General features: G+C 39.9%; 65 protein-coding genes. 1 reads left to right on the forward strand and 64 read right to left on the reverse strand.

The features are described from left to right. Window positions 1-384: 384 nt before the first annotated feature. The 32 genes from T541_RS0107605 to T541_RS0107760 form a co-directional block, all read right to left on the reverse strand. Window positions 385-822, reverse strand: coding sequence for a GNAT family N-acetyltransferase (locus T541_RS0107605; RefSeq protein ID WP_026652141.1), 438 nt, complete (start codon window positions 820-822; stop codon window positions 385-387). Between the two features lie 166 nt (window positions 823-988). Beyond that, window positions 989-1,954, reverse strand: coding sequence for a hypothetical protein (locus T541_RS22060; RefSeq protein ID WP_051538150.1), 966 nt, complete (start codon window positions 1,952-1,954; stop codon window positions 989-991). After that, window positions 1,951-2,547 carry a histidine phosphatase family protein gene (locus T541_RS0107615; protein ID WP_026652142.1) on the reverse strand — a complete coding sequence of 199 codons (597 nt, stop codon included), beginning with the start codon at window positions 2,545-2,547 and terminating at the stop codon, window positions 1,951-1,953. Before T541_RS0107615 ends, T541_RS22060 begins: the two co-directional genes overlap by 4 nt. After that, window positions 2,544-2,888 (reverse strand): AAA family ATPase, encoded by a 345-nt coding sequence (locus T541_RS0107620; RefSeq protein WP_026652143.1) that lies wholly within the window; start codon window positions 2,886-2,888, stop codon window positions 2,544-2,546. The genes T541_RS0107615 and T541_RS0107620 overlap by 4 nt, the downstream gene beginning before the upstream one ends. Before the next feature lie 101 nt (window positions 2,889-2,989). After that, a complete protein-coding gene (locus T541_RS22180; RefSeq protein ID WP_026652144.1) occupies window positions 2,990-3,592 on the reverse strand; it encodes a rhomboid family intramembrane serine protease in 603 nt (200 codons plus the stop codon). 22 nt (window positions 3,593-3,614) lie between these two features. Continuing rightward, window positions 3,615-4,334 carry a glycoside hydrolase family 25 protein gene (locus T541_RS0107630; protein ID WP_026652145.1) on the reverse strand — a complete coding sequence of 240 codons (720 nt, stop codon included), beginning with the start codon at window positions 4,332-4,334 and terminating at the stop codon, window positions 3,615-3,617. After that, window positions 4,331-4,918 carry an RpiB/LacA/LacB family sugar-phosphate isomerase gene (locus T541_RS0107635; protein WP_026652146.1) on the reverse strand — a complete coding sequence of 196 codons (588 nt, stop codon included), beginning with the start codon at window positions 4,916-4,918 and terminating at the stop codon, window positions 4,331-4,333. Before T541_RS0107635 ends, T541_RS0107630 begins: the two co-directional genes overlap by 4 nt. Window positions 4,919-4,977: 59 nt before the next feature. Continuing rightward, the gene (locus T541_RS0107640; protein WP_026652147.1) at window positions 4,978-5,538 is read right to left on the reverse strand and encodes a chromate transporter; all 561 of its coding nucleotides are present in this window, start codon (window positions 5,536-5,538) and stop codon (window positions 4,978-4,980) included. Beyond that, window positions 5,535-6,107, reverse strand: coding sequence for a chromate transporter (locus T541_RS0107645; protein WP_026652148.1), 573 nt, complete (start codon window positions 6,105-6,107; stop codon window positions 5,535-5,537). The genes T541_RS0107640 and T541_RS0107645 overlap by 4 nt, the downstream gene beginning before the upstream one ends. A gap of 339 nt (window positions 6,108-6,446) precedes the next feature. Then, window positions 6,447-7,064, reverse strand: coding sequence for a DUF4304 domain-containing protein (locus T541_RS0107650; protein ID WP_026652149.1), 618 nt, complete (start codon window positions 7,062-7,064; stop codon window positions 6,447-6,449). A 22-nt stretch (window positions 7,065-7,086) separates the two neighbouring features. Next, window positions 7,087-7,455: a fluoride efflux transporter CrcB gene (gene crcB, locus T541_RS0107655; RefSeq protein WP_026652150.1), complete on the reverse strand. Its 369-nt coding sequence runs from the start codon at window positions 7,453-7,455 to the stop codon at window positions 7,087-7,089. A 10-nt stretch (window positions 7,456-7,465) separates the two neighbouring features. Then, a complete protein-coding gene (locus T541_RS0107660) occupies window positions 7,466-7,735 on the reverse strand; it encodes a helix-turn-helix domain-containing protein (RefSeq protein WP_026652151.1) in 270 nt (89 codons plus the stop codon). A 54-nt stretch (window positions 7,736-7,789) separates the two neighbouring features. After that, window positions 7,790-8,461 (reverse strand): hypothetical protein, encoded by a 672-nt coding sequence (locus tag T541_RS20650; RefSeq protein ID WP_051538151.1) that lies wholly within the window; start codon window positions 8,459-8,461, stop codon window positions 7,790-7,792. Between the two features lie 3 nt (window positions 8,462-8,464). Beyond that, window positions 8,465-9,064 (reverse strand): hypothetical protein, encoded by a 600-nt coding sequence (locus tag T541_RS0107670; protein ID WP_026652152.1) that lies wholly within the window; start codon window positions 9,062-9,064, stop codon window positions 8,465-8,467. A 233-nt stretch (window positions 9,065-9,297) separates the two neighbouring features. After that, entirely contained in the window at window positions 9,298-10,143 is an 846-nt protein-coding gene (locus tag T541_RS0107675; RefSeq protein WP_026652153.1) for a CPBP family intramembrane glutamic endopeptidase, read from the reverse strand. A gap of 191 nt (window positions 10,144-10,334) precedes the next feature. Continuing rightward, entirely contained in the window at window positions 10,335-11,192 is an 858-nt protein-coding gene (locus tag T541_RS0107680) for a CPBP family intramembrane glutamic endopeptidase (RefSeq protein ID WP_026652155.1), read from the reverse strand. 18 nt (window positions 11,193-11,210) lie between these two features. Continuing rightward, a complete protein-coding gene (locus tag T541_RS0107685) occupies window positions 11,211-12,167 on the reverse strand; it encodes a sensor histidine kinase (RefSeq protein ID WP_197025152.1) in 957 nt (318 codons plus the stop codon). Window positions 12,168-12,265: 98 nt separating this feature from the next. Next, complete coding sequence (locus tag T541_RS0107690) at window positions 12,266-12,958, reverse strand: response regulator transcription factor (RefSeq protein WP_026652157.1); 693 nt, start codon at window positions 12,956-12,958, stop codon at window positions 12,266-12,268. 131 nt (window positions 12,959-13,089) lie between these two features. Next, the gene (locus tag T541_RS0107695; protein ID WP_026652158.1) at window positions 13,090-13,359 is read right to left on the reverse strand and encodes a helix-turn-helix domain-containing protein; all 270 of its coding nucleotides are present in this window, start codon (window positions 13,357-13,359) and stop codon (window positions 13,090-13,092) included. Window positions 13,360-13,378: 19 nt separating this feature from the next. After that, on the reverse strand, window positions 13,379-13,831 hold the full coding sequence (tsaA, locus tag T541_RS0107700) for a tRNA (N6-threonylcarbamoyladenosine(37)-N6)-methyltransferase TrmO (protein WP_026652159.1): 453 nt from the start codon (window positions 13,829-13,831) through the stop codon (window positions 13,379-13,381). Window positions 13,832-13,856: 25 nt separating this feature from the next. Then, entirely contained in the window at window positions 13,857-14,240 is a 384-nt protein-coding gene (locus T541_RS0107705) for a VOC family protein (RefSeq protein ID WP_026652160.1), read from the reverse strand. Between the two features lie 210 nt (window positions 14,241-14,450). Beyond that, window positions 14,451-14,906: a GNAT family N-acetyltransferase gene (locus T541_RS0107710; RefSeq protein WP_026652161.1), complete on the reverse strand. Its 456-nt coding sequence runs from the start codon at window positions 14,904-14,906 to the stop codon at window positions 14,451-14,453. A 25-nt stretch (window positions 14,907-14,931) separates the two neighbouring features. Beyond that, window positions 14,932-15,948, reverse strand: coding sequence for a hypothetical protein (locus T541_RS0107715; protein WP_026652162.1), 1,017 nt, complete (start codon window positions 15,946-15,948; stop codon window positions 14,932-14,934). A 110-nt stretch (window positions 15,949-16,058) separates the two neighbouring features. Next, complete coding sequence (locus tag T541_RS0107720) at window positions 16,059-16,532, reverse strand: GyrI-like domain-containing protein (RefSeq protein ID WP_051538152.1); 474 nt, start codon at window positions 16,530-16,532, stop codon at window positions 16,059-16,061. 26 nt (window positions 16,533-16,558) lie between these two features. Then, entirely contained in the window at window positions 16,559-17,029 is a 471-nt protein-coding gene (locus tag T541_RS0107725; RefSeq protein ID WP_197025154.1) for a GNAT family N-acetyltransferase, read from the reverse strand. Beyond that, a complete protein-coding gene (locus T541_RS19140) occupies window positions 16,995-17,822 on the reverse strand; it encodes a PHP domain-containing protein (protein WP_051538153.1) in 828 nt (275 codons plus the stop codon). Before T541_RS19140 ends, T541_RS0107725 begins: the two co-directional genes overlap by 35 nt. Then, window positions 17,819-18,355 (reverse strand): hypothetical protein, encoded by a 537-nt coding sequence (locus tag T541_RS0107735; protein ID WP_026652165.1) that lies wholly within the window; start codon window positions 18,353-18,355, stop codon window positions 17,819-17,821. Before T541_RS0107735 ends, T541_RS19140 begins: the two co-directional genes overlap by 4 nt. Before the next feature lie 32 nt (window positions 18,356-18,387). Further along, entirely contained in the window at window positions 18,388-18,639 is a 252-nt protein-coding gene (locus T541_RS0107740; RefSeq protein WP_026652167.1) for a TIGR04076 family protein, read from the reverse strand. Between the two features lie 18 nt (window positions 18,640-18,657). Next, window positions 18,658-19,083, reverse strand: coding sequence for a hypothetical protein (locus T541_RS0107745; protein WP_026652168.1), 426 nt, complete (start codon window positions 19,081-19,083; stop codon window positions 18,658-18,660). A 15-nt stretch (window positions 19,084-19,098) separates the two neighbouring features. Continuing rightward, the gene (locus tag T541_RS0107750; protein ID WP_026652169.1) at window positions 19,099-19,698 is read right to left on the reverse strand and encodes an HD domain-containing protein; all 600 of its coding nucleotides are present in this window, start codon (window positions 19,696-19,698) and stop codon (window positions 19,099-19,101) included. A gap of 123 nt (window positions 19,699-19,821) precedes the next feature. Then, on the reverse strand, window positions 19,822-20,589 hold the full coding sequence (locus T541_RS0107755) for an alpha/beta hydrolase (protein WP_026652170.1): 768 nt from the start codon (window positions 20,587-20,589) through the stop codon (window positions 19,822-19,824). Between the two features lie 84 nt (window positions 20,590-20,673). Further along, a complete protein-coding gene (locus T541_RS0107760) occupies window positions 20,674-21,141 on the reverse strand; it encodes a hypothetical protein (RefSeq protein WP_026652171.1) in 468 nt (155 codons plus the stop codon). Between the two features lie 388 nt (window positions 21,142-21,529). Between T541_RS0107760 and T541_RS0107765 the strand changes: the two genes are divergently transcribed. Then, the gene (locus T541_RS0107765) at window positions 21,530-21,763 is read left to right on the forward strand and encodes a sensor histidine kinase (protein WP_081779900.1); all 234 of its coding nucleotides are present in this window, start codon (window positions 21,530-21,532) and stop codon (window positions 21,761-21,763) included. 2 nt (window positions 21,764-21,765) lie between these two features. On the opposite strand, the gene T541_RS0107770 is transcribed toward T541_RS0107765, so the two are convergent. From T541_RS0107770 to T541_RS0107930, 32 genes are all read right to left on the reverse strand, one after another. Continuing rightward, on the reverse strand, window positions 21,766-22,500 hold the full coding sequence (locus T541_RS0107770; RefSeq protein ID WP_026652173.1) for a MerR family transcriptional regulator: 735 nt from the start codon (window positions 22,498-22,500) through the stop codon (window positions 21,766-21,768). A gap of 108 nt (window positions 22,501-22,608) precedes the next feature. Then, complete coding sequence (locus T541_RS0107775; protein WP_026652174.1) at window positions 22,609-23,514, reverse strand: DUF2268 domain-containing protein; 906 nt, start codon at window positions 23,512-23,514, stop codon at window positions 22,609-22,611. A 172-nt stretch (window positions 23,515-23,686) separates the two neighbouring features. Then, window positions 23,687-24,844 (reverse strand): transposase, encoded by a 1,158-nt coding sequence (locus T541_RS0107780; protein ID WP_242840760.1) that lies wholly within the window; start codon window positions 24,842-24,844, stop codon window positions 23,687-23,689. Window positions 24,845-25,337: 493 nt separating this feature from the next. Further along, on the reverse strand, window positions 25,338-25,556 hold the full coding sequence (locus T541_RS0107785) for a hypothetical protein (protein ID WP_026652177.1): 219 nt from the start codon (window positions 25,554-25,556) through the stop codon (window positions 25,338-25,340). 98 nt (window positions 25,557-25,654) lie between these two features. Continuing rightward, window positions 25,655-25,957: an HNH endonuclease gene (locus tag T541_RS0107790; protein ID WP_026652178.1), complete on the reverse strand. Its 303-nt coding sequence runs from the start codon at window positions 25,955-25,957 to the stop codon at window positions 25,655-25,657. Between the two features lie 81 nt (window positions 25,958-26,038). Then, window positions 26,039-26,644, reverse strand: coding sequence for a regulatory protein RecX (locus T541_RS0107795; protein ID WP_026652179.1), 606 nt, complete (start codon window positions 26,642-26,644; stop codon window positions 26,039-26,041). 92 nt (window positions 26,645-26,736) lie between these two features. Continuing rightward, the gene (locus tag T541_RS0107800) at window positions 26,737-27,555 is read right to left on the reverse strand and encodes a hypothetical protein (RefSeq protein WP_026652180.1); all 819 of its coding nucleotides are present in this window, start codon (window positions 27,553-27,555) and stop codon (window positions 26,737-26,739) included. 751 nt (window positions 27,556-28,306) lie between these two features. Next, the gene (gene recA / locus T541_RS0107805) at window positions 28,307-29,380 is read right to left on the reverse strand and encodes a recombinase RecA (protein WP_026652181.1); all 1,074 of its coding nucleotides are present in this window, start codon (window positions 29,378-29,380) and stop codon (window positions 28,307-28,309) included. A 284-nt stretch (window positions 29,381-29,664) separates the two neighbouring features. After that, window positions 29,665-30,201: a J domain-containing protein gene (locus T541_RS0107815; RefSeq protein ID WP_026652183.1), complete on the reverse strand. Its 537-nt coding sequence runs from the start codon at window positions 30,199-30,201 to the stop codon at window positions 29,665-29,667. Window positions 30,202-30,219: 18 nt separating this feature from the next. Next, a complete protein-coding gene (locus T541_RS0107820; RefSeq protein ID WP_026652184.1) occupies window positions 30,220-30,636 on the reverse strand; it encodes a GerW family sporulation protein in 417 nt (138 codons plus the stop codon). 20 nt (window positions 30,637-30,656) lie between these two features. Then, complete coding sequence (locus T541_RS0107825) at window positions 30,657-31,751, reverse strand: hypothetical protein (RefSeq protein ID WP_026652185.1); 1,095 nt, start codon at window positions 31,749-31,751, stop codon at window positions 30,657-30,659. 52 nt (window positions 31,752-31,803) lie between these two features. Beyond that, window positions 31,804-32,136: a hypothetical protein gene (locus tag T541_RS0107830; protein ID WP_026652186.1), complete on the reverse strand. Its 333-nt coding sequence runs from the start codon at window positions 32,134-32,136 to the stop codon at window positions 31,804-31,806. Window positions 32,137-32,189: 53 nt separating this feature from the next. Further along, on the reverse strand, window positions 32,190-33,650 hold the full coding sequence (locus T541_RS0107835; protein ID WP_026652187.1) for a peptidoglycan D,D-transpeptidase FtsI family protein: 1,461 nt from the start codon (window positions 33,648-33,650) through the stop codon (window positions 32,190-32,192). Beyond that, complete coding sequence (locus T541_RS0107840; RefSeq protein WP_026652188.1) at window positions 33,625-35,007, reverse strand: FtsW/RodA/SpoVE family cell cycle protein; 1,383 nt, start codon at window positions 35,005-35,007, stop codon at window positions 33,625-33,627. The genes T541_RS0107835 and T541_RS0107840 overlap by 26 nt, the downstream gene beginning before the upstream one ends. Then, a complete protein-coding gene (locus T541_RS0107845; RefSeq protein WP_034466512.1) occupies window positions 35,007-37,316 on the reverse strand; it encodes a U32 family peptidase in 2,310 nt (769 codons plus the stop codon). The genes T541_RS0107840 and T541_RS0107845 overlap by 1 nt, the downstream gene beginning before the upstream one ends. A 44-nt stretch (window positions 37,317-37,360) precedes the next feature. Further along, window positions 37,361-37,771: a cell division protein ZapA gene (gene zapA / locus T541_RS0107850; protein ID WP_026652191.1), complete on the reverse strand. Its 411-nt coding sequence runs from the start codon at window positions 37,769-37,771 to the stop codon at window positions 37,361-37,363. 48 nt (window positions 37,772-37,819) lie between these two features. Further along, on the reverse strand, window positions 37,820-38,851 hold the full coding sequence (gene ruvB / locus T541_RS0107855; protein ID WP_026652192.1) for a Holliday junction branch migration DNA helicase RuvB: 1,032 nt from the start codon (window positions 38,849-38,851) through the stop codon (window positions 37,820-37,822). A gap of 79 nt (window positions 38,852-38,930) precedes the next feature. Then, window positions 38,931-39,551, reverse strand: a complete 621-nt coding sequence (gene ruvA, locus T541_RS0107860; RefSeq protein WP_026652193.1) for a Holliday junction branch migration protein RuvA — start codon at window positions 39,549-39,551, stop codon at window positions 38,931-38,933. Between the two features lie 62 nt (window positions 39,552-39,613). Then, a complete protein-coding gene (locus T541_RS0107865; protein ID WP_026652194.1) occupies window positions 39,614-41,095 on the reverse strand; it encodes a hypothetical protein in 1,482 nt (493 codons plus the stop codon). Window positions 41,096-41,151: 56 nt separating this feature from the next. Beyond that, the gene (locus tag T541_RS0107870; RefSeq protein WP_026652195.1) at window positions 41,152-42,129 is read right to left on the reverse strand and encodes a hypothetical protein; all 978 of its coding nucleotides are present in this window, start codon (window positions 42,127-42,129) and stop codon (window positions 41,152-41,154) included. A gap of 19 nt (window positions 42,130-42,148) precedes the next feature. Then, window positions 42,149-42,607, reverse strand: coding sequence for a hypothetical protein (locus T541_RS0107875; protein WP_026652196.1), 459 nt, complete (start codon window positions 42,605-42,607; stop codon window positions 42,149-42,151). 46 nt (window positions 42,608-42,653) lie between these two features. Further along, window positions 42,654-43,391, reverse strand: coding sequence for a hypothetical protein (locus T541_RS0107880; RefSeq protein WP_026652197.1), 738 nt, complete (start codon window positions 43,389-43,391; stop codon window positions 42,654-42,656). 384 nt (window positions 43,392-43,775) lie between these two features. Next, window positions 43,776-44,807, reverse strand: coding sequence for a branched-chain amino acid aminotransferase (locus tag T541_RS0107885; RefSeq protein ID WP_026652198.1), 1,032 nt, complete (start codon window positions 44,805-44,807; stop codon window positions 43,776-43,778). Between the two features lie 153 nt (window positions 44,808-44,960). Beyond that, the gene (locus tag T541_RS19145; protein WP_051538155.1) at window positions 44,961-46,373 is read right to left on the reverse strand and encodes an AI-2E family transporter; all 1,413 of its coding nucleotides are present in this window, start codon (window positions 46,371-46,373) and stop codon (window positions 44,961-44,963) included. Window positions 46,374-46,410: 37 nt separating this feature from the next. Next, complete coding sequence (locus T541_RS0107895; protein WP_026652199.1) at window positions 46,411-47,232, reverse strand: Mrp/NBP35 family ATP-binding protein; 822 nt, start codon at window positions 47,230-47,232, stop codon at window positions 46,411-46,413. Window positions 47,233-47,289: 57 nt separating this feature from the next. Further along, on the reverse strand, window positions 47,290-48,279 hold the full coding sequence (locus T541_RS0107900; protein ID WP_026652200.1) for a glycosyltransferase family 2 protein: 990 nt from the start codon (window positions 48,277-48,279) through the stop codon (window positions 47,290-47,292). A 143-nt stretch (window positions 48,280-48,422) separates the two neighbouring features. After that, window positions 48,423-48,911 carry a 3-isopropylmalate dehydratase small subunit gene (gene leuD / locus T541_RS0107905; protein WP_026652202.1) on the reverse strand — a complete coding sequence of 163 codons (489 nt, stop codon included), beginning with the start codon at window positions 48,909-48,911 and terminating at the stop codon, window positions 48,423-48,425. A 34-nt stretch (window positions 48,912-48,945) separates the two neighbouring features. Then, window positions 48,946-50,217, reverse strand: a complete 1,272-nt coding sequence (leuC, locus tag T541_RS0107910; RefSeq protein ID WP_026652203.1) for a 3-isopropylmalate dehydratase large subunit — start codon at window positions 50,215-50,217, stop codon at window positions 48,946-48,948. Window positions 50,218-50,321: 104 nt separating this feature from the next. Next, entirely contained in the window at window positions 50,322-52,865 is a 2,544-nt protein-coding gene (locus T541_RS0107915) for a YfhO family protein (protein WP_026652204.1), read from the reverse strand. A gap of 111 nt (window positions 52,866-52,976) precedes the next feature. Beyond that, entirely contained in the window at window positions 52,977-54,005 is a 1,029-nt protein-coding gene (ilvC, locus tag T541_RS0107920; RefSeq protein ID WP_026652205.1) for a ketol-acid reductoisomerase, read from the reverse strand. A 106-nt stretch (window positions 54,006-54,111) separates the two neighbouring features. Then, complete coding sequence (gene ilvN / locus T541_RS0107925) at window positions 54,112-54,615, reverse strand: acetolactate synthase small subunit (protein WP_026652206.1); 504 nt, start codon at window positions 54,613-54,615, stop codon at window positions 54,112-54,114. 343 nt (window positions 54,616-54,958) lie between these two features. Further along, complete coding sequence (locus tag T541_RS0107930) at window positions 54,959-56,776, reverse strand: zinc ribbon domain-containing protein (protein ID WP_155839481.1); 1,818 nt, start codon at window positions 56,774-56,776, stop codon at window positions 54,959-54,961. Window positions 56,777-57,259 lie beyond the last annotated feature (483 nt).

Raw genomic sequence — 57,259 nt, forward strand, 5'->3', positions numbered from 1 at the left:
TAGAGCTTTTCAAATTTTGGATGCCAAGAAAAAAATGTGCTACGTCTATATCTTTATTTTTGCTTTTTAAGCAGTACTGAATCTCGCAAATTAGCTTGTGGTCAACTTTTGTCCGCCTGATCTTACTGCTAAAAACAAGTTTTCTGTTTTTTTAGCAGTATACTTGTAACTAGTTTAGTTCACCAACTCCAAATCCTTACTGCTTTTTCTATTAAATCAAAAATAAAGACGTTGGCCCGAAAAAATCTCTACATCTTTTTTACAGAAAATGAATATAGGGCCGTAAAATCCTCCATTTAACCAGAAGGAAAACCAACCAGATAATCCTCAGAACATGCAACTTTTAAACTGAGTTTGGTTGTAGTTTAAATTGCAATATATTGCTTATAAAATCATTCTCATAGAAGCCACGCCATCAGTACAATTCACTTCTTCAAATCCCATACGCTTATATAATCCATATCCAATGCTCATCACTTCTGGTTTGGTAGTAAATGTGACCTCCTTAAAGCCTAATTTCCTGCTTCTATCCAGCATCTCATTCATAAGAACTCTCGCATAACCTTTGCCGCGATAATCTGGCTTAATATAAAGTCTCTTTGCTTCACATGAGTCATTATCTATACGCCTAATCGCTATAGTAGCTATAGGATTCTCATTTTCATATCCAATCAACAATGCTCCATCTTTATAATATGTGCCAAGATCAGCTAATTCCCTATCCAACGATACAAAACAGCTCTCAGCACCTTTAATCTCTGAGTATTCCCTTATCAGATTCTTCGCCACTTCGTAATCTTTACAATCCTTTATTTCAAACATACCGTGCTCCTTTTCTCTGATAGTAAGTTTTACTGGAAACAATAATTATCTGACAATCATCGCGGGAACCACGGAATACACCTGTTTACCCGCTTGCAATACTCCTTATATTCATCTCCGTACAAATCTGTAAGCCACTTTTCTTCCGTTCTTTTAAACATTACAGTCATCCATATATAAAACCTTGTTGTTCTCGTTTCCCGTTTAATCCCCTAAGTCTAATCTCATCCAACTGATCCACTGATAGGGCTCCTGCCTTGTAAAGCTTAAGGTATTCATTCTCTATCGAACTGTTGAAAATCAGAAGATCATCGGTATTGATCGTAACCTCAACACCATTTTCCACCAGTGTCTTTATTGGATGATGCTCATAATCCTTAGCATAGCGAAGCATTACGTTACTGGAAGGGCAGACATTGAGCTGGATGTGATTATCAGAAAGAAATCGCATAGTGTCCTTTGATGAAGCAGCGCCAATTCCATGGTGGACTTCATCAAGTCCCAGGACTTCGACAGCTCTTTTTACATCATCTGCAGTTCCCGACTCGCCGACATGCATTATCTTAGTAAGGCCGTACTGTTCAGCCTTTCGATACAGGGGAATGAAGGCTTCAAATGGCTGTATATTCTCACCGCCACAGACATCGATTGATTTAAAGAATCCCGTATTTACATACTCATCAATTGCATCTGACGCAGAAGCCATATCGCGGGATGAGATATAAGTAAGTTCCGGTTCAAAAACCGATTCCGGGCAGTGTTTCATGTGAAAGCCCTCTATCATTTCCCGGAATTTAGCCATTCCACCTACAAATTCAATCTCCTCGGTTCCGAAATTCATTGATAGTCTTCTAATGTTGTTGCGTCCTGCTTCAGCAAAGGAGCCTTCCCATCTTAAGACTATGCCTTCATATCCTGAGCAATAGGGTTTCACATAGGTTGTGAACCACTTCTGCATACCATCAAGTCCGTCAAAGCTTTCCGGAGGAGCAGGAAAAGAATGCCCCGTTTTCTCTTCAACCCACTTAAGCCTGCAACCTTTGGTTGAATGGTTGTGCAGGTCACTCTTAGGTGCTTTCAAAAGTTTGTCTATGTTATTCTCAATTAGTCCTTCAGCAAATAAACTAGTCATAGCCTTTCTCTTATCCCCTCTAATTCCTCTATACTGAATTCTATAGGTGACGCATTGTCAACCTCAATTGTATGCGACTGCTCAAAAGGTATATTTCTTTTCATAGCAAGAAGCGTCATGATTACAGCTCCGTGGGATATTATCAGGAGGTTCTTATCTGAAGAAGTGTTGTGCTGACCAAGAATATAATCAAGTGCTTTAAACAGTCTTTCCATAACCATTTGATATGATTCGCCGTCAGGGGTGCAATTATATCTCTTATTTGAAAGCCACAGCTTATGCTCTTCATCATATAAAGAAAGAATCTCATCCCAGGTATGCCCTTCAAACAATCCCAGATTCATTTCTTCCAAGCCTCTAACTATCTCATACCCTGTATGGAAGTGTTCATCTATTATCTGCGCAGTCTTAACTGCTCTAGCCTGGTAGCTGGTATATATTTTTTCAAAAGAAATATCTTTTTCCTCAAGGTTTTTGCAAAGCAGCTGTGCTTGCGCTATTCCATTTTCATTTAATGGAATGTCAGTTGTGCCCTGCACTTTTCCTAGAGTATTCCAATCTGTTTGTCCGTGTCTCGCAAAATATATCTTCACAATTCCCTCTTTTCATACTCCATGCTAATAAAATCTTTGGCATCCCCAGAAGTTGTAAATCTTTTACGGAGTGGTACATCTAACAGTATGATGTAATCACATTTTTCAAAGCTCTCACGCAACAGCTTTCTTGGTGATCCTTCTACAATCCAGTTATCACCATTTATTATTTCTTGGAATAGTTCGTCGCGATCTTTGTCACTGCGCTTTTTATCTCCTTCTGGAGTGCGCTCCCAAACAATATTGTCTTTCTGATAAAACGGAATGTTATATATTTCTGATAGTTCTCTTGCAAGTGTAGTCTTCCCACTAGCAACAGATCCTATGATATCTAGTTTCATTATTACTCCCCCAAAAGCTGCAATTAATCTGCATATTCTAATACTCCCATCTCAATGACCTCCTCTTTGTTCTCAAGCAAGAAATCTTTAAGAATTTGACGTTATTCCAAACATGATTTCCGCTTAACAACAAGTCCCAATAACATTCCCACGCAAAAGCCCGTTAAGTGAACAACAAACGTCCCCAGGCTCAGAAGATTAGATATGATCAAATAACATAATAGATATCGATATCCTCTAAGTCTCTTGTACTCATCCAATAGCGAACAATCCTTAATCAGCCACATCGCCATCATTCCCAAAAAACAGAATATAGCCGGAGATGCACCGTACATATATCCCTTAGGAAATATCAGTAAAAAGATAGCGCATGGAACAATTAGTCCAACATGATAAATTAGAATAATGGAAATCCTGTTTAGCTCTTTTTCGATAAATGAACACGCATACCACAATGCATAAACATTGGCCATTAAATGCCATATAGCTGGATGTAAATACCCATAAGAAATTAGTCTATATAGCTGCTGATCAACAATTAGATTATCCCGGGATGCTCCTAAAAAGTCTACAAGTCTTCCGCCGCCGGTCAGAATTATCATAATCAAATTGCAGTCTCGTGAAAGTACCAAGTTGGCAAAGAATACCGCCACCAGAATTATACTTATCACTGTCGCAAAAATGTTGCTACGAAACTCCCCCATATTATCCTGTCCCTAACATAATTCAGTAATAAGAAAAGAACTCACTTTCATCTCCGTAAAAGATATTCATATCGATGTACCGTTCCTCTCCAGAGTATCCGGACAACACATGACGGTTGGAAAACTGCCAGAAAGTCCAACGAATTGATGAATCTGGCTTGCCATATACATTTCTGATCCATAGATCATAGCCATCAAAATCTTCCTGTAATATTTCCCACCATTCTTCTGTTGTGTATATAACTGGTTTCAATCCATAAAAAGACTCCACATCTTTCAAAAAGACTGCCAGCTCTGTAATCATTTTTTCCTTATCAAGATGTTCTATATCACTGTAATATCCATAGGGTTCAATATCCACTACAGGCGGAAGCATTCCCTCCACTGCAATTACTGTCCCACAAAAATTCTCAGCCTGCGTTGATCCAGGAGAATCCAAGCTAAAGAAATGATATGCTCCGATTCGTAATCCTTTATCCTGAGCCTCACTCCAGTTTACGTCGAATTGCTCGTCCTTAGACTGTGATCCCTCTGTAGCTTTGATGTAGGCAAATTGAATATCTTCTTTTGCAAGTGTATCCCAATCTATCTCTCCTTGATAATGAGAGACATCAACTCCTCGAATCGGATATCTTTCCTTTGACGGATTATTTATGTGGAGCACGCCTGTATACAAAAGAGCTAAACCTAATCCGCCCAAAAGTAGCAAAGCTACAATCATTAATAATATCTTTTTCTTCATATCATCCTCACAAACTGCATAGCATCCTTTTTTGTTTTTATTCTTTCCAGCTGTGACGGATCCAACCTATCTAGTAATTCGTTCATAGAGACCTGTCCTGCTCTTCTAATCTCTTTTAACTTCTCAGTATCCTTAAGCTTCCTTTCCGCCTCACTCTTTGGATAGCCCTGTCCAAAAGGCTCTGAGAAAAGAGCTTCAATTGTCTTTTCAAAGTTGTCGATGCCAGTCCATGTATAGTCTTCGCCTAATGGCAAAGATATGGCATTGCCGTTGTTAATCTGTGCAAACAAATACGCATCCCTTGGTGTTGGCGCATATCCGCAGATTACTCCTGGCATGCTATTACAAGCAAGCATCATGCCCTGACCAGATGAACAGCCAGTGACAACAAAATCAACCACGCCACTTGAAAGCAATATGCCAACAAGAATTGAAATGTCTATATAAGAATAGTTATTCTTTTCATCTAGCGTGCAGCCAAAGTTAATAACCTCTGAACCCTTCGGCGCATACTTAATTACAGTATTATAGATCAGATCATTTTTATTAGCTTGAGAACTAGCTTGAATGATTCCTATCTTCATTATCTGTCTCTCCACTTCATACCCATAGATTTAAAAGTCGTTCCATTTATGGTTAACAGCTACAAAGCATACGCTACAACGCCCACCAAAGCTGACAAGCATATTAGCATAATGGGATTGATAGCTTTTTTCATAAATTTCCTTGAACCAAAATACACAAACGCAATACCACAGGTTAATCCAATGGTAAGTACGTCTATTTTGCCATCGACTATTAGTCCGCAGTTCTTTAAAATCATAATTGCGCCAGTCACTAAAATAATGCCAATAATACAAGGCTTCAAGCCACTTAAGGCAGCTTGTACGTATCGGTTCTGAAGGAACTTATTCATAACTATCATAATTATCAGAATGATAAAAAATGCAGGCAACACTACAGCTGTTGTAGCTATAGCAGCACCTAACAAACCACCTTTTTCACTTCCTACATAGGTGGCCATATTTACCATGATTGGTCCCGGCGTACTTTCACTTATGGCGATCATATAGGTTAGCATTTCTTCATCGAGCCAGCCGTGTGCCAAAACAACATCTCTGATAAGAGGTATGGCAGCATACGCTCCTCCAAATGAAAATAATCCCACTTCAAGGAAGCCTATAAAAAGATCTATATATATCATTTCTTTTCACGCTCCCTTCCAAGATTATTGATGGAAAAAACCACAATTCCTATAACTGCAGATGCAAGCATTAGAACCATTGATGAAATGTTTAACGCAAAGATATTTATTAAAAGCATAGCTACAACAGCCAAGCATACCATGATAATTTGCATTGGCTTTTTCTTCATCTTATGAAGCATTTTAAGTGCCGCATCAACAATAAGAATTCCTACTGCTATCTTGATTCCTTTAAAAGCATTAGCCACCCATGTTATCTCTAAAAATCGATTTAGGAATTGTGATATCATAAAAATAATGATAAACGAAGGTAAAACCATCCCAAATGTTGCAGCTATTGCTCCTGGAAGCTTTCCCCTCTTATATCCAACATAAGTAGCACAGTTAATCGCAATGGGTCCTGGTGTGGACTCTGCTATTACTGCAACCGTCATCATCTCATCATGTGTTATCCATTTTTTATTCTCTACGCACGTATTCTCAATAAGAGAAATCATTGCATAACCTCCGCCAAAAGTGAACATGCCAATCCTGGCAAAGGTAAAAAATAAATCTATCAATACTGACAAAGCCAGTCCTCCATTTTACTCTCATTTATTGACAGTCAATCTCAATTCCAAGCACATCATTAACGGCGTGCTCATAGTTTACTGGTTCTTCCATGCCCTCAAGAATGATGACATCTTCAAATCGCTCACCGTCTTTTCTTGTGGCTGTGGAATCTGTTGGAGTTTCTGTTGCACTCTCTATAGCAATCTCTGTAGCATCCTGTACAGCCTCTTCTACAGGGATTGGTTCCTGCTGAAGTCCAACCTCATTTTCACTTGCTGCGCCACATCCTACAAGTGCCGCACCACACCAAGGGCGCTAATCAAAACTTTCTTTTTCATAACCTCTCCTCCTCTTACCTAAGATAATTTCTTTGGCAATTTAAAAGTTTCTATGTTACTAAGAACTATTGCCTCATCCCACGTATCTTTTTCTATTGCATCTAACCAGAAAGCCTGCGTATCTGATAAACGACCACAATGGCTTTCACGTTTTTTCTTTTGTGTAGTTAGTTCTTTTCTTATGGATTCTAGATTCTCCATTTCTTCAAACCATGGTAAAAGAACTATCTCTATTGCCTCGATAACATTATTAAAGCTCACTTCAGCAATCTGCTCATTAGCATAATCCCACCAAACATCTTTATCGCATATGAGCTTTCCCAGTCTGTCTCCTAAGTCAAATGAGAAAAAAGCATGTGGAACATATAGAGAGGTCAAGGCATAGTTAACTGTGAAAGTCCTTGAGCCGTAACGTTCTTTTTGCAAATCAATGTATTCCAATACATTAAGCCGATTTCTTCTTAGATAAGAATTGGTCTTATACTTAACGAATCCTTTTTGCTGCAAGAATGCATCAAGTCTCTTCTTCTGTATTTTGAACGTTTCGTCAGCTGCTCGTTTATCTATTGATGCAAGCTCCTCATCAGATCTGATAGCTCCGCTTACATTACCTTTTAGTTTGAATCTATTAAACATGTCGTCCCCTGTATATCTGTGTTTATAGGCTTATCATATCTGCAAGTTTCTTGCCACAATAGATGCCAGCGATACAACAGATTACACTTAATGCCACATATAATCCACCATACACATATTGTTTTTTATCAAAAAGATTGAATGCCTCAAGGGAGAATGTAGAAAATGTAGTAAAACCTCCGCATACACCTGTCTTCCAAAAGAGCACAGTATTCTCTGATATGCCTTCTCTATTGCTTGTTATTCCCACTATAAATCCAATTAGTATTGCTCCAAGAATATTGGTAATAAGGGTTAAAACAGGAAATCCCGTCTTAACAGGAATTAGACTTATTGTGTATCGTGCCACTGCACCCAAAGCACCTCCAAGTGCCACAAATAAAAAACTCATATCTATCTCCTCAAAATTCTTCCCACTTTGATGTTCTGTGCCCATTCTCGTCAAAGCCGCTATAATGCACAGTTCCTGGACCATGCATCAGTATCATAGGTGGTATCCCAAGAACATTTCCAAGGCCTTTAATATCCGCAGCTGTAGGTTTCTGCTTACCAGCTTCGTATTTCTCTATAGTCGCAGCTTCGATACCTGTCTTCTCAGAAAGCTCAGCCCAAGACAATCCTAAGGCTTTTCGTTTTTCCGATATCAATTTTGCAAATGAATCTAGTTCCATAGTTTTTCTGAACTCCCTTCTTATGCCCAAATGCGCACAAAAACTATTTAATCTCTAGATCAGGTACTCATAAACTTCAAAGGGAGTCCAGATCACAGGCTCGCCCATACCCTGAATCCAGTCGCAGAACTTCTCTGCTTCTTCAAAAGAATTCTGGATAAGCCCTGTCTCGCGGCTCAATTTATAATTGCAATCCGTATGCTTCTCAATCTCTTCATTAAGACCATCATCAAGGTAGCAGTCAAACCAAAATGCTCCTGGACCACCACATTCACATCCAAGGATATCTATGCCTAGGTACTTGCGTGGAACTGAGCACTCTTCACCAGCTTTATAAGTTTTGAAAGTCTCTCCCTCCGCATACTCATCAAAATACTGGTCGCTTGTATATACACCAACTATCTTAAAGTCTTCAACTTTTTTAAGATAACTACGCATCTTTATAGCTTCTTCTAGTCTGCTGAATTTTCCGTAGGGCGACATCAATCTGCTATGTAAAAAATCCGAAACCAAATTGCAGAACTCTGTAAATTCATCATCTGTAAGTTTTAAATACTCTTTATATTCAATTTTGTCCTTCTTTGGAATATTTGCCCAAAAGCATTTAGTTAAATCCGGGAACAGATCATTTACAAACTCGCCCACTGATAATATTTGATCAACATCAAGCTTTACGTAATCCGGCTTCTCAACCGGCTTTACTATGTAGTAGCCAAAACATTTCATTTCCTACGCCCTGCTTTCATCATGTAAAAAGATATTGTGCTCTTCCTCTACATAACCATGTTTTGTTAGAACATCCTTAAGTGCATTAGCATCTACGCTCATAGTTTTACAGATCATATCCCAGTTTTTTAGGATTACTTTTTCTGGATAAACCTCTTCTAGAATCAAGTCATCTATCGCATCCCAGCTATCACCACAGCAAGTATCATCAAGTCCAAACTTAGTCTTAACTAGTTTTCTAAGCATCTCGCCATCAGAAGCCAATTCGCAGTCGATAACAATTTCTTTTACCTTTTCATTCTTTTTACGTAGATACTTGGCTGCAAAATCTGTTCTGTCAGAATCCATGATTAGTTCAACATATGCATCATGGATACTTTCTAGTTCATCTGCATTTTTTTCATTCATGTATCTTTCAATCTCAGAATACATCCTGATTTTTGATTCTTTTTCTACAGGTGAGTAATCAAGTATTGTCTGATACGCATCCGCATCCAAAAGAGCTTCAAAGACGTCAGTGTTATCGTAAACAAAGCTCACAAAAATCTCTGCAGGAATATACCCTTTTACAAAAAGTGCTGTGCACTCAATAAATCTGTTCATAGCTCTTTTCCTCTGCATCTGTCACATTAAAATGTATGCCCGGTCTATTATCGGTATAGCATTGTATTATCTCATCTTCGTACAACACTTCCGTACGTTTTCCCCCCATAGAAAAGCAAGCTTCTAACACTTATTCATGATAATACCATATCTAAATGCAGTAAAAAAGAGACTTTCCAGAGAATCAGCTCTAGAAAAGTCTCTTTATTCCATAAGTCTAATTAGTCTTTATATTATGCAGCAACTTCAGGTGTCTCAGTCTGCTCAGTCTTTGCAAAGAACTTTTTGTAAACGATAACAGCAAGTGCTGAGAACACTACGAAGATGATAGTTGCTTCAATAACGTTAACTGCTCTTCCTAAGAATGCTGGTATAAAACAAGAAGCTGCATTATTGATAAAGTGCATGATGATTGCAGGAATTACTGAATTGTACTTATATGCTACGAATCCAAGTAATAATCCCATAGGAATTGTATAAAGGCTCTGCATTGGGTTCATGTGCATAAGTCCAAACATAAGTCCTGAAAGAACTACACAACCTACAATTCCAAATGCTTTCTTTGAACTCTTAAGCATTAAGCCTCTTAATGCTAATTCCTCAGCAGCTGGTGCAAGAAGTACTACTGCAATTATTGCAAGGACTGGATTTCCGCCTGTTGCAGCTCCCATTATCTGGCTATATAATTCCATGCTTCCTGGGATAAGAACTGTGATAGCCTTTACAAGGATCAGAACAAGACCATAGCAGCCAAGTGCTGCGAATGTAAGGAATGCAATGGACTTCACATTTGCTACCTTTTTAAGTCCTGATTCATAAGTTCCAAGTTTCTTATCTTTTCTTACGTATCCAAGGTAATACCACAGACCAAACACTACTATGCAAGCTACCTCGCCCCAGAATGTTATTGCAGATGCCTTTTCAGAAACATAATTCAAAATTTCTGCCTGGTCAGTATATTTTAAGGTTGCTGCGACCCCAAATATCATTCCAATAACCATCTGTACTCCCAAAAGCAGCATGACAATTCCTAATCCTGCAAAAACTGCTTTTACCTTACTTCCTTTTGTTGTTTTCATACTCATTCTCCTTCTTCATATAAAATAATATTTTTAATCCTTTAAATAAAAGAAACTTCAATCTGGCAACAATTCCGCTTCATGTTTTCGCGCTTTCCCTTGCCCGATGAAAACATGATAATTCGGAATCATTTCCGCAGATTGAAGTAAATCTTAACGTAACCTTATTTTTATATTATTTTTTTAAAGAACTATTCTCTTAAAGAATGAGTATCCTTGCCATACTTATCAGGGACAGGTAATTTCCTATAAATAAGAATTGAAAGAGTCAGGAATACAACAACAAGAACAGCGCTTACAACTGGTGATAATCCAGACTCAAATATCTCATATATTATCATCGCACCTGCATTATTTATCATAAGCACCAGCATACCAGGTACAACTGAATTAAATTTATAGGAAACAAACATCATCACAAGACCAAATGGAATTCCATAAATCGTCTGCACAGGATTAAGCATTATTATCGCAAAAAGAATTGCTGGGATAATAACGCAGCCTGCCATTCCAAAGGATTTCTTCATACTTTGCATTATGATGCCTTGAAAAGCAAAGGCTATGGACGTGGATGCCAATAAAACCATCGATATGATATTTATAGGATTAGCCTCGGATACGCCTGATATTATTGTTGACAATAAGTCACCACTTTCTGGGAATATCATTATTATCAGATCGGCTATATGTCTGTCTAAAAGACCTATCGCCAGTGATGAAAAGACGATAAAAGCAATAACTTTTGCATCACATATTTTCTTAAGCCAGGGTTCATAGGTACCTGCAAGCTTATCTTTTTTAACATATCCCAGATAATACCAGACTCCAAATAATATCGTGCTGATAAAATTTGAGATAAGCAACATAAACGGTTGCAATTCACTGATTTTACTTAGCAGGGTTTCCTTATCCATGTCAGCTGTATACATAGTAAGTGTCACTACTACGCTAAAGATTATTGATACGGCCAGTTGGATCAATAAGTAAAGCAGTGCTATACCAACCGCTCCAAATACTATTTTTACTTTATTATCCTTTTTTGTTTCCATAATTATTTCCTCTCCGGATCAGTCCAAAGGCAAAGTCACTACAAAGCTTTTGTAACCATCTTCCGGATTTTCTATATATTCAAGACTTCCATTATGAAGCTCAACAATTCGTTTGGCCACTGATAATCCAAGCCCGCTTCCACCGCTTTTACCCTTTTTGTAGGGCTCAAAGATGTGGGTCTTTAGGTCGTCTTCCAGAAATGGACCATTATCTGAAAAGCTGATAACTGCGCTTCTATCCACTTTCACTGATACTTTAAAGGTGGTCTTTTCGGGATTATGTCTGATGGCATTATTTATAAGGTTTGTAAAAACACGTTTCATCTGCTCAGCGTCATATTTGCAAGAGACACTATCTGGTATGTCAGGCTCAAGGATCATCTTTCTATCCTCGAATCTATAAAACATATCTGCTAAAATTCCTCGGAGAAATCCTGCAATGTTGCCTTCTTCCGGATAAATCTTATAATCAGTGCTTCCGTATTTGGCATAGCCAAGCATGTCCTCAAGCTGAACATTGGCTGCCTTTATCTGTTGCTCGATTATGGTCAGATAACGATCCCTCTCATCCTCAGATATATCTTTTTCCTTGAGAAGTCTTGCATATCCCATTACCATAGTCATCGGAGTTTTCAGATCGTGGGCGATACCTGCGTATAACTGTCTGTTCTGTTCCTCGTTTTGCTCTCTGAGTGTCTGAGCCTCTTTTAATTTAAAGACCATGTTGTTGAAAGCTTCTTCCATCTCTGCAAATTCAAAGCTGTCCTTAACTTCCATCTGCACATCAAGATTCCCTGAGCTTACCAGATTCATATTATCTGCTATTTTCCTGGCGGGTTCAGAAATATTTTTTTCCAAAATATTAGCAAGTCCCCAGAAAAGAAAATAAGTTACGATTATGCTTGCAATGGTAATCTGAGTACCAATATCCTTGCTGATACCTTCACTGCCATAAAAGCCATCTATAACTCCCATCAAAAATTCCTTGATCTTATCAATAAATAAGATAAGTAAAAAAACATATGCAAGAATTATTATCAGAAATGATTGCAGTTTCCATTTATACTTAAGTCTCATTTTTCTTCCATCCGATATCCCAAGCCTCTGATAGTGTGGATATAATCATTTTCTCCATCAGATATTTTGGATCGCAATTTGCTTATGGCAACCATGATGCTGTTATCATCAGGGAACTTATCGCTTTCCCAAGCTGCCTCATATATCTGATCCTTGGTAAGAACCTGTCCGATATTGCTCATGAAAAACTCTGTCATCCTGTATTCCAGCGCAGTAAGTTCTACGGACTCATCATTTTTATAAAGACGCTTTAATGAAGGATTAAGCCTTAGTGCCCCGCAAATAAGCTCTTTTCCCTCTTCCTGACGATCATAACCATAGCACCTGCGGAGAGTTGAAAGAACTCTTGCCGCAACCTCCATTGGATCAAAGGGCTTAACAATATAATCATCTGCGCCAAGATTAAGTCCCTTTATTCTGTCCAGAACATCGCCCTTGGCGGTAAGGAATAACACCGGCACATTGCTCTGCTTTCTGATCTTTTCAACCAACTCATAGCCGTCCATAACTGGCATCATTACATCTGTAATGACAAGGTCAAAGTGTTCAGCATTGAACGATTCATAAGCTTTACTGCCATCATATTCTTCTTTTACATCCATATTGTGCATCTCAAGACAGACCTTTAGGAGCCCTGCTATTTGAGGTTCGTCGTCAACAACTAGTATTTTGTACTTCTTATCAGGCATAAAAAACTCCCTCTTACCCACTTTTTCTTTTTATAAATATAATCATAAATCCGGTTTATTTCTGTATATTGATGTAAACCTTAACGTAACCTTAACTTTGGTCAAATCATAATCACGTCAATATGCTCTCCTCAAAATTCTTCCCACTTTGATGTTCTATGTCCATCCTCATCAACGCCGCTATAATGCACAGTTCCTGGGCCATGCATCAGTATCACAGGTGGAATATCAAGAGCTTTTCCAAGACTTTTGATATCTGCTGCGGTAGGCTTCTGCTTTTCAGTCTCGTATTTCTGTAAAGTCGTGACAGTGATACCTGTCTTAACAGAAATGTCCTCTAAAGATAGGCCCAAGGCATTTCTTTTTTCCGATATCAATTTTGCAAATGATTCAAGTTCCATACAAACTTGAATTTGTTAATCAAAAATAATGTTCCATCAAACGATCAACCCATTCAGGAACTGATGCATCTTTCCTATCATATACAGGATAATATGGCTTTATATCTAAAACAGGAGTTCCATCTACTGCATCAAGACCTTCAACAACAATTCTGTCTTCAGAAACGGAAACTATTTTTACAGAGGTTATTCCGATACGGTTAGGTCTATCTTTTCCACGCTGTGAAAAAATCCCAACTAATGGCATGTCATCTCGATTCTGAGGCCTTCTTTGAAGGTGCTTGTCCTTTTCATACTTCGCTTTATCAAGATGATAAATGATATTCACATGAGAAAAATCTTCAAGTCCTTTCAAACCGGAGATATACTCTTCATCCAATATTATAGAAGAAGCGTCTTCTCCCCAAGAAACATCTTTTCTGTCCTTTACTTCATTTCTAACATATCCAATTGGTTCCATTTCTATTATCATAATCGTCTCCTCAAATCCCGATTTATTATTTAGTAATCTCTATCTGATTCCCTTCGATTGCAACTATGCAGCTCTCATAGTAGCCATCTCCTGTAGTTCTCGGTCCGCTAACGACTTCATATCCTGCTGCCCGCAATCTCTCTGTCAGCTCATCTACCTTCTCCTTACTGCCTAAGGAAAAGGCAATATGAGCATATCCTGTTCGATTAAGAGCTTTCTCAGTGTCAATCAGCTCAGGCTTTGTCATGAGTTCCAGTCTCGCACCATCCTCAAAACTTATAAAGAATGATTTAAAATCAGTTGTTTTATTGTGATAACCATCATTTGATCTGCCGCCAAGATAGTTGACAAAGAAATCTTTGGCCGATTCCAAATCATTTACGTAAAGAGCTACATGTTCTATCCTCATATTCTTCTCCAATAAACCTGAATTGTTTACATCTTTAATAAATTCATAACCAAAGTAGTCATAATATCTTTTTCATCTGGATTAGATTCTGCAATCATAAGTGTAATTGCTACTAATGCTCCCGATTCTATCGCTCCAACTCTAATATGTGAGATTTCATCTTGAATCCATACTTTTCATACAAATGAATGGTCGGATTACCACTTTCTCCTATAGTTTTGATATAACCATACATTCTGTTGAATCAGTAAATCCTAATTTTTCATAGAGCGGTCTACCCAATGATGTTGCATCAAGACTGATTTCAGTTGCACCCTTTTCCCAAGTTTTCTCCATTAACAACTCAACCATCTTTTGAGCAATCCCCTGACGACGATAATCATGTCTTGTATATACATTCATAAGATGGGCCCGTTTTCCAGTTGGGTGACTAAATGTTGGCATTATCCTGAAAAAACTCATGGATGCGCAGCCAATAACATCATCTCCATTGCTGGCAAGAACAGTCATCTGATTTCCACTCAAAAAGTAGTTGCGACTTTCATTGATTATTTCATCTGAATATTCATAATCCTCTGGTAGATTATTCACCACCTTAAGCATCTCAAGACGAATGTTCATTAAACTCTCAATATCTTCTTTTGTTGCAATTTTTATTTCAATCATTATCTTCCCCTGCAAATCCCGATACTCATCTTAGTTTTTCGACTTCTTTGTCTTCTCTTAGATTAATCATTTTCTTAATTTCTGAAATTGCCTTATCGTGCACAGCTTCATCATTAGAAATCTTCACGTAGAATTTCTCGTTATCATATGAAGAATACTGCATAAAAAGATCATTTGAATACAAGGTCTCAAAACTACGGATTTCTTCATATTTCTGGCAGAAGATTTTGTCTTTATATGTTTCGTAAAGAAAAGGAGCTGTTGTAAATAGCCTAAAATCAACTCTGTCATCCAGTGCTTTCAGCATCATTGGAATGGTTCCCATATAACCTGATTCAACCACTACAATTCTTTTCTGTTTGATTGAACCAAGAAGATTAAGAAGTAGTTCTTTTAACTCCGGATAATAGTCAAAAGAAGAAAGAATCTCCCCTTTGCAGTAGGTAAAGTATTCGTCAAATCTTATATATCCATTTTCCAAAGCCTCATAAAGAGGAATGCGTACGTCATCATCCGCGCCTTCTTCTTTTGTTATATCTTCCAAAAATTTACGGCTGATCAGCCATGGATAGAGATTGTCTTTGTTCCTGCTTTTAAAGAATACATACGGTAGAATCGCATCCCTCATCAGAAAAACATATGCTGTGTCTTCTTCATGTCCAATCCATTCGCAATATCTGTAAATCGTCTCTAGAAAAGGGTTGTCAGAATCACTACTGCAACTCCCAGCATCTGATATTAGCTTTTCTATTACTTCCTCCATTTCGTATTCTTTATTGTCATATAATGTATCAGGCAATCTTTCGTGATCAATAGGGAAAGGAATCGCACCATTATTTTTCAAAACTTCTCTCAATCTTGTTATACATGAGAAGTCAGTCTCCATCCTATTATTAAGATTTGTATATCCTTCATCTGCCAGATCATCCAATATTTTCAGAAGCTGCTTTGCTTCATATATTTCAGATTCAGAAAGACTATTATTTTCATACTCTTCCAGTTTCTTTTGATAGTATTTTTCGTTAAATGATATAAATCCCATAGCTGTCCTCCTAAGCTGCAATAACCACATTAATGGCGATTTCTTTTTTTATTAAACTTGATATATGTTCTCTAAATCTGAGATGGTAGCTGTTCTGTATTCTTTCATTCTCACTCCACTGGAAAAAACAATTTATTCTGCCCAGTTGCTGGTTCTGTAAAATCACAGACCGCACCTGCAAGTTTCATTCCAAGGTCTGGAATAAGGCTTGTAATCACACGTTTAAATATCTCGCTATAGTTATCAGAATTCACCTCAGTCACAAGATATTTTCTTGCTGGCATAACCCACTTTGTCCATCCATCTGGAGTCTCAGTATCTTCATCTACTTCAACGCCTGCCAAATACAATCCTCTGGAGAAATCGTCTGTCCACGGCATAAAAGACATCGTTTCATCGCTCATGGCTCCCCAGAAGCCAACAAAAGAGCCATCAGCGTTTTTCATTGCGACATCTGCAATTTCGCTGAAGTTGGAATTGGCTTGCTGCCACAGATCCTGAACTATATTCTTTTCTTTCGTGCACAAGCCTTCTTTTCTAATAATTGCAATTTTAGGTAAATCAACAATATTGTAATTAATCATTTGGATTTCCCCCTATAGGTTGGAATTTATAGCTCTTTTTTCACCATAACTACTTCATCATTCTCATACTCAATTTCAAATCCATTCTTAAGGAACAGATGATAGGATGGATTGTCTGCGGCGATATCATCGTGAAGAACTGTGACTCCGTTTTCTTTTGCAGCTATGATCAGCTCCTGTATTCCTGCTGTGCCATAGCCTTGTCCGCGAAAGCTAGCAAGAACGATGACATCACATATATAAATATCTCGCGACCTATCATAATGGTATGCGATCTCACCAACAAACTCATTTTCTTCGTTCACCAAATAGCGGTAGTACCTGTTAGTTCCAGGATTTCTAACCCATGCATCGTACCATGGCTCCCACTCCTCTTTGGGAAAAGGAATTGTTCCTCCCCATTTGGCGTTATAAGACATAGTATCTTCATCTGCCATAAGCTTTTCTCTAAACCAAAGATCTTCAAGCTTTGGTTTGTATATCGTAACAATCGACATTAGTATTTCCTCCGTATTTCATAAGTTCTTTTATCTTATATCCCACATCTTCCGGGCGATGCGCATCTGAAGAGGTAATGATCTTTACATTGTGTCTTCTAAGCGCTTTAATTAGCTCTTTGTCCATGCCAAGGGGAGCTGTATCTGGGCATCTTCTTTGAGCACCGCTATTCTGGTCAGCATACATATTACTGTCAGAAAGAGCTATCGCAAGCCTTTCATAGTAATCTGCTAGATCAAAGGATGGTCTGTGTCCAAAAAGCTTAATGGAATCAGGATGACCTAGCCCATCAAAAACTTTGCTTCGTGCCAGGTCTATGGAATCTTCGAAGTAGTCTCTATAGATCTTATCAACATCGATTCCTTCCCATAACTGCGCAGTATGGTCAAAGGCAAAGTTATCTACAAAATGAATGCTTCCAAGTAAGAAGTCAAAGCCTTTATCCTTAGTCTGTTCTTTGATCAGTTCTTCATAATCCTTGAAATAACACACTTCAAGACCAAACTTTATGCTGACAGGATACTGTTTAGACCTGACTTTATCGATTAGATCAAGGTACTGTTCATAGCTCTTTTTACAAGCCTTTCTAATAAACCAGTTGTTAACAAAATCGCTGCATGAACGCACTGTGTCGTACATGGGCTCGAACTCTTTGAACATGTAGTTGTGCTCTAGAAGCCTTATCTCATCAAGTTCCATCTCGACCGCTCTGTCAACAAACTGCTGAATCCAGTCCAAAGTGTAGTCGCCATTTTCTATGTGTATATGTCCGTCTATCAATCTTCCTGTCATAGCGTTATCTTTTCCAAAAATAATTGTCTATTGCCTTCTGAAACCGCATCTTTAAAAGCAAAGTCTTGCTCGTTGATTAGCTTTTTGAAGCCTTCATAGGAGTCTATAGTTTTAAAGAAGTCTACGCAAGCGTCGATATAGCCTATGATTTCTCTAAACAGGTCATAGTCTATATCATGAATATCGTAATTTGCAGGACGTATTCCTAAGTACAACAATCCTTTGTTCTCCATACCTTTGCTGTCGTTGGAATATCCTGATGTTACTATTTCAAAATTCACAAATTCTCCAGCAAGATTCGAGTGGGATGACCAGAAAGCCATCTCAGCATTTAAATACTTTCCTTTCCACTTGACCTTTTTCTTTAATGTTTTATAAGATTCTTTGCCAGTGTAGTAGTGTTTTATTTCCGCGCATACGGCGTCAAATATGTCCTTAGGGTCATGATCAGAGGAAATGTGATTTAGAATACTGTTCTCATCCCATTTCCAATCAATATTCTTTTTGGTTGAGTTTATGATTATATATGACATTTGGAATGGTTCTCCAGATACTCTGTGCTCCGTTAAATACTCTCGATTTCAAAAACAACTGATTCATTACAATCCACGCACTGATATGGACCCTTTTTCAAATCTCCACCTCGTCTGAATGCATAGATAAATGGATATATAGCGTTCATAGCCACCATGCAAACATTGTCGCTATGCTCTTTATCAAGCATGCTTCCTTCAAAGCATATAACGTCACCAACTTTATATTTGGGACATTTGCTCTCAATTACGGTAACTCTTACTTTTTTGTCTGTGTAACTCATGTCAGTCTCCTTAACGTTCTAATTCTCGTCTGCCTCCTTATCGTAAACAAATATCCACTCTATTGGCGCTTCCTTCTCATTCCAGTCATAGTCTGAGTCAGTATCACCCAGCTCAAAGCATATGCCATCTACGCCTCGGATAAGGTAATCATCAAATTCTTCATAGTATTCATATCCAAGTTTAGTTAGTTCTTTTAGGGTATCTCCGATTCCAATGACATCCAAATATTTACTTTCGAAACCTAAAGATACTCCTACCTGCTGCAAGGCATCATTTTCATCAAAGAAAAACTGGGCATTCTCAACATGATATACTCTTACGTTGTTAACCCGGTTTTCTGTTGTATAATCGCTTATTATGTTTTCAAGCTCTTTACTACTCATTCCTAGTAGAAAAGGACCTATTCCTACATTTGAAATGATTTTTCCTTCTCGTATTACCATTAGTGTAACCTCGCATTATTCTCCACGCTCTGGCCTATAATTATCCTTATCCACAGCCTCGTATATATCCATACCAATCTTCTTTTCAAAGTAGTCCTTAAGCCACATATTGGAATCCCACTTAACCTGAGGGAAATTGCCGTAGCGTCTTTTTACATCATTCATGCGATCCTCGATATTGAGTACGCCCTCGCTTCCAGCCAGTGCATCGCATAGCTGGATCAGCCTGTCATACTCATCAAGAGTAATGCTAGCCAGCCCTGACACGATCAGCTCATACTCCTCATCCGAAGTATCAACGTTTCCAATATATTCTTCCACCTTGAGATTATTAAATGAATGCGTAAGACAAACCCTGCCCACCTCGTCGTAGCTAAGGGACATCATATATGAATAGCCATCAGATACGTGGCCCAGATGTCTTACCCCAAACTTTCTTCCGATATCATGCAAAAGACCTAATATATAAGCCTTCTCCGGATCTAAATCCTCACACAGCTTAGCAATGCTTTCAGCACAATGAGCTGCAACTCTGCTGTGATCTCCCCATGTTCCAATGTTGCACTTCTCAGCTTCTAGCAATAATCGTTCCGCTTCCTGTCTTGTTGGCAGCATACCTTTTTCCTCCTCCATTCGCCCCATAGTTCATGAGCCACTAGCTCTTTTTCCTTGGTCCATTTTGCTTAAATTCTAAAGCCTGCCCCAAGGGCGAAGTCAAAAAGAACCGTCCCCACTGACTTATAACAACGGAAGCCAATCCAAAACTTTCTTTATCTGACTGTCCCAGAAATCCCAGTCATGTCCGCCATCTTCTTCATCCCAAGTAACGTCAGCTCCGTTTTTTCTCAAGAAATCCCTAAAATCAACATTTACTCCCAGTAAATCATCCTGCCTTCCGCAAGACATGTAGAACTTTGGAATTTCTCTTTTTTCTCTAAACATATCTTCAGCGGCAATCTTTGGATTAAGATTGGTCTTTGACGCTTCTTCCAAATTGTCAAACAGCCCAATATTAGCCTCTTCCGATAAATCATCAAATATATGCAATGCAGAAGATAAACCGATAACATGACTAAAAGTGTCCGAGAACACGATACCGTTTCTCAACGCTCCATAACCGCCCATAGAGAGTCCCGCTATAAAAGTGTCTTCTCTTTTGTCAGAAAGAGGAAACATCTGCCTTGTAATCGCTGGTAGTTCATCTCCAATAAAGGCCTCATAATCGTTCCATGGTGTTCTTGACTTAAAATAAAAAGCGTTATCTCCTGAAGGCATAACAACTGCAAGATTTTTCTCCTCTGCCCATTGTTGTATGCGTGTTCGGCTTACCCAGTCCGTATAGTTTCCTAAAAGCCCATGTAAAAGGTAAAGCGTTTTAAACTTCTGGTCTTTCTTCATCATGTATTCGTTATTATCCGCATCAAATCTATCCGCCGGCAAAATCACATTAAGCGGAACAAGCCTGAACAACGCCTTTGACATGTAATTTACTTGTATTAGTGCCATAGTAATCCCCCCTTTTAAGCCATTATCTTTTTAGTCCAATATTAGTGCCTGTAAAAACAGTTCTTTTGTTATATTGTTGCACCCTTACTTAACAGACTCTTCAGAAAACCAGGCATCAAATATATCATCCGGAAGCTTTCCTGAATCATCAGCACAAACTGCTTCATACTTATAGTCTGCATCAAACCCACCTGTTTTTACATTGTAATAAAGCTTCATTTCCGTAGGCATAGGTCTATTATGCTTTTTGCATAATTCCTGAATACTTTTCAGATCTTCTATAAGCACTTGTATAACAGCCTTTTGATTATCAATAGTTGTAAAATACTCAGGATGCTCCCCTGGTGCATCATTTATCTTATGCTTGCGAAGACACATATTATTAATTCTATAGAAAACATCTGCTGATAACATCTTTGGTTCACAACTACAATAGATATAAATCATGTCCGCATAATTCTCGACATACTCTAAACATATATCAACCATGTCTGCTTGAAGTTCAGAAAAATAATCTTCAAACACTTTTGTTTTTTTCTTCTTAAAAAACATTTAAAAATCCTCCTATAAGGTAGTACAAAATAACAATATTTATCCTATCATTAATAGTACTTGTTTTCAACGAAAGCGCATAACCATGCGGTTTTGCTTCTAAAACAAGCGTAAAAAGAGCAGTTATCTCTTTTGAAATTGATAACTGCCCTTTGACAAAATCATTGTATACGACGCTGAAATGGCGCACAATTACTATTTTATTCTATAAAGCCTACAGCTGATAATTACAATCACAGCAACAGTTCATTAACTCCTCATCATGCGTGACTACAATGATTACTTTTCCTCTTTCTGCCAGCTTCTTTAAAAAATTGACACACAGCAGCATGTTTTTATAAACACAGGGATATACGAACTTGATCAGATAAACGTTGCAACTGAAGGAATGCAAAAAGAGCTAGTTGCCACCATGGAAGATAAATGGAAAAAGGAACAAGACTCAAAGGCACAGATGGCCCAGATAGCCCATGACCTCAAGACTCCTCTTACAGTCATCAGAGGAAACGCAGATCTTCTCATGGAGAAAGACTGCGACGAGGAGTCCAGAGAAAGCCTTGAAGCCATAGTCCGTAATTCTGAAAAGATAGCCATGAGCGTTCTTGATATTCTCGAAAAGTAACATCACTTTCCGCAATAAATCTTTATGGCCTGATATACAAATGAAGCACACCCTTCGCCGCCCATTTTATCGATATTATCAGTAAACTCACCACCGCCATCATAGATTTTACCAAGGCTATATAGAATATCATCTGTGCAGGTGTAGAGATTATCAGTAATATAGTCTTTCATCTTTTGAACAAGCTTTTGAGCCTTCTTTGACGAAGGATCAGAAGCTTTTATCTCACCGAATTTACCAAAGATCTTCATGAAGTTCTCCATTACCAGCTGGTCATGCTCCTTGGTCCAACCCTTGCTCTTTTGGGCAAATTCTTTGTACTGAGGAGTCTGGTTCCACTGCTCCTTTGCACGCCTACTGTATTCATCAAACTTACTGGAATCAAATATCGAAAAATCCAGAGCCACGTGCTTAAAGCCAATGGCCCGCATTCCCTTTGCCAAGGTGATCAGGTTCTCAATATGCTCCTTCTTAAGTTCCAGCATCTCAATCTGCTGGCTCAGCGCCTTCTGCTTATCAAAGCCCGAGCTATTTACGATGGCCTTTATATCCTTCAGCGGGAACTCCAGCTCTTTGAAAAACATGATCTGCTGGAGCTTTTCAAGTTCTGCATCGTCATATAATCTATATCCTGCCTCCGTGTACTTGGCAGGTCGCAAAAGACCTATCTTGTCATAGTATTGCAATGTACGTATGCTCACGCCTGCAAGCTTACTTACTTCATTTACTGTTAGCATATTCCCTCCAACATTCAATTCTCATCCAATACACTTATTCTCTGTCATATCCTTTTTCAATGCATCTAAAGCCATTTCATACAATTATGATAATCATCAAATTCTCTACTAATTCCAGAATTCCTGCACCTGCTTAAGGATTTCATCTGCAGGAAGAATTGTAGCCTTCTCGATAGGAACACCTGTCTTTTCAAGGTAGTACTTAATGAGGTAGTAGCCAGTGGCATATCCCGCACAATAAGGAAGTCCCACCTCCGGGAAGTGCTGTATTCTTGCCATTTCATCACCATACAGGTAAGAAGTGATATTATCAAAGCCTGTCACAGACAGTCCGTCATGAATGATTTCTTTTATCAGAGGCAGGAGCTCTTGATCAGTCTTGGTAACCCATGGGCCCAGGACCTCTTCTCCAAATATGGTTGTGGCGTAGTTCTCAGCAAGTCCTTCGCTGACGATCATCTCCCCAAGGTTAATATCGTTGGTCCACTTGATGTACTGATATCTGACATTGTGATTGGTCTCGTGGGCCAGAGCCGCCGGAAGCCTTCTTATGGTCTCTTCCGATGGGATAAGCCATCCCATGATATATCCAGGAATTCCGCCATCTCCGCAGTAGCCTTCATTCATGACTGTGTAGGCATTCTGGGGATTAGCCAGGAAGATTGAGAACAGGTACTCTGAAACCTTTAATTCTACGCCCTGTTCTTCGAATCTCTTCAGCGCCACTTCTATTGCCTCCTGGCAGGAATCCCACATTCCTTCATCCGACAGTTCTTTTATCTGTCTGTCAAAAGAGCTGTCTATCTCAGATGGAGGCATGAGCCCCAGCCTGTTATTAGCCATGATGATATCGTATCCCCCTGGGTACTTGGCCACCATTGGAATGTGATAACAGTCCCACTTGCCTTTAAAGGGCATCATCATTTCATAGCGGTATATATCATCTTTTTTATCTGGATCTGCCAGCATGATCTTAGTATAAATATCTGGCGAATAGAGTCTCTTTACGTTCATGATTACCTCCGGTGTCGTGAAATACTCCGACTTAATACTTCGTATTTGAAGTCGGAGCTTCCTGCTTCAACCACTACTGCATTGGCTACGATGATACGTAACTCAATGTCTTACACAATGTCCACAGGCGTATAAGTTCGGGCTAATTCCATCCCTACTGTAATATTTGTTTTTAAGCTACTTCAGTCAGTAATCGTAATCCTTCGTTTAAGATATTGATAGCTGAATTTTGGTCACGATTCATCGTAAGACCACAATCGCATACCATTTTACGAATGGCTAAATCCTTCATTTCTGGATGTATCGTACCGCAACAATGACAAATTTGTGATGACGGAAACCACTTATCTACTTTTACAAGATATTTGTTTCTTTCTGATAACTTATATTCAAGCATCGACAGAAACATACCGTATCCATTATCAAGAGTAGCTTTGCCGTTACCAAAACCTTTATTTGACATAGATTTCATGTTCAGAGATTCTACACATACAACATCGTACTGATTGGCTATCTCAGTAGATATTTTATGCAGATTATCTAATCTCTGATTAGAGATATGTCTATGTATTTTGTTTACTTTACGGAGTTGCTTTAGGTAATTATTGGATTTGATTTCATGCTTTTTAGAGCCTTGCATACGTGACAGCCTACGTTGTGATTTAGCAAGCTTATCATGGCTTTCACGATAGTATTTGTGATTTGTACCAATGTTACCGTTATTATCTACGTATAAACCATCAGAAGCATAGTCCAAACCGATAGCGTTGTTTTTATCTGCCACATAAGTGTTTGCGATATCTTCAAACTCAAAAAGTACAGAGATGTAATATTTACCATCTGATTCCTGTGATACAGTGGCAGACTTAATAACCCAACTATCATCAGGGATTCGATGGATAACAGCTTTTACCTTGCCAATCTTAGGAAGTTTGATGTACTGGTTGTCTATGATAGCAACAGTACCTTTCTGATTGTTTGTAGTATAAGACTTACGGCTATGCTTGGCAGACTTGAATTTAGGAAATCCGTTCTTCTTTTTACGGAATTTACTAAATGTATTACGGAATGCAGCCTGTAAATCCATCTGCTTATTTGCAAGAGCGAGACTATCCACTTCTTTGAGATAAGGATAATCTTTTTTGTATTTGGCAGGTGTTACAGTTGGAAACTTACCTGTAATCTTATAGCTTTCAATCTTATCGGAAAGCATGAGGTTATAGATCTTACGGCAACAGCCAAAGGTCTTGGCAAACATAACACTTTGTTCAGTTGTGGGATATGCTCTGTATTTGACAGCTCTGTTCATGTATACAATTATAGCAAACATTTGTTCTTTTGCCTACATAATAAGTGCCGTGTTTATCGCAATTCATCCCACCACCTATAGAGGTGGGGGATTTCTTGCTCACGGCGTGTTAAACATTATGTCATTGAACATGTCCATAAATAATATAAACTATAACGTTACGTCATAGTCAACCAATTATTAATAAGTAAGCGTCAAATGACGTGCCTATGATTTAATCCGCTACTATGGTTTACTTTAAAAAACTAAAAAAACTAACTAGTTTTTTAAAGGTAAGCGTCAAAAAATCATGATCATTTATAACCACAAAAAAGCATGTTGCTTGCAACATGCTCGCGCCGAGCGCGGTTGCATTTATGCAACATTTACCTATCGCGCGAGTGCGCATCCATAGCGGAGCGTTTTTTATGATATAGGAATTTCAGAGAAATTTCCTATATCATAAAAAAGCCATATGTCGGCAGCTTGTTACTACCAACATATGGCTTTAATTCTTTTATTATCTTACTTGCTATTACTTTTTAAATAATCCACCAGCGATATTCTTGATATCGCCCAGGTCTAACTTGCCATCGGCAACTGCAGACTGTACTAACTTGATATCTGCTTCGCTAACGTCAATGTTAGCCTTCTTAAGAAGCTCTTTAGCCTGCGCTGGATCAGCCTTAGCTATCTGCGCCATTAATTCCTTGTTACCATTAATCTGTTTGAGAATTGCTGTTATGTCTCCCATTTTGGTTCCTCCTCCAACTAAACAAACAACTGTAACAAACATATTATACTACATATTATTAGAGTCATTAGTTCTTTGATTGTATATTACTCAGATTATTATTTCGAATACTTGTTAGCATGTTCTCTAGAATATTCATTAGCGCTTAAACGGTACTGACTTTTAAGATATGGATAGTACTCTTCTACGTCAACAAGCCTTGAACCCTTCTGCTTATTGCAGTTCTTACACAGCGGCAGGAGGTTTCTCTCGTCATCTTGTCCACCACGATACTTCGGTATGAAATGTTCTATAGTGACATTTTCTATCGCTATAGCTCTGCCGCATCTTGCACAAACTCCGTCAGTCTTAGTTAGTACTATTTTCTTGATTGAAGACTTCTTTTGCTTTATTCCCCTCATGACCATCCCCCTGAATCAGCATCTATATCGCCGTTTCAAATCATGACTAACCAGTAATCTTTTAGTTACTTTTACCCCTCTTTAGCTATCCATGGCTCTCCTAACAGAATCCATGCTGTATCCACGTCTTAGTAGAAATGCCATGATCTTCTGCTTATCCTTGTACTCCATATCTGGATCATAATGCTTCTTTTCAAGTAGTTTTTTGATTTGTTCCTGTTCGACGTCGCTGTCCTCTTCTGAATATAGTTCCTCAATTATAGGTACGATTACGTCCTTGTTGATACCTTTACCTATAAGGTCCTGAATTATGCGATTCTTGCTACGAAGAGACATATGGTATGTAATATAGTCCCTGGCAAAACGCTCATCGTCCAGGTAATGATATGACTTAACGTATTCAATAGCTGCATCTATGGACTCTTCAGGATATAATCCTTCTGCCAACTTATCCCTTAGCTTCTTCTCTGTGTAATCCTTCTTGAGAAGAAGATTCATAGCTCGCTTGGTTGCGCGCTTTGGAAGAAGTTCTGAAATTATGCTCTCATAATTCTCTGATGTTATTTCTTTATCTTTCTTGATATCATAATCACGAAGTTCTCCACTATACAGTACAAATGCGAACTCGCCATCTATGTACACCTTTTTTCTCTTTTTATCAAATTCAACAATGTCTGTAACTATCATCGCAAGTAATTCCTTTTATATTATTCTGTTCCATAAGCTAGTAACACATTTAATTATATCAATCCACAAGTAATGTCATTCCTTCAAATAAATCAAAACAAATAGGTTTCTATTTTATTTTTGATTATTTTGGAACTAAGTGGATTCAACGAAGATTCAAATGTCATAATGAAATTATCACCTGCGTGGAATCCGCTCTGTTCATACCTTTGAATCTTATCAATGTTTTTGTTAGCATATTCTTCGCTATCCATCATGCCAAAATGCTCCCAGACAATCTCTTTTCTCTTTTTAACATTCAAACAAAAGAAGTCTGGTCTGACTCGATAATTATTTTTGAGTATTAAAGGATATTCGTACCTAAAGGGGATATTGTAATATTCTAGTGCATTAGCTATGATGAGCTCTACTTTAGATCTGACTCTTATTCCATTATTAGAAACAAACTCCCCAACAGAATCATCTACTTCAAATATATCATATATCTTAGATTCCCAGCTTGCTACATATTGCTCATCCGGGATGATTAGCGGTGTAATTAGTTTTTTTCTGCCACCACTTAATGAATCATATACATCATTTAGATTACTCTCTTTAACTTGTTTAATATATTTATCTAACTCAACAAGTTCTTTCTTGGCCTTGTCTATAATAGTAGCATCATAGCCTCTTTGAGCAATTCTCTTTGCTTTATCTAGTTCGCCTTTATGGATATATATGCCATTTTTATCTTTGGTATCACTGCGTAAATAGTATTGGAACGAATTACCCTTGTTTCTAACTATTATATTTCCATTAGGACTAGCCTTAATTGCCTTATTCTTTGATTCTACTAACATTAATAAATGCTTCTTTCTATCTTGTAATACAGAAATCCAATCATTATGCCAGTATTGTTCTGCATCATTCATATATCATAATCAATCCTTTGCAACTACATTTTACTTATCTAGCTTGTTTCGAGGTATTTCGCCTGATACTGCGTCTCGGTTAGCCGACTCTTTACCTCTACCGTTCCCCCTTTTAGCTTGTTTAGGGGCATTTCGCCTGATACTGCATCTCGCTTAGCCAGTACTTTACCTCTCCCACTACCCGTTTTAGCTTGTTTCGAGGTATTTCGCCCGATACTGCGTCTCGGTTAGCTGGCTCTTTACCTCTACCACTACCCCTTTTAGCTTGTTTAGAGGCATTTCGCTCGATACTGCGTCTCGGTTAGCTGGCTCTTTACCTCTACCACTACCCGTTTTAGCTTGTTTCGAGGCATTTCGCCCGATACTGCGTCTCGGTTAGCCGACTCTTTACCTCTACTGCTACTCGCTTTTAGCTTGTTTAGGGGCATTTCGCCTGATACTATGTCAAGGTTAGCCAGTACTTTACCTCTACCACTACTCCTTTTAGCTTGTTTCGAGGCATTTCGCCTGATACTATGTCAAGGTTGGCCAGTACTTTACCTCTACCACTACCCTTTTTAGCTTGCGTAGGGGGTATTCCGCTTATCAGAACGATAAGCCCAACAGAAAAAATGACTAGAATGCCACTTCATTCAAGATTTTCATTAACTAAGTGCCATGCAAGGGCACTAAAGCCGCTTGCATGGCACTAATATACATTTGCCAAGTACTTATTATCCTAATACGCCTTGACCATCTGCCGAGTACTATATTACTTAGAAGCCTTAGTCTTCTTAGCTGGAGCCTTCTCTGCGTCCTCATCAGCAGGAGCTGCAGCAGCTGCGCCGTCTGGGTTAAGGCCATAATGAGCTCTAACCTTAGCATCAATCTCTGCAAGGATCTGAGGGTTGTTCTCAAGATAGAGCTTAGCATTCTCACGTCCCTGGCCAATCTTCTCTCCATTGTACTGATACCAAGCACCGCTCTTGTTAACGATATCAACAGCAGCAGCAAGATCAAGAACATCACCAGTCATTGAAATGCCCTTACCGAACATGATATCAAACTCTGCCTCCTTGAACGGAGGAGCGATCTTGTTCTTAACTACCTTAACTCTTGTTCTGTTACCGATAACTTCGCCGTTCTGCTTAAGAGACTCGATACGACGTACATCCATACGAACTGATGAGTAGAACTTAAGAGCACGTCCACCAGTTGTTGTCTCTGGATTACCGAACATAACACCAACCTTCTCACGAAGCTGGTTGATAAATACTACTGTACAGTTAGACTTGCTGATAACAGCTGTGAGCTTACGAAGTGCCTGTGACATAAGTCTAGCCTGAAGACCTACGTGAGAATCACCCATATCTCCATCAATCTCTGCCTTAGGTACAAGAGCTGCTACAGAGTCAACTACTACGATATCGATGGCACCAGAACGTACCATTGTCTCTGTAATCTCAAGAGCCTGCTCACCACTGTCTGGCTGTGAAATATATAAGTTATCAATATCTACGCCGATGTTCTTGGCATATACAGGATCAAGTGCGTGCTCAGCATCGATAAAGCCTGCAATTCCGCCTCTCTTCTGTACTTCTGCAATCATATGTAATGTAACTGTAGTCTTACCAGAAGACTCAGGTCCATAAATCTCTACAATTCTTCCCTTAGGGATTCCACCAAGACCAAGTGCTATATCAAGGCTAAGTGAACCTGTAGGAATAGTCTCTACGTTCATGGTGTCAGATGAATCACCAAGCTTCATTACAGCCCCTTTACCAAACTGCTTCTCAATCTGTCCAAGTGCGGCATCTAATGCTTTTAATTTTTCTTCTCTTTCCATCATACTCTCCTTCTTAGAACACCTGTTCTTTAATTTAAATAATAAAACAGTTGTTCGACTGTGTCAACATATTTTCTGAAATTATTTTTATCATTTATGTCTTCTTCAATTACAAAAATGAAATTCCCGGCTGAAACGCCAGATATATATTCCCCGCAGAACATACACAAGTCATTGTCTAGAACGACAATGACTTGTAATACATTATCATATAAAAATAATAATATCAACCTCAACATTTTTGAAAAATCTGTTCGATTATTCCCCAATAGATCAAACAGAAATTAATTGATCATACTAATATTGTACTGTCTGCAAAGCATACTGTACTCTTCGTTGATAAGCTGAACCATGTCCTGATCTCCACTTACATTATCAGGATGGAACATCTTCATAAGATCCTTGTAGCGCTTCTTAAGAGTTAATGGACTATTAACGCCTCTGAATAAAAGATCAAGAGCGTCATATTCATTCTCTCTCTGATAAGCCTTTTCTCTTTCAAGTCTTATATACTCAGCCTCGAGCTTCTTCTTATCGCTGTTAAGCTGATCAAAACCATTATTCAAAATGCTAAGTCTCTGATCGAACAGAGCCTTATCATTGTTAAGCTTCTTAGTAGCGTTCTCGAGCTTTCTCTCAGCAGCGTCCATTCTATCCTTGAATGCGATCTGGTCTGCCTCAAGTCTGGCATATCTCTCTTCTAAAGCGCTCTCATGATTCTCAAGACGAACGCTCTCTTTAAAAAGCCATAATCTAAGCTCGTTAAGCTCATCCTCTGTGCCGTTTAAAATGATTTCTTCGATATTTCTTCTCTCTTCCATAGCAATACCCCCTATGGGTTACTCTCCTTTATTTTCCTCCGGGAAAGCAATATCTACTGCGGCATCATCGTCCATCATGTCTACTTTCTTGCTGGTAAACTTATTAACAATGTCAGGAACCATATCTAGGACCTTAGTTACTGCATCCTGGTTCTTAACATTTACAAGCTTGGTTGTGCCATCCTTGATCACAAGCACTGCGCTTGGAGACATCTTAGCTCCAAATCCACCAGTTCCATTAGTCTTATTAGAACCGTTACCTTTTCCGTCAACAGTTGAGCCTGCGCCAAGTCCAAAGGACACATCTACAAGAGGAAGGATAATAGTATCTCCCACCTTAGTTGGCTCCCCAACTACTGTCTTTGTTGCAAGAATGGAATTCATTCCATCAAGCAATGAACTAACAACTCCGTTTATTGAATTATTCTCTCCCATCATACCCTCCAGGTGAAAAATTATGAGTTTTTAATCTTTTTGAATCTAGCTATCACCTTTTTAACATCTTTATTGAAATAGCATACAGCTGCACAATAAACAATAGTGAATATTGTAATGTGACCCTTCATGTGTGCGTCCAGCCTTACAACACCTCTCTCGAAATCCGGTGTGTAGGAAAGCTTATTGTAAAGAATCGGATATAGACATCCATAAGCTCCCATGATATCGGCTGTAGTAGCAGGATCACCTGCGCCAAACAACAGATCAATGTCACTCTTATCCGGTAAAATCATCTTGATTAAACGTACAAGCTTACCTTTACAAAGTGCGAAAGCCCGTTTAAAAATGTCGCTTTCTAGGGTAACTTTTATCATTTCTATCTTATCACATAGTCTAGATGTTGTATATTGGATTTTTTGCAACACATCTTGTGGCATTTTTAGAATATTTTGGATTTTTATGAAGATGTCAGATAACACTTCGATAAAAGATCTTTTATCTGAATCTTCTTCCTCATCTAAATCATCTACATTTGAGTCTGTGTCTGTATCTGTATCTGTGTCTGTATGTGTCTCAGTTCCAGTTTCTATCTCTATTTCAGATGTATTCTCTGCATTTGTATCTGACTCAGTATCGGATGCTATCTCTGACTCTGAAGCTGTATCTACATCTGCTTCCGCACTAGTCTCAGAACCACTGTCTCCCCAGTTATCCTCCGCTTCAGTAACCATCAAGGTATCCTCAGCTTTACCTTCACCCTCTGATTCCTGATCATCTGCAGAACTTTCCTTATCTTTTTTATCGGCTTTTTTCTTCTTCTCTTTTACCTTTTTAGGCAAGATCCTGATACCAAAAATCTTAAGGGTAAATTCCATCTTGTCCGGATACTCCAGACCTCCACTTATTATGTGAAGAAGCCAGGAAAACTTAACCCTTGCCCAGATACTCTTTGGATCAATTCCATCCTCAAGCAGGGTCTCTGGAATATTACCATCGATCCTGTACCTGATAGGAACAAAGAGAATCAGTAAGAGAAGCAAAAGAACTACTCCCAAAACAGAAAGTAGCACAATCCCTATTATTTTAAGCACTGTTAGAACAATAGAAAGCATAAAAGCTCCAGTCTACACTGTATTTTTACTTCAAAACAAAATCAAAACCATATCAGGAATCTCTTCCATCAAGATACTGAACAAGCTGTCCATCAAGCCCTGCAATGCTGGCTTCTTGGGATATTCTAAGAACAATTCCAACTGCCTCTTCGTGACTTCCTGCAATTCCATAGACAAGAGGCTGAAGCTCTCTAAATATCTTTTGCTTTAAAAAGGCGCAGTGAATAATATCCAGCTGATCACTTGGGCACTGGGCTCTTGTGACCAAATAGATACCAAACTGTCCACTTCCGTGGTAAAGTTTCATTTTTACAAGTGTGTGATTTTTAACAGATTCTCCCCAATATAGTCCCTTATAGAACCGGCAGAATCCCCCTTTTTTCATATATACTCCACGCCCCTATTACAATTACTTCATACTCAATATTAACACATAAATTACTCTACACCAAAGTATGCGTCAAAAATTCTTTTAGCGATAGGAACCGCATAACTTCCGCCACTTCCTGCGTTCTCAACGATGATAGTAACGCAGATCTCAGGGTCATCAGCTGGTGCAAATCCAGTAAACCAGGCATGTGAATCAGAATTGGAATTAAACTCCGCAGAGCCTGTCTTACCTGCTGCAGTATATGACAATCCCTTAAGCTTAGAAGCTGTTCCCTTTTCAACAACTGCCACCATCATTGAAGTAAGAATATCAGTCTCTTCCTTGGTCATAAGCCTCTTGTAAGTCTCGGGCTCAAAGCTTGCCACAGTCTTCTTATCCTCAGTAGTAACACTCTGAACCAGATATGGCTTCATCAAAACACCGCCATTAGCAATGGCACAGGTGATCATATTAAGGTGAATCGGTGACATTCCTGTAGTTCCCTGGCCAATGGAAAGCTGCATGATCTCACCCCTTGGAGTGTCCTGATCATAGGTTGCAGAGCTCTTTGTATAAGCGATAGACAACGGAAGCTCCGAATTAAACATCAGTTCCTCAAGAGTCTGATTGAAGGTCTTCTGACTAACAGACAGACCAATATTAGCAAATGAGGTATTACAGGACTTGGCAAAAGAGGTAATAAAGTCAACACCACCGTGATTCTCACCGTGGTAACAGGAAATCACGTCCTCTCCATCCTTGAATTTACCATTGCAGCTATACTTATAGCCAGAATAGTCATTGTTATTATCTCTAAGATAAGCAAGGGCTGTGATGATCTTAAAGGTTGATCCAGGTGGATATAACCCTTGGGTTGCTCTATTAAGAAGCTGAGCATCTCCGGAATCATCAGCAAGCATCTTGTCCCACTCCTGAGCTATATAGTTAGGGTCAAAGTCAGGCTTGGAAACCATAGCCAGGATTTCTCCTGTCTTGGGGTTAGATACAATGATAGCTCCCTTTCTGGCAGAAAGCGCATTATATGCCACCTCCTGAAGAGTAACATCAAGAGTAGTGGTTACTGTATCTCCAGGATACTTATGGCCTTCAGCATCAAACTTAACTTTTGTAGCAAGCTCTGCTCCTGAATTGATCAGATAGTAATTGGCTGAAGCCTCGATTCCAGCCTTACCATTAGAAGCATAACCTACAACATGGGCAAATTCCTTGCCATAAGGATAAACTCTTTTATCCTTGCCGTCAGAGCCTTCCTCAGTATAAGCAAGCACATCTCCATTTCTTGAAAGGATCTTACCTCTGCTATTCTGAGCAAGAAGAATCTGCTGTCTCTTGTTGTAGTTGTTGTTCATAAGTGTCTGTCTGTTAACATAGGAATAACGGGCAATGTAGAACAACATAGCTGCAAACAACACTATATAAAAGCCGCTGATAACAAGAATCGGATAGGATTTAATCTTTTTCTTAGGCTTTTTCTCTTTTCCCTTATCTCTGTCTAACTCTTCCCTCATCTTCAAAACTTCTTCTCTCCTGCATCATCTTGCGATGTTTCTCAATTGCGATATTTCTTTCATCCACCCTGATCATGTAAATGCCTTCAACGATCATAAGAAGGAGGATGGTCACAAACACTGACGTTCCGCCATAACTAACAAGGGGAAGTGTTACACCTGTAAGAGGTATAAACTTAGATCCTCCGCCGATAGTCAGAAACGTCTGGAAAATATAGGCTACGCCGGCTCCCGAAGCAATAAGCCTATAGTACTTATCCTTGATAAAGTAACTGGTCTGCATAATTGCCACAAAAGTGCTGATGCAGACAAGGGTCATAAGAATAGCAAATATAACTCCAAATTCCTCTGCTATTGCTGAGAAAATGAAATCCTGCTCAACGTATGGAATTGAGCTTGGCATTCCGCCATAAAGGCCAAGGCCAAACCAGCCACCACTACTGATTCCAAACAAAGACTGGGACAGCTGATAGCCTGTGCCCTCAATATCACCAAAGGGGTCACGCCACGCTGCAACTCTGACCTGAATATGTCTAAAGAGCTTGTAGGCTACAACACTGGCGAAGGCGCCAAAGAAAAGCCCAAGAACAAGATATCCAATATTCTCAGTAGAAATATAGATCATTGCCAAATAGATTATAAAGAAAATAAGAGCACTTCCAAGATCTTTGGAAAGTACCAGAATTATTACGTGAACTGCCGCCACAATAGATGCTAGAAACAGCTCCCAAATACTCTCCGCCTTGTAAAGCGCGCCTGCCATGAAGAACAGGAAAACGATCTTAACAAACTCAGAGGGCTGGAAGGTAATTCCCGCAATCGTATATGCAATCTTAGAGCCATTAGTTGTAGCACCCAGTAAAAGAACTACTCCAATAGCCGCAATACCTATAGCCGCATAGGCCCAGGTAAATCGCTTAAGAAGGTTGTACCTGAAAATAGCTGCAGGAATAAAGAATCCCACAATAAAAGAAAAAGTAATGATAAAGAACTGCTTAACAGCCTTATCATAGGAAATTCTGGTAAGGATTATCATGCTGATGCTAAGAAGCATGCAGGCATTGTTGATAATAAGCTTATTACCGTCAGGATAGATAATGTAAAACAGTACAACGATGGATACAAAAATCAGTATCTGAAAACCAAAGAAAAACAGATACTTGGCCTTTCCTGTTCTTGCAATTATCTCTATAAAGCAGGCAATCTGCATACCAAAAATAAGAATAACCTGGCTTATATATAATACTTTATTCTGATCCTCATTCTTGTGCCTAAAACTTAAGAAAGCCTCTAAAGTATAAACAAAAAGAATAAGCGGAATCACAAATTTAGCAATCTCTGTAACGTATAATTCCATTATTCAACTCCGCGTTTATAGTGTCCTAAAGTGTACTTGCCATCGCAAAGTACCTGTGCATATTGTCTATCATCATCAATAAATGCAGAAAGAACTGTGCCTGTTCCTTCTCCATCCTCTGTGGACAGATCAAGTCTTAAATGATCAAACAGTCCAGCGTCCCTGATCTCCCCAAGCTTCTTGTAAAGCATGGTTGGATGGGCATTCCAGATAACGTTGTAGCAGTTCCTGCAGTTAGTAGTAACAAAAATCTCATTGCTCATTCTGTCTAACATGCTGTATTTCTCAGTATGAAGCTCATGTAGCCTACCACTACACTTATCCATAGTCTTCTTAACGCAGCCTGCACTTATCATCATAGGAACCCTGCCATAAACCTCGTAGGATACCTTGATGTCATAGTTCTTTTTGATGGCCTTAACCACGTCCTTGGCCTCATGAATGTTGAGCTCCAGAGGAACAGATATCTCTTTGACAAAAGAAATATCATCACCAATCTCAAGAAGAAAACCCGCAGCGTCCTTGTTCCATACGTACATGGAATAATCAAGGATAACATCACCCTCAAAGCCAAGTTCCTTAAGGAATCCAAGCTGTTCAAGGTTCCTTACCAAAAGACCCTTGTAGCCGCGCTCTGCGATAGATCTGGCAATAGCCTCAATATCCCTGGTACCATCAAAGCGCTCAGTCCTTGTTACATAAGGAAGTGCCACGAACATATCCATATTGCTGCCAAAGGCTGACCGTTCACTGTCTGTTATTGAAAGGAACAGCGTACTATCTACGTATACTCTAAGTGTCTGTTCATGATCCTTGGCAAAAGAGCTAACTCTTTCAAGCTGCTTCTTAGTGTTAACCAGCACGTGGAAATCGGGACTGACCTTCTTTATCTCTCTTTCACCTGAAATCTTATTGACTGTAATGTCTCTATTTACAGACTCAGCAGCATTTCCTTTGTCTTTATCAGACTTGGAATCACTTTCCTCATGACCATCTGCTCCAGCTACGCTACCGGAAGATAATCTCTCCTCCATCTTCTCGCAAAGAGCTCTTCTAAGCTCATTAAGCTCGCTGACAGGCATGAATATACCGCAGCCAGAAACACTATCGTCTATAATTACTGTGACATTGCCTGCTTCAAAAGGTGTGTTGCCAAGCTTCTCAATCTGCTTCTTAACGCTGTCCTCGTCCATAGGGCGCTTCATGGCCTTAGTCACAATATTTCCTGTAACCTCTTCCTCAAAGGTCTGTCCATCTCTTCTTACTGTCATCTTAAGAAGAGCTTCCTGGCCCTCGATAAGCTTACAAAAAAGGTCGCACTTAATCTTCATTGTGCTACCAAGAAATCTGTCTCTTACCTTGGTAAGAATCTCCTCAGAAGTGGCATTATAGGCTGGAGATGAAATTGTTACCATCTCTCTTCCGTTATGTCTGTGATAATAACCGTCGCAGATGCCTGTTCTCTGATACAGACCCTCTAAGGTCTTAACGTCTTCCTTAGAAACCTTAAATTCACCCTCAGGATCAGCGTAGAATTTATCTATATATTTCCTGTAGATTGCTGTAACACCGGCAGAATACTCAGGCTTCTTCATACGGCCTTCGATTTTAAAAGAGCTAAGTCCTGCCCTTATAAGCTCTGGGATAATATTAACAGTGCACATATCCTTAAGGCTAAGGGGATATGAAGCATCCTGGCCATTGTAGCTGTAGGGAAGTCTGCAGGGCTGAGCACATCTGCCTCTGTTGCCACTTCTTTCTCCAACCATACTGCTAAACAGGCACATTCCAGAATAGCAGTAGCACATAGCACCGTGAATGAAGGCTTCTACCTCTATGTCGGCCTTCTCTCTAATATCCTGCATTTCCTGAAGACTAAGCTCTCTTGCAGGAACTACGCGGCAACAGCCCAGCTCTTTGAGCAGCTTGGCACCATTAACGCCAGTCACTGTCTGCTGGGTGCTGGCATGAACCTCTACGCCTGGGAATTCATCTCTTATGAATCTCATAACACCAAAGTCCTGGACAATGACTCCATCAAGGCCCTTCTGGGCATATGGAAGCATAAAATCATAAAGCTGGTTAAATTCTCGTTCTTTAACCAGCGTGTTAACTGTCATATAAATCTTCTTGTGGTGTAAATGTGCATAAGAAATAGCGTCCAGAACCTGCTGTGTGTCGAAATTGTCAGCATATGCTCTGGCGCCAAATTTGGATCCGCCAAGATAAACAGCGTCAGCACCTGCGTTGAATGCTCCCACCATTGTTTCATAGCCCCCTGCAGGAGCCAGTAATTCAACTCTATTCATATTCCTCATCAAAAGGGCTGTCATCACGACAGCCCTCATAGTGTTTATTTCTTGGCACTACCCTTAACCTGTGTCTCAAGCTGTATGATCTTCTTGGAAGACTCATCAAGCTTGGTCTGAAGGTTCTTGCCATTCTTCTCAGTGTTCTCGAGCTTGATCTGTGTTGCAATAAGCTCGTGCTTAATGTCGTATAGCTCCTTCTCCTTCTCGGAGATCTGCTCCTCCATCATCTCAATCTGCTTCTTAGCCTTGAAATAATCATCAGCAATATTGAGCTGTAAAAGAACGTTCTGAGTATCTACCGGTTGTCTCTTAAAGCCATCAATCTTGTTATATTCAGCTATCTTGTTGTTGATATAGGAAGCAACCTTCTGAAGGTACTCTTCACTCTCGTATCCACTTAATGTAAATACCTTACCCCCAATGATTACCTCGGTATCTGTCTTGGATGCCATACGAATCCCCCTTACTCAAAACCAAACAAAATTCCTACTAGAATTCAATTATATATCGGCACCACTGGGCATTTCAAGTCCCAAATGCCTATAGGCAAACTCAGTAACAACGCGCCCTCTGGGGGTTCTGTTAATGAAACCGTTCTTGATAAGGTAAGGTTCGTAAACGTCCTCGATGGTACCTGAATCCTCTGCGATGGCAGCTGCCAAAGTATCCAGTCCCACTGGGCCTCCGCCGAATTTGTGAATCATAGTCAAAAGAAGATTCCTGTCTGTATGGTCAAGTCCAAGCTTATCCACGTCCATAAGATCAAGAGCTGTAACTGCCACATCCTTGGTGATAACGCCGTCGTACTTAACCTGGGCAAAGTCACGGACTCTCTTAAGGATTCTGTTGGCAAGACGGGGTGTTCCACGGCTTCTGCGGGCCATCTCTTTGGCACCCTCAGCATCCACTTCCACATCAAGGACGCCTGCGGACTGCATAATAATGGTGCTAAGCTCGTCCACATCGTAGAATTCCATTCTATGTATCATGCCAAATCTGTCACGGAGAGGTGCTGAAAGCATACCTGCCCTTGTAGTTGCACCGATAAGGGTGAACTTAGGAAGGTCAAGCCTTATAGACCTGGCTGTTGGGCCCTTACCGATCATGATATCTATTGCATAGTCTTCCATAGCAGGATAAAGAACTTCCTCCACCTGCCTGTTAAGTCTGTGAATCTCATCTACAAAAAGAATATCGCCAGCCTTAAGGTTATTAAGAATAGCAGCCATATCACCAGGCTTCTCAATGGCTGGTCCGCTGGTGATCTTGATGTTAACGCCCATCTCATTGGCTATGATTCCTGCAAGAGTGGTCTTACCAAGTCCTGGAGGGCCATAGAATAAAAGATGGTCAAGGCTGTCGCCTCTTTGCTTGGCTGCCTCAATATAAATCTTAAGGCTCTCTTTTATTTTCTTTTGACCAATATACGAATCAAGGCTCTTGGGACGAAGTGACCCTTCAACCTGAATGTCCTCTTTATTAAGATTGGTGTCAACGCCACGGGCGTTTGTTACGATTTTTCTCTTTTCCATCTATGACCTCAAATGTTTCATTGTTTCAATCATGTTAATAATCCAATGTAATTCGAAACAGATTATTATATCTATCTGATCAGAACATCTCTTTAAGAGCAAGCTTAAGAAGTGCCTCTGTGTCCTCTGCTGCATCCGGATTAGCTGAAAGAACCTTGCGGACAGCCTTAAGGGCATCGCCCTGATTGTAACCAAGGGCAACAAGCGCTGCCACAGCCTCATCTCTGGCAACATTGGCACCATCGCCATCAAGATCAGCCACAGATACACTGGCTGTGCCCAGCATGTCATCTTCTGAAACCTTGATCTTGTCACGAAGTTCTAAGGTGATTCTCTCTGCAGTTTTCTTACCAATTCCTGGTGCCTTGGAAATAGATGCGCTGTCACCTGCCATAATGGCAAATCTAAGGTCATCCGGTGACATCACAGACAGAATGGAAAGACCGCCCTTGGGGCCGATTCCATTGACAGTAATAAGCATTTTAAAAAGATTAAGCTCGTCCTTAGACAGAAATCCAAAGAGGTTGAAAGCATCCTCTTTGACATTAGTATAAGTGTATAGCTTAACGACCTCGCCAATCCCCGGCATGCGGTCGTAGGTAGATCCTGATATAGCAACGTTGATGCCAAAGCCGTTCACATCAACTACGGCGTTGCCTTCCTCGATGCTCTCTAAAATTCCATTAACATATGCTATCAAAGCATTCCCCTCCAACAAAAATTCGTGTACCAAATATATGATACACGAATATTTGTTTGGTTTCAATATGTAAGACCTAGTTCCTGCTTGCGCTCTTCGATCATATTATCGATGTCTTCGCCCTTGTGGATATCGTATCCTGCACCTGTCATGGTCTTCATGAACTCTCCATTTGGATCATAGAGATTATCTTCATCAACAGCTCCTGCTTCTGCATCCCAATAAATCATTCTTACATAGCAGTTTTCAAGCCAGGAGTCCTCATCAAAATAGTAGAATTCAAACTCAACGCCATCCCAGGTATCCTCATCAACTTCAATCTGGTGTTCATCTGCAAGAAATTCGCTGGCACTTATACATAAAACGCATCTATACAGGAATACATAATCCGCATTTTCATCCAAATAGCCATATCTATCCATATAGCCATAATATCCAACTCTTCCACCATCTTTGGTGTGACCCAACTCGTCAATCTCTGCCCAGATCTTTTCGCCTTCTTCTGCGTAGTACTTTATCCTAAGGCCATCAGAGTACTCTTTTATCACGAAGTTATAATATCCCATGCCTGCAAGAATTCTAATGCACAGTTCATACTCTCCGTCATTACCGCAGTCAATATACTTATAGCTCTCTATGGCAGCATAATCACTGTAGCAATTCTCATCTAATATATCGCAGATATCTTTAATTGACAGTTCTTTTCCCTCTTCGCACTTAAATCCTGAATACTCCCCCATCAGAGACTGTGGAACACAACACTTCGCCACTTGATATCCATTTAAAAAGCTAGTGTACATTCCAGTTGTATCTCTTTTATCCTCGATGTACTCATGATTAAAGGAACGATTTATATTGTCCATGGTAATATCAGTAAACCAGAACAATTTATCTGGAAAAAGGGAGATATACTTGCCATACTTTTCATATGAATACTCTTCTACTATTGTAGCCTTATTATCTTCTATGGTGATCACATACCATGCTTTGGATGCTTCATCGGCTTCTTCATTTTCCTTGAAGCTAAACCAGGTAATAAAAGTCTCATAATCTACAGGATAATAGGCGTTTGCAAGATATAAATCCGGGCCTCCCTGAACTTCATTAAGAGCATCAATATCCATCTCAACAAGGTTATTGTCTTTATCCACCTCGTATATATGATTTTCGGAAGTAAACTCCTTCTCGTTATACATTGAACTAACTATCTCAAGCCAGCCATCATTATCAAAGTCCGTTACTGCATAGCATACTCCGTCAAAAGAGCTATCTACTTCAGTTTCCCATACATCTCTATTATCATAGATTATCTGCCCCTGATCTATAACGCCAGAAGCCCCCGCTGAGTCATCTGACTCCTCTGATGCACTGTCAGAAGCCTGATTTGATGCATCCTCAGATGAATCCACATCTGACGTTGCACCTGAAACAGCATCCACATCTTCAAAGCTACTGATAAAATCCTTGATTGATCCACATCCTGACAGTAATGTGGCTGATATAGTTGTTGCCATAAGGATGGCTATTATTGAATTTCTTTTCATTATTTTTCTTTCCAAGTATATTTCGTATACGTATCGTCAATTGGTTCTAAACTAACTCACTTAAGAGTATGTGGCTCAAAGCACTTATAGAGCACTTTCGCTGTGCCGCCACAGATATTTATTGCCAGGTACTTGTCGCCACAATTCCCTTCAACATAGCCCTTATAGTTATCATCAGGGCCATAGAATATTGATTTCTGAGTAATATAAAGAAGCATATCGCTCTCATCACCATCGCGATGAGTAGTCCAGAACTCCACATATGGAGGATAGAATTCAAATTCCACCTTCTCCTCTCCGTCCTGAATTTCTGCCATAGGGAGTCTGTGCTCATCAAGATAAACTCTGATGGTCACAACATCCATATTATCTCTATAGTAGCTGTAGGTTCCAACAAAGTCCTTAAGATCAGGGTATCTGTGAATCCAATATTCATCGCTATCAGTCATTACGCTATCGCCATTGTTGTCGCATATATTAAGATGTAATGAACTGTCACCTACCTCAATAGTTCCAGTGTAATAATCTGAGTTATATTCAAGAACGCCATCACTTACATATGTGGCTGTTCCCTCATCGAAAACACTTCTATAGCTGTAAAGCTCACAATAATAGGTACCATCCAGCTGCTTGATCAGATTACAATAAGCATATGGGATGTTGGTGCCCTGGTTGTCTTCATAAATACCGCTATAATCCAGCTTACCATCATTAACCTCTTCATAGGTCAGATCTTCTTCAAAAAGCACCTCAACCCATGGATCATCAATAGTTGCCTCTCTGTAATCCAAAGAGAAATCATCCTCAGCTACATCTGCACTGTCTCCATCCGCTTCTTCATCATCCTCAGAAGTATTGTCCTCTGCAGATGAATCCTCCTCGGCGTTTTCCTCATCTATCTCACTATCACTAACTTCAGCCGTACTCTGAGTATCACTTGCTTCATCAGAGTCCTCTCGCAGGTTAAAAGAAACACAGCCAGATAAAGCCATGGTCGCAGCCAATATTATTGCAATTACACTTTTTCTTTTCATACTAATATCATCCTTCCACTTACATAGTACAGATCCAGAATCTTATAACATTCCCATCAAGCCACATTCTGCCTGTAAATCCATCCGGCATATAATCTTTAGAAAAGTCCTCTGAATACTGCCAGTCGCCCTTCCTCTCAGTGATGGTCCTTACTTCAAACTCGTATTTTTCATCCTCAGTCCACACATAGCTGCTCTCATACTTTTCCGCCATTTCATCAGAAAGAACTATGTATCCCTGATAGATATAGTCAGAAGGTCCCACAGCCAGCCTATCATTTCCCGCAGGAACGATCTGCTCAAACTCAGTGCTCTCGATACCCTCAAGGTCAGGAAACAGCTTTTTTGCCAGATCCACCTCATCAATCAGCACAACCTTATCGTTGCTGTGGTCAGCCTTTCCAGTACTTCCACCGGCACATGCACTAAGTGCAAGACACGCAACTGCCATGCATAAAAGAACTTTCAATTTTTTCATAACACATCCTCCTTTGACACACCATTTCCGCCTTCAAGAGCCAGACTTATTTTAAAAGAGCTAAAACATCTTCATAGGACAAATATCTAAAGGGCTCGCTTGGATACTGTGCATACAACTCATCAATCTCATCCTCTGTAAGCTCTGTATCGCCGTCCATATAAACCTTCTGATCTGCCTGATCGTAGTACTCTTCATCCGCTTCACCTTCATCATACTTGCCATTACCGTTAGCATCATAATATCTAATGCTGTAAAGGGTATGAGTTGGTTCATCGTCAAAAGAGCTATCTCCTTCCCAAACATAAGTATACATGATAAGATCGCTTGCTCCAGCACTTCCATAAGCAGTCAGGGCATTCCCTCTTTCCACATAACAATACTCCACCAGAGAGCCCAGACCGAAAGGACCGCCAAATATAAGCTCTGCTTCTCCCTCCTGGTACCTGTAAAGAGCCATAAAACCTCCCCTTAAAGTCACCAGCTCAGGCACATCGTCATCATCCAGATACACAAGGTCATATTTGCAGCCATACATGGCTTCTTCATCTTCCTCGTGCTCCTCCTCTATGATCTCCCTAAATACTTCCTGCCAATCTTCTACATTAGTCTCATCATCTGTATCATCGTCATCTTCAGCATCTTCATCTTCTATATCTTCTGATCCGTCACTACTCTCTACGCTGACTTCCTCATCTGATAAATTCCACTGAATACCAAGCCCGCTGCATCCAGTCAGCACCATAGACATAGCACACAGTAATATAACAATCCTTTTCTTCACTTACAGATTCCTCCAAATATAATCATCCCCGAAATCCATACCCCAATTCCGTAGAAAACCATCTACATAATATACAGATAAAGACCCAAAAATGTTGCAGAAAAATATAAAGATACAATCCAGAAAAACAAACGCCAGAGAAAGCCCCTGCCAAAAGGCATATTTGGAGATTTCCACCTGGGCCAAGGGGCTCTAAGCCTTACAGATGCGAGACATTTGCACGAGTGAGTAAGATGCACAGAAAAAAATCAGATAGATGTCGATTTCTATGAGTAACACGAAATGAGACATCTATCTGATTTTTGATGATGCAGATTACCACGAGTAAACGCGAGCAGATGTAAGGCTTAGAGCCCCAAAAGCCCCGTGGAAATCCCAAATACCTTATTCGATTACGTGGATCCAGCCCTCGGGAGCTTCTACTGTGCCCATCTGGATACCTGTGAGGGTGTCGTAGAGCTTCTTGATTACAGGGCCCATCTCCTCCATACCACTTGCGAAGCAGATCTCCTTGCCGTGGTCATTGATCTTACCAACAGGGCTGATAACAGCAGCTGTTCCGCAAAGACCCATCTCTACGAAGTTCTCAACCTCTGAAAGCTTAACAGGTCTCTCCTCAACATTAAGACCAAGGATATCTCTTGCAACAGTTACGATTGATCTTCTTGTGATAGAAGGAAGGATTGAATCTGTGTGGGACTGTGGTACTACAAGTCCGCCTTCCTTAGTTACGAAAATAATGTTAGCTCCACCAGTCTCCTCGATGTAAGTACGTGACTCAGCATCAAGATATACATTCTCTGCAAAGCCCTCTTCATGTGCTGTAACGATAGCATGAAGTGACATAGCATAGTTAAGACCAGCCTTGATATTACCTGTTCCGTGTGGAGCTGCTCTGTCAAAGTCAGAAATCTTAACAACGATTGGCTTAGCACCGCCCTTAAAGTATGGTCCAACAGGTGTTACAAAGATTCTGAACTGATACTCATCAGCAGGCTTAACACCGATAACATTGCCTGTAGCGAACATAACAGGTCTGATGTAGAGAGTAGCACCGCTTCCATAAGGTGGAACCCAATCCTTATTGGCAGCAACAACTTCTTCAACAGCCTTGATAAATCTATCTTCTGGGAAAGGAGGCATCTCAAGTCTCTTAGCTGAATCTACCATTCTCTTGGCATTGAGATCAGGTCTGAAAGTAACAATCTTGCCATCCTCTGTCTCGTAGGCCTTAAGTCCCTCAAAACACTCCTGAGCATAGTGAAGAACGCCGGAATCCTCGCTTAACACGACTCTTGAGTCCTCTGTAAGAGTTCCCTCATCCCACTTACCATCCTTGTAGTTGGAGACAAATCTCTTATCAGCAACCATGTAACTAAATCCAATATTTGCCCAATCCAAATTCTTCTTGCTCATAACTTCTCCTCACTTTTTTCATATTACTTTAGCACATCAAAGCACTAATAAATTCAATTATAATCCAATAAAATCGTCCGTCAAGAGTACAAACTTACTGACGGACGATTTTTTATAACTTGATCAATATTAATCTTTTCTAATCAATCTTGATTATTTCTTTTCACCATCCACCTTGTCATCGGCCTTCTTCTCTTTCTTAGCGCCAAACTTAGGCAGATTCTTAAGCTTGAAGACCTTCTTAAATGTAGATGTGTGGCTCCTTGAGTTGAACTTGGTGTTGTTCTTATCGCTAAGAAGCTTATACTCTGACTCCTCTATATAAGCCAGATCATCATAATCTCTTGTATTAGTACTAAGTCCCTTCTGGATCAGGAGCTTATTTGTAATCCTTGAAACCAGTGCATAGAACACCGCAAAGATTGGAACTCCCACAAGCCATCCAACGATTCCCCAGATTCCGCCAAAGAACGTAATAGCAAAGATAACCCAAAAGCTTGAAAGTCCTGTAGAGTTACCAATGATGGCAGGTCCAAGGATATTGCCGTCAAACTGCTGCAGAATAATAACAAAGATAAGGAACACCAATGCCTTAATAGGATTGATCATTACCAGCAAAAGAGCTCCCATTCCGCCACCAATATATGGTCCAAAGAAAGGAATAATATTGGTAACACCAACAATAACTGCAATCAGCACTGGATATGAGATTCCAAGGAAAAGACATCCAAAGTAGCAGATAATTCCAATGATAAGAGAATCAATAAGCTTACCACCAATGAATCCTTGGAATGTATTGTTCACAAATCTAAAGCCGCCGATAAGCTCGTTGGCAAAATCCTCTTTAAACGCAGCATAGCAAAGCTTCTTACCCTGAGTTGTAAAGGTCTCTTTAGAATTAAGAATATAAATAGCAACGATAAAGCCAACGATGAAATCAAAGAGCACCTTGATAACCCCAAGAAAGCTCTGGGAAGCCACCTTAAGGACCTTGGAATAAGCCTTGGCATCTGTGGGAATAAGGGGCATAAGCTTCTTGGTAAGGAAATCACTTAAGTTCTCGTAGTAAGCATCCAGCTGTGAATCCACAAAGGATTGAAGATCAGGGTTATTAGCCAACAGGTTGTTGGAATAGATATCAACCTGTCTGATATATGAAGGAAGATTTCTATTAATCTCCTTGATACTGCTGATTATCTGAGGAATGATGATACTGAACAAGCTGTAAAGGATATAAAAAAAGATAACCATAGTAATCACGATAGCAATCTTCCTCATCTGGGATCTTTTCTTTTTATCAGCCCCTGCAGATCTTGAAACATCAAATCCAAGCCTCTTATAAATAGGCTCCAGAATCATAGTCTCAATTCCTGTTAAAAGAGGAATCAAGAGATATGCAATTATGGCACCCACGATAATTCCTGACAGGGCGTCCACCACCGTATTGAATCCGGAAACAATAGTCTTGGTATTAAAAATCACATAGTAAGATAGCATCAGACATATTGCCAGGATGAATATGGTCATTGCCCATGTTACCTGATTTTTCTCTGGTCTCATTTTCATAAAACACTACCACCTCTAAAGAAATTGACTAAAACTATTATTCCTTGATAAGTCCATCAAGAACATACACAAGGCTGTCCAGATAATCATTCTCCACATCCTCAGCCTTACCAGCATCGATAAGACCAGCAATCTTAGGATCAAGAGGAATACGACCCAGAATATCGATTCCCTTTGAAGCTGCATAGCTCTCAATCTTACTCTCACCAAAGATATTGATAGGCTCTCCACAATGTGGACAGCTCATATAGCTCATATTCTCTACAATTCCAAGTACAGGAATATTCATCATATTGGCCATGTTAACAGCCTTCTCAACGATCATTCCTACAAGCTCCTGTGGAGTTGAAACAACGATGATTCCGTCTACAGGAAGAGACTGGAATACAGTAAGAGGTACATCTCCTGTTCCTGGAGGCATATCTACGAACATGAAGTCCACATCTCCCCAGTTAACATCAGTCCAGAACTGCTTAACGATTCCTGCGATAACAGGACCTCTCCAGATAACTGGATCCGTCTCATTATCCATAAGCATATTAAGGGACATAACCTTAAGGCCGCCCTCTGTAACAGCAGGTAAAAGACCTGTCTCATCTGCATAATTAGCTTTGCCGATTCCAAACATCTTAGGAATTGAAGGGCCTGTGATATCAGCATCCATGATAGCTGTCTTATAGCCCTTTTTATTCATTGCAACAGCGGAAAGACCTGTAACAAGGCTCTTACCTACGCCGCCCTTACCGCTTACGATTCCAATTACTTTTTTAACATGTGAGTGTTCTGAAAGATTGACTTTAAAGCTGTCCTCCATCTGCTTCTTAAAGTCTTCTGGTTTCTTGCCGTGTCCGTTTGCCATTACTACTAAATCTCCGTTTCATATTTCTTTTTAATAATCACATAAAAGAGCTATCTATCAGATATCTCTTGTGTAGATATTCTCTGCCTTAGCCCTGTCCTTATCATCAGCTACATAGTCCTGAATAATAAAGCGTGGCCTGCTCTTAACCTCAAGGTAAATCTTGCCAATATACTCTCCTATAACTCCAAGAGAGATCATGATAAGTCCGCCAATTGCCCAAACAGAAACAAGGGTTGAAGTCCAACCTGGCTCTGTATGGCCATAAAAGTGAACTGCAATACTATAAATAAGTGCAATAATACTTATAAAGAAAATAAAGAATCCAAGGCTTGTAATAAGCTTGATAGGCTTAGTACTAAGGCTTGTGATACCTTCAATCGCAAAGCTAAGCATCTTCTTAAGAGGATACTTACTCTCTCCTGCAAATCGCTCTGCTCTCTCATAGTAGACAACATCGGTGTTAAAGCCCACCATAGGCACAATTCCTCTAAGGAAAAGATTAACCTCTCCAAAATCAGAAAGGGCCAGAAGGGCACGTCTGCTCATAAGTCTGTAGTCAGCGTGGTTGTAAACAGTCTTACCGCCCATGCTGTTGATCAGCTTATAAAATGACTCGGCTGTGAATCTCTTAAAGAAAGTGTCTGTAGCTCTTTTACTCCTGACACCATAGACAATATCAGCGCCTTCATTGAACTTATCCACCATCTCATCAATGGCATTGATGTCGTCCTGAAGATCTGCATCCAAAGAAATGGCTGCATCGCAGATATCCTTAACAGTCATAAGGCCTGCTAAGAGAGCGTTCTGATGTCCCATGTTCTTAGAAAGGTTAATGCCCTGGAATATCTCATTTTCCTCATGAAGCTTTTTGATTATGTTCCAGGTCTCATCCTTGGATCCATCATTAACAAATAGAACCCTGCTATCAGAAGAAATCTTACCGGAAGCGATAAGCTCTTTAACCTTGGCCTCGAGACGCTTAGAGGTCTCTGGTAAAACTTCCTGCTCGTTGTAGCAAGGAACTACACAAAATAATCTATTCATATAATCCTCCAGATTAGAATTTACGCACTTATACAATAATAATATATCACTGATTTAAGTTAAAGCCAAAAATAAAGAGTGCAAACTTTGAAATTTGCACTCTCTTATCTCACGACTTAAAACATAACCCAGCGAAAGTCTCATCAATTGGCGTTTATATAATTGATAAGTCCCTCAGAGTCAATTATCTTTTGCATGAACTCAGGAAATGCCTGACCCTTAAAGGTCTTACCTGTGGTCTCATCTGTGATAAGACCGGAATCAAAATCGATACTTACAACATCGCCAGCCTTGATAGCATCGGCAGCCTCCTCACATTCAATGATTGGAAGTCCGATATTGATGCTGTTTCTGTAAAAGATTCTTGCAAAGCTCTTAGCTATTACGCAGCTAACACCAGAAGCCTTGATGGCAATTGGAGCATGCTCTCTTGATGAGCCGCAACCAAAGTTCTTGTCAGCAACAATAATATCTCCAGCCTGAACCTTAGAAGCAAAGTCAGCGTCGATATCCTCCATGCAGTGCTTGGCAAGCTCCGCATGATCTGTAGTATTAAGATATCTTGCAGGGATTATTACATCAGTATCAACGTTATCACCATATTTAAAAACTGTTCCTTTTGCAGCCTTCATATTACACCATCCTTTTCTTAGCTATTTGTCAGTATTAAAGCCCCAATTCTGAAGGCTGTGAGAGTTTACCAGTAACAGCACTTGTAGCAGCAACTGCAGGTGATGCAAGATAAATCTCTGAATCTATAGCTCCCATTCGTCCAACAAAGTTCCTGTTGGTGGTGGATACGCATCTCTCCTTGGAAGCAAGGACGCCCATATATCCGCCAAGACATGGTCCACAGGTAGGTGTAGAAACGACGGCACCGGCCTCGATGAAAATCCTAAGAAGACCCTCTTCCATGGCATCCATGTAAATCTTCTGGGTTGCAGGGATCACGATACATCTGACTCCCTCTGCAACGTGATGGTCTGTAAGGATCTCAGCAGCTATTCTAAGGTCATCGATACGACCATTTGTGCAGGATCCGATAACAACCTGATCAATCTTGATATCATCGATATCATCAAAGGTATGTGTATTCTCTGGAAGATGTGGGAATGCAACTGTAGGCTTAAGCTGACTTAAGTCAATTGTGTACTCCTCGTCGTAGATTGCATCCTCATCTGCCTCATAGACAGTGAACTTCTTACCTGGCGCATGCTCCTGCATGTAAGCAAGGGCCACATCGTCAACAGGGAAGATACCGTTCTTACCGCCAGCCTCAATTGCCATGTTAGCGATTGTAAATCTGTCGTCCATAGTAAGGTTCTTAATGCCCTCGCCCACGAACTCCATAGATTTATAAAGAGCTCCATCAACACCGATCATACCGATGATATGAAGGATCACATCCTTACCACTTACCCACTTGGATGGCTTACCAACGATGTTGAACTTGATAGCAGAAGGAACCTTGAACCATGCCTTTCCTGTTGCCATTCCAGCTGCCATATCGGTAGATCCAATACCAGTTGAGAATGCTCCCAAAGCTCCGTAGGTACAAGTATGTGAATCTGCACCGATGATCAGATCTCCAGCCACTGTAAGACCTTTTTCTGGTAAAAGAGCATGCTCAATACCCATCTGTCCAACTTCAAAATAGTTAGTGATCTTATTTCTTACTGCAAATTCTCTAACGCACTTGCAGTTCTCTGCTGACTTAATATCCTTGTTAGGAACGAAGTGATCAGGAACAAGAGCAATCTTATCTTTATCAAATACACCCTTCTTACTGAACTTCTCCATTTCCTTGATTGCAACAGGGCTTGTGATGTCATTGCCAAGAACAAGGTCAAGATTTGCCTCAATAAGCTGTCCTGCCTCTACTTTTTCAAGTCCTGCGTGGGCTGCCAGTATCTTCTGGCTCATGGTCATTTGGCTCATACTGTCATACTCTCCTAACTTTTCATCAATAATCTATGCATAAATATAACATAATGAACTTCGGCAAAACACATAACAAATTTAATCGTTTTTCTTGATCTATATTAATATTCTTTTTTACTGATCATGACTGTTGCAAATCCGTAGATAACAAGAAGCATAAGGCCAGTTACGCTCATGACAAGACCAGATTTAAAGCCCTCTGGAGTGTATGTAACTCTGATCTCATGAACTCCTCCATAAACAGGAATAGCCATAAGTCCGTAATCTGCTGTAAGGATAGGCGTATCAACTCCGTCTACAGTACAGCTAAAGCCCTTTGTATTAGGCACTGAGAAGAATACCAAAGTGCTGTCCTTAAGAGCTGCTGTTGTTGCGCTAAAGCCATAGGTATCAGGCTCAAAGGAAGTGCAGGCTGTAGCCTTTCTCTTGGTACACTCTGCTGTAAAGTTCTCATAAGTAAATACATCTGAAGTAAGATCCTCGGCTGTAAGCTCATCCATAGCCAGAGAATCGCCGTATTTAAGGGCATCCTCATCTGAGATTATAAGAACTCTTGAAAGATCCATATCGTGATCCTTGATCTCAAGATCCTCCCACTCAGACTCTGTAATGTAGTAGTCGTAGGCAAATCCCATAGGGATGTAGTTGAGGTTCTCAAATACGTCAAAGCCGTCCTGAGAATTGATAAAGTAATACCCTTCTGTACCTTCTCCCTTCTCATAGATTCTGTTCTTATTAACGCTGGCATTTTCGAAGTAATACCTTGCAGAAAGAATCGCTTTAAGACCAACTCTGTCTGTTGGGATATTGGTCTCAACAGTTCTTGTGATATCTCCTGTTCCCTTCAGGAAATCAAAGATTTCAGAAGGCACAGTACTAAGGAAGCAGTGGATTGAAGGAATTCCCCAGACCATATCGTAGTTGGTGGAGGTACTGTCCACTTCGCCCCTTGCAAAAGAGCTGTCATCTACATAAACCTTATTAAAGAGCATCTGCTCCTGCCACATCTTCTTACCCTTGTCAGTAATGATGGTGCTACTGTTCTTAACTGGTACGAATGTAGCAACGATGCAGGCGATTATAGTAGCAAAAAGGAAAATCCTGTCTCTAACTGTAGGTCCGGCATTCTGTCCTGCTCTTCTAATGAATTTCTTAGGAATAGCAAACACGATAAGAAGAAGCATAAGGCAAAGAATTGCTGTTCCCAGAACTCCTCTTAAGAAGATGTACTTGTTCTCTGCCATCTTCATATAAACAACCTTGCCGTTGTCGTCTGTTGATGGGATAAAGTACACTGCCACGAAGAAAAGGAAAAGTGAAACTGCAACAATTACACCCTTCTTGATCTGAGGAGTATTGCCTCTCTCCAAAGCCTTGGCTGTCATAAGGCACATAAGAAGCACAGGCATGTAGAACCATCTTGCATAATATGAGCTGTTAAACATAGAGAAGGAAGCGTTAAGTACAGGGATAGCTGCAAATACAACGCATACCTTGAACAGATCCTTCATCCAATTTTTCTTTTTCTTGTTAAGAAGGAAGAATGCAACAACGCCAGATACACCAAACATTGGAATATAGGCAGCAAGAGACGCATTCTTAACTGTTGTTGTGTAAAAGAGAGTTCCCTTACCGATAATATCTGTGATCATGGAAACACTCTTAAGAATATCCCAGAGAAGCTTCTCACTAGGATATACAAAGATGTTGTAGCCATTTATAAAGTTATCAAGACGGCTGTTACCCTGAATTCCAGCATAGGCCTGCATAAGGAAAAAGCCTGCTAAAAGAACTCCGAACACGCCACCAAACAACGCTCTATTGAACATTCTAAAGGAGTTCTCAAGCTTGTTGTATCTAACGTATCTAACAATGAAGTAGATAATAAGGAACAGAACCTGACCAAAGAAGAAGTAATAGTTGATGATAGACATAATTGCAGTCATCAGGGCAAAGAGAATAAATCTTTTGCCACCAGGAACAAACTTCTTATTAGTGTTCTGATCATCAAGAGCCATGAGATTATCAAAGGCTAAAAGGAACAATGGGAAGAAGCATACTGAGTCTGTAAAGTGGTTAAACACGATGTTGCAGGCATTAAAACCAGAGAAGGCATAAAGGAAGCCTCCGATCATGGCGTAGATATACTTATTAACATGCTTCTTAAGATAAAGATATGCTGTGCATGAAGCTGTAGCATACTTAAGAGCCATCAGAAATGGCATAAGGTATGGAATGGTACTTTCATTAAACAGTGTTGTGATCCAGAAGAATGGACTTCCCCAAAGATAAAAAGCGAAGTCACCAAACATAGTTCCGCCAAGATCCGCATTCCAGTTCCAGAAGAACTGTCCGCTCTTAACTGCCCTGTGGGCAAGAATATAGAATGGAATCTGCTGAACGTTATAGTCTCCATAATAGAAGAATGGAAGTCCCCTTGAAATCAGAATAGGAAGAATAGAGAGGACATACATAAGAAAGCCGCCAAAGAACATTATAACGGGAGTATAATAGCTCTTTCTCTTACTTGCCTTCTTGACCTCTTTAGATACAGCCTCATCTCCTGCCCTTTTATTCTGAGCATCATCCTGGCTGCTGGAAATTTCTCTTTCAATAATAAATTCGTTCTCGCTTGATTGACTCATTTAAACCTCGTAAATAATATGAATATTTTCTTCTCTCACTCAAAAAGAGTGCCACCTTATCAGATGACACTCTTTAATATTAGCCTAATTCATAAACATTTTCAACGAGGCTTAATTGTTGATGAGCTTATCAGACTCGTTGTTCCAGCTGTAAAGCTTTCTGATCTCAGCACCGATCTTCTCTGATGGATGCTCAGCATGGAGCTTACGCATAGCCTGGAAGTGAACCTGTCCGCCAGCCTCTGACATATCAAGAAGGAATTCCTTAGCGAAGGTTCCATCCTGGATGTCTGAAAGGATCTTCTTCATTGTCTTCTTAGTCTCGTCTGTGATGAGCTTAGGACCTGTTACATAGTCACCGTACTCAGCTGTGTTAGAGATAGAGTATCTCATTCCAGCAAAGCCTGACTGATAGATAAGGTCTACAATGAGCTTCATCTCATGTACGCACTCGAAGTATGCGTTTCTTGGGTCATAACCGGCCTCAACAAGTGTATCGAAACCAGCCTGCATAAGAGCGCAAACACCGCCGCAAAGAACAGCCTGCTCACCAAAGAGGTCAGTCTCTGTCTCTGTTCTGAATGTTGTCTCTAAAAGACCAGCTCTAGCTCCACCGATTCCAGCACCATAAGCAAGTGCAAGATCAAGAGCCTTACCTGTAGCATCCTGCTCAACAGCTACAAGACAAGGTGTTCCCTTACCAGCCTGGTACTCAGAACGAACAGTATGTCCAGGAGCCTTAGGAGCGATCATAGCTACGTCTACATCCTTTGGAGCCTTGATAAGACCGAAGTGTACGTTGAATCCGTGAGCGAACATAAGCATGTTGCCTGGCTGAAGGTTTGGCTCGATGTCTTCTTTGTACATCTTAGCCTGCTTCTCATCGTTGATAAGAATCATGATGATATCAGCCTTCTTAGCAGCCTCAGCTGTTGTATAAACCTCAAGTCCCTGAGCCTCAGCCTTAGCCTTACTCTTAGAACCCTCGTAAAGACCTACGATTACCTTGCAACCTGAATCCTTAAGGTTAAGTGCATGAGCATGGCCCTGTGAACCATAACCGATAATAGCAATTGTCTTGCCCTCAAGTAATGATAAGTTACAATCTTCCTGATAAAAGATACGTGCTTCCTGTGACATAATGTTTTTCCTCCGTTTTCTAATCTGTTTCTATATTAATTTTGAATTCTCAAAATCATATACGTTACTAATGCTATTAATTAGCTCCTGTTAAAAGAGCTATCTCTTACTCGTCCAGATATACAACCTTGTCAGTTCCTCTTCCAAGGCCTGCGATACCTGTTCTTGCAAGCTCTAAGATCTCGTGGCCTTCAAGAAGCTTAATGAAGGCGTCAATCTTGGACTGGTTACCAGTGATCTCGATAATAAGTGAATCAGGGCTTACATCTACGATGTTACCTCTGAAGATATTGGCTGTAGCAAGGATTCCCTGTCTCTCATCCGGTGTACATCTAACCTTGACCATAGCAAGCTCTCTGTAGACAGAGTCATCTGGCTTAAGTTCATGAATATCGCGAACGTCCACAAGCTTAGCCACCTGCTTCTCAATCTGCTCAAGGATCACATCATCACCTGATGTAACTATAGTAATTCGTGTGTATCTGGGATCTGCTGTAAGACCGGCTGTAATACTATCGATGTTGTATCCTCTTCTTGAAAAAAGACCTGCAATTCTTGAGAGAACACCCGATGTATTATCAACCAATAATTGAAATACTTTTTTTTGCATATTTTAGCTCCCCTATCAGCTCGTAATCCAGTATTTATCACTATACTTTTACACTTTAAAGTGTGATGTATTTCTTGCTTTTTTAACTGGATTTTTGTGCCTTTTTGATGTTGAATCAGCCCTAAAACATAACTAATTTAAAACAAATTATACCACGGGAGAGATTTGTGTCAACAATTTTCTTTTGCACTTTAAACTCTCATTATTTTACAGTACTAAAGTGAAAAATTAATAGTTCTTTTTACATGATGTAATCCATTCTTAGTTATATCTCTATATTGTTCTTAGAGACATGCAAAAAGCCAGGCACTGTCCGTGTCTGGCTTAGCATATTCATATTATATTACTCATCTTTATCTATAGGTATCGTTGTTCCAAATATTCTAAGGAACAGATCACCATGTGTATCTTCAAAGACCATGCATGCTCCATACCTGGCATCAAGATGTTTAAATCCATTGTAGTTATCATAGGCAAGCTCAATTGTACTCTTGCCACCATTTACCGAATAGAGCTCTAGGTCCTTTCCAAAATAGAACATATCCTCATAGGGCTCATAATCAAGGTCAGGCCATATCTTAAGGTCCTCTTCTATAAGTTTAAGCTTGCCATCATCGAAAGAATAAACATTATTCTTCATGCTGATGTAAACAATAGACATATCCTTGTTAGATTTAATGTACGTAACAGGCGCTTCCAGATCATCGTAGTTATCTACGTGAATGTCCTTTCCTGTAACTATCTGACGCATCAGCTTGTTATCTCTAAGGCAAAGGACTTCAAGCTTGTCCTTGGTTACGCTAAGGCATCTCTTATCCAGAGTTAAGTAATTGAGGATTACAACATCCTCAGCCTTATCGTAGAACCAATAAATCTCATCTGAACAGTTAATGGCAAAAGGAACAAGCTCTGTAAGAGTTGAATAGTGAACTCCATAACAGTAATCGCTCTTTTCTACAAAGTCTCCCTCAGAAAAATGGATTTCATCCCCATAGAAATCCGAATCAAGAACTTTGCTCTTCTCCATCTCTTCACTAAAGAAATGAAGACTGTTATAGCCATAGGCGAGAATTTCTCTACAATCGTAAGACACAATCAGCGTTGTGTCAGGCTTCTCATCGATGACCCTTATATCGCCATCAGCCATACTCAGGTAATAAAGAACATCTTTTCCATCTACAGAGGCCTTAAAGAAGCCCCTCTGTCCGTCATCAGAAAAAGCTATACAATCATAATCACCGGCAAGAAGCTTAGTCTTTTCGCCGCTTTTATCATATGAAACCATAGCATCCATGCCATATTCATAATACACAACATACTGACCGTCGTTGGAAATCGCGCAGTTCTCGATATGATAACAACTATCTGAAACAAGAGTAGCCTCGCCATTAGCTATATCGTAGTAGTAAAGCGATGTTTCATCTTTCTTTTCGTATATGATATATCCACCATTCTTATTGATGATGGCTCCATCCACACCTTCTGCAACAACTTTATACTCAAGACTTGCATCAATGTAATAGCAGGTTCCGTTCTCTACAACAACAGCCTGGCTGTGATCAAAGGTATCATCATAAACCCACTCTTTATATGAAGCCAGCCATTTATCAGAACTATAGAACTGGTCATTGTACTCACCCTTGCTGTTGATGATCATTCCATCGAAACACACTATGGTTGTAATATCCTTCTTGCCAACAAGAGTATCCAGAATGTTAGAACCACCACTATTTCCAGAGCTAACTGTATTCCCAGAACCACTTGTACTTCCTACGCTTCCTGTTCCTCCAGCTCCAAAGCTTCCAAGTATTGCCTTCACAATAACAGCAACAATTCCCGTACCAACTAATGCGATCGCCAGGATTGCAAGAATTGGTAAAAGAACTGACTTCTTCTTGGATTTACTATTTGGAGTAGTTGGAGGTAAAGCCCTATTAGCTTTATTTGAAGCCTGCATAACGCTCTCTGGCACAGGTGTATAAGAATAGTTATTCTGACTGCTCTTATTATTGCTAGCATTCAAAAAAGAGCTAGTATTAATGCTACTAATATCAAAGTCAGCTCCTATCTCCTCATGTGCCGGTGCTCCGCATACGCTACAGTACTTCTGACCCTCTTCTATTTTATTCCCACATACATTACAATATATATTCTTCATCATTAACCTTCCGTTGAGCTTATTATCAAGAAAACACTGCATTTGCGCCAATATGTAGATTTACTATTTTGTCGTAATGCCAGAGTGATTATATCATAGAAATAGTTTCCAAGCCAAAATACAGAGAAATGCGCGTCTTTCTCATTTTTTCTGTACACTTTAACGGATATAAGCACACATATTATCAGCATGTTGGCTATAACTTGCTTTATGCCATATATAGCATGCGTTTTATCACTATATCATCAATAAATACCATATTCCCAGAAACCAATACAGAAAAATAGAAGGATCCCTTGATTTTTCTGTGTTTTTCAGAATTCGGAGTCAAGAACAAGATTCACTTCCAGGTGCACGACGAAACAAGCGACAAAAAGAGCCATAAAAACCGCAAAAACCGGGCGTCATGGTTTCCCATGAACGCCCGGGGCTCAAATTCACTGTACTCTACACCATCAGTAGACATGCCACACACTTACTGCCAGC

The organism is Butyrivibrio proteoclasticus P6B7, from assembly GCF_000622085.1.
In the GTDB taxonomy this organism is placed as follows: Bacteria; Bacillota; Clostridia; order Lachnospirales; family Lachnospiraceae; genus Butyrivibrio; species Butyrivibrio proteoclasticus_A.

What these genes read in the sequence shown, in the direction of transcription:
- T541_RS0107630 (WP_026652145.1), bottom strand. Translation starts at nt 4,334, where the DNA reads ATGAAGAAAAAGATATTATTAATGATTGTAGCTTTGCTACTTTTGGGC.
- T541_RS0107900 (WP_026652200.1), bottom strand. Translation starts at nt 48,279, where the DNA reads ATGAATAGATTATTTTGTGTAGTTCCTTGCTACAACGAGCAGGAAGTT.
- T541_RS0107725 (WP_197025154.1), bottom strand. Translation starts at nt 17,029, where the DNA reads ATGTCGATTGTTACGATATACAAACCAAAGCTTGAAGATCTTTGGTTT.
- T541_RS0107895 (WP_026652199.1), bottom strand. Translation starts at nt 47,232, where the DNA reads ATGGCAAACGGACACGGCAAGAAACCAGAAGACTTTAAGAAGCAGATG.
- T541_RS0107635 (WP_026652146.1), bottom strand. Translation starts at nt 4,918, where the DNA reads ATGAAGATAGGAATCATTCAAGCTAGTTCTCAAGCTAATAAAAATGAT.
- tsaA (WP_026652159.1), bottom strand. Translation starts at nt 13,831, where the DNA reads ATGATAATAGAAATGGAACCAATTGGATATGTTAGAAATGAAGTAAAG.
- T541_RS0107715 (WP_026652162.1), bottom strand. Translation starts at nt 15,948, where the DNA reads ATGGGATTTATATCATTTAACGAAAAATACTATCAAAAGAAACTGGAA.
- T541_RS0107740 (WP_026652167.1), bottom strand. Translation starts at nt 18,639, where the DNA reads ATGAGTTACACAGACAAAAAAGTAAGAGTTACCGTAATTGAGAGCAAA.
- T541_RS0107780 (WP_242840760.1), bottom strand. Translation starts at nt 24,844, where the DNA reads ATGTTTGCTATAATTGTATACATGAACAGAGCTGTCAAATACAGAGCA.
- T541_RS0107675 (WP_026652153.1), bottom strand. Translation starts at nt 10,143, where the DNA reads ATGAAAACAACAAAAGGAAGTAAGGTAAAAGCAGTTTTTGCAGGATTA.
- T541_RS22060 (WP_051538150.1), bottom strand. Translation starts at nt 1,954, where the DNA reads ATGACTAGTTTATTTGCTGAAGGACTAATTGAGAATAACATAGACAAA.
- T541_RS0107660 (WP_026652151.1), bottom strand. Translation starts at nt 7,735, where the DNA reads ATGGAACTAGATTCATTTGCAAAATTGATATCGGAAAAACGAAAAGCC.
- T541_RS0107685 (WP_197025152.1), bottom strand. Translation starts at nt 12,167, where the DNA reads ATGGGAGTTATAGATGGCTTTTATGGCAGTGAAGGTATCAGCAAGGAT.
- T541_RS0107670 (WP_026652152.1), bottom strand. Translation starts at nt 9,064, where the DNA reads ATGAACAGATTTATTGAGTGCACAGCACTTTTTGTAAAAGGGTATATT.
- T541_RS0107865 (WP_026652194.1), bottom strand. Translation starts at nt 41,095, where the DNA reads ATGAAAAGAAATTCAATAATAGCCATCCTTATGGCAACAACTATATCA.
- T541_RS0107915 (WP_026652204.1), bottom strand. Translation starts at nt 52,865, where the DNA reads ATGAGTCAATCAAGCGAGAACGAATTTATTATTGAAAGAGAAATTTCC.
- T541_RS19140 (WP_051538153.1), bottom strand. Translation starts at nt 17,822, where the DNA reads ATGACAGGAAGATTGATAGACGGACATATACACATAGAAAATGGCGAC.
- T541_RS0107820 (WP_026652184.1), bottom strand. Translation starts at nt 30,636, where the DNA reads ATGGGAGAGAATAATTCAATAAACGGAGTTGTTAGTTCATTGCTTGAT.
- T541_RS0107695 (WP_026652158.1), bottom strand. Translation starts at nt 13,359, where the DNA reads ATGGAACTTGAATCATTTGCAAAATTGATATCGGAAAAAAGAAATGCC.
- T541_RS0107930 (WP_155839481.1), bottom strand. Translation starts at nt 56,776, where the DNA reads ATGATGAAGAATATATATTGTAATGTATGTGGGAATAAAATAGAAGAG.
- T541_RS0107770 (WP_026652173.1), bottom strand. Translation starts at nt 22,500, where the DNA reads ATGCTAACAGTAAATGAAGTAAGTAAGCTTGCAGGCGTGAGCATACGT.
- leuD (WP_026652202.1), bottom strand. Translation starts at nt 48,911, where the DNA reads ATGAAGGCTGCAAAAGGAACAGTTTTTAAATATGGTGATAACGTTGAT.
- crcB (WP_026652150.1), bottom strand. Translation starts at nt 7,455, where the DNA reads ATGAGTTTTTTATTTGTGGCACTTGGAGGTGCTTTGGGTGCAGTGGCA.
- T541_RS0107830 (WP_026652186.1), bottom strand. Translation starts at nt 32,136, where the DNA reads ATGAAAAAAGGGGGATTCTGCCGGTTCTATAAGGGACTATATTGGGGA.
- T541_RS22180 (WP_026652144.1), bottom strand. Translation starts at nt 3,592, where the DNA reads ATGGGGGAGTTTCGTAGCAACATTTTTGCGACAGTGATAAGTATAATT.
- T541_RS0107690 (WP_026652157.1), bottom strand. Translation starts at nt 12,958, where the DNA reads ATGCCTGATAAGAAGTACAAAATACTAGTTGTTGACGACGAACCTCAA.
- ilvC (WP_026652205.1), bottom strand. Translation starts at nt 54,005, where the DNA reads ATGTCACAGGAAGCACGTATCTTTTATCAGGAAGATTGTAACTTATCA.
- T541_RS0107735 (WP_026652165.1), bottom strand. Translation starts at nt 18,355, where the DNA reads ATGTCATATATAATCATAAACTCAACCAAAAAGAATATTGATTGGAAA.
- T541_RS0107750 (WP_026652169.1), bottom strand. Translation starts at nt 19,698, where the DNA reads ATGCTGCCAACAAGACAGGAAGCGGAACGATTATTGCTAGAAGCTGAG.
- T541_RS20650 (WP_051538151.1), bottom strand. Translation starts at nt 8,461, where the DNA reads ATGAAATGTTTTGGCTACTACATAGTAAAGCCGGTTGAGAAGCCGGAT.
- T541_RS0107765 (WP_081779900.1), top strand. Translation starts at nt 21,530, where the DNA reads ATGCAAAAAGAGCTAGTTGCCACCATGGAAGATAAATGGAAAAAGGAA.
- ilvN (WP_026652206.1), bottom strand. Translation starts at nt 54,615, where the DNA reads ATGCAAAAAAAAGTATTTCAATTATTGGTTGATAATACATCGGGTGTT.
- T541_RS0107720 (WP_051538152.1), bottom strand. Translation starts at nt 16,532, where the DNA reads ATGATTAATTACAATATTGTTGATTTACCTAAAATTGCAATTATTAGA.
- T541_RS0107710 (WP_026652161.1), bottom strand. Translation starts at nt 14,906, where the DNA reads ATGATTGAAATAAAAATTGCAACAAAAGAAGATATTGAGAGTTTAATG.
- zapA (WP_026652191.1), bottom strand. Translation starts at nt 37,771, where the DNA reads ATGGCATCCAAGACAGATACCGAGGTAATCATTGGGGGTAAGGTATTT.
- T541_RS0107760 (WP_026652171.1), bottom strand. Translation starts at nt 21,141, where the DNA reads ATGTTTTTTAAGAAGAAAAAAACAAAAGTGTTTGAAGATTATTTTTCT.
- ruvB (WP_026652192.1), bottom strand. Translation starts at nt 38,851, where the DNA reads ATGGAAAAGAGAAAAATCGTAACAAACGCCCGTGGCGTTGACACCAAT.
- T541_RS0107755 (WP_026652170.1), bottom strand. Translation starts at nt 20,589, where the DNA reads ATGGCACTAATACAAGTAAATTACATGTCAAAGGCGTTGTTCAGGCTT.
- T541_RS19145 (WP_051538155.1), bottom strand. Translation starts at nt 46,373, where the DNA reads ATGAAAATGAGACCAGAGAAAAATCAGGTAACATGGGCAATGACCATA.
- T541_RS0107705 (WP_026652160.1), bottom strand. Translation starts at nt 14,240, where the DNA reads ATGAGGATAGAACATGTAGCTCTTTACGTAAATGATTTGGAATCGGCC.
- leuC (WP_026652203.1), bottom strand. Translation starts at nt 50,217, where the DNA reads ATGAGCCAAATGACCATGAGCCAGAAGATACTGGCAGCCCACGCAGGA.
- T541_RS0107885 (WP_026652198.1), bottom strand. Translation starts at nt 44,807, where the DNA reads ATGAGCAAGAAGAATTTGGATTGGGCAAATATTGGATTTAGTTACATG.
- T541_RS0107775 (WP_026652174.1), bottom strand. Translation starts at nt 23,514, where the DNA reads ATGAACGTAAAGAGACTCTATTCGCCAGATATTTATACTAAGATCATG.
- T541_RS0107815 (WP_026652183.1), bottom strand. Translation starts at nt 30,201, where the DNA reads ATGGAAGAGAGAAGAAATATCGAAGAAATCATTTTAAACGGCACAGAG.
- T541_RS0107680 (WP_026652155.1), bottom strand. Translation starts at nt 11,192, where the DNA reads ATGGAAACAAAAAAGGATAATAAAGTAAAAATAGTATTTGGAGCGGTT.
- T541_RS0107875 (WP_026652196.1), bottom strand. Translation starts at nt 42,607, where the DNA reads ATGAAAAAATTGAAAGTTCTTTTATGCATGGCAGTTGCGTGTCTTGCA.
- T541_RS0107795 (WP_026652179.1), bottom strand. Translation starts at nt 26,644, where the DNA reads ATGATAGTTACAGACATTGTTGAATTTGATAAAAAGAGAAAAAAGGTG.
- T541_RS0107835 (WP_026652187.1), bottom strand. Translation starts at nt 33,650, where the DNA reads ATGAGGGAAGAGTTAGACAGAGATAAGGGAAAAGAGAAAAAGCCTAAG.
- T541_RS0107620 (WP_026652143.1), bottom strand. Translation starts at nt 2,888, where the DNA reads ATGAAACTAGATATCATAGGATCTGTTGCTAGTGGGAAGACTACACTT.
- T541_RS0107650 (WP_026652149.1), bottom strand. Translation starts at nt 7,064, where the DNA reads ATGTTTAATAGATTCAAACTAAAAGGTAATGTAAGCGGAGCTATCAGA.
- T541_RS0107745 (WP_026652168.1), bottom strand. Translation starts at nt 19,083, where the DNA reads ATGGTAATACGAGAAGGAAAAATCATTTCAAATGTAGGAATAGGTCCT.
- T541_RS0107605 (WP_026652141.1), bottom strand. Translation starts at nt 822, where the DNA reads ATGTTTGAAATAAAGGATTGTAAAGATTACGAAGTGGCGAAGAATCTG.
- T541_RS0107840 (WP_026652188.1), bottom strand. Translation starts at nt 35,007, where the DNA reads ATGGAATTATACGTTACAGAGATTGCTAAATTTGTGATTCCGCTTATT.
- T541_RS0107640 (WP_026652147.1), bottom strand. Translation starts at nt 5,538, where the DNA reads ATGATATATATAGATCTTTTTATAGGCTTCCTTGAAGTGGGATTATTT.
- T541_RS0107870 (WP_026652195.1), bottom strand. Translation starts at nt 42,129, where the DNA reads ATGAAAAGAAAAAGTGTAATTGCAATAATATTGGCTGCGACCATGGCT.
- T541_RS0107800 (WP_026652180.1), bottom strand. Translation starts at nt 27,555, where the DNA reads ATGAATGATGCAGAACAATACTGGCATAATGATTGGATTTCTGTATTA.
- recA (WP_026652181.1), bottom strand. Translation starts at nt 29,380, where the DNA reads ATGGAAAGAGAAGAAAAATTAAAAGCATTAGATGCCGCACTTGGACAG.
- T541_RS0107790 (WP_026652178.1), bottom strand. Translation starts at nt 25,957, where the DNA reads ATGAGGGGAATAAAGCAAAAGAAGTCTTCAATCAAGAAAATAGTACTA.
- T541_RS0107845 (WP_034466512.1), bottom strand. Translation starts at nt 37,316, where the DNA reads ATGAATAGAGTTGAATTACTGGCTCCTGCAGGGGGCTATGAAACAATG.
- T541_RS0107785 (WP_026652177.1), bottom strand. Translation starts at nt 25,556, where the DNA reads ATGGGAGACATAACAGCAATTCTCAAACAGATTAATGGTAACAAGGAA.
- T541_RS0107825 (WP_026652185.1), bottom strand. Translation starts at nt 31,751, where the DNA reads ATGCTTTCTATTGTTCTAACAGTGCTTAAAATAATAGGGATTGTGCTA.